This window comes from Agrobacterium sp. El2ro-1b (genome assembly GCF_048298475.1).
Taxonomy (GTDB): Bacteria; Pseudomonadota; Alphaproteobacteria; order Rhizobiales; family Rhizobiaceae; genus Agrobacterium; species Agrobacterium fabrum.
In genome coordinates, this window is record NZ_CP103458.1 from 1,924,013 (window position 1) to 1,980,232 (window position 56,220).

The 56,220-nt window shown below is 60.0% G+C and carries 57 protein-coding genes (2 of these 57 only partly in view); 25 read left to right on the plus strand and 32 right to left on the minus strand.

The window, feature by feature from the left end:
- The 4 genes from NYR50_RS09585 to NYR50_RS09600 form a co-directional block, all read left to right on the plus strand.
- Window positions 1-1,249 carry the 3' portion of an EAL domain-containing protein gene (locus NYR50_RS09585; protein ID WP_418135759.1) on the plus strand. Its footprint begins 1,139 nt before the window's first position, so 1,249 of the gene's 2,388 nt are visible here — the last part of the coding sequence; its start codon lies beyond the left edge, outside the window; the stop codon is at window positions 1,247-1,249.
- Window positions 1,250-1,268: 19 nt separating this feature from the next.
- Window positions 1,269-1,982 carry a substrate-binding periplasmic protein gene (locus NYR50_RS09590; protein ID WP_174008954.1) on the plus strand — a complete coding sequence of 238 codons (714 nt, stop codon included), beginning with the start codon at window positions 1,269-1,271 and terminating at the stop codon, window positions 1,980-1,982.
- A 100-nt stretch (window positions 1,983-2,082) separates the two neighbouring features.
- Window positions 2,083-2,799 (plus strand): aminoacyl-tRNA hydrolase, encoded by a 717-nt coding sequence (pth, locus tag NYR50_RS09595; RefSeq protein ID WP_418135760.1) that lies wholly within the window; start codon window positions 2,083-2,085, stop codon window positions 2,797-2,799.
- Window positions 2,800-2,804: 5 nt separating this feature from the next.
- A complete protein-coding gene (locus NYR50_RS09600) occupies window positions 2,805-3,257 on the plus strand; it encodes a GNAT family N-acetyltransferase (protein ID WP_418135761.1) in 453 nt (150 codons plus the stop codon).
- A 44-nt stretch (window positions 3,258-3,301) separates the two neighbouring features.
- On the opposite strand, the gene clpS is transcribed toward NYR50_RS09600, so the two are convergent.
- Complete coding sequence (gene clpS / locus NYR50_RS09605; protein WP_010972159.1) at window positions 3,302-3,613, minus strand: ATP-dependent Clp protease adapter ClpS; 312 nt, start codon at window positions 3,611-3,613, stop codon at window positions 3,302-3,304.
- Between the two features lie 242 nt (window positions 3,614-3,855).
- Between clpS and ychF the strand changes: the two genes are divergently transcribed.
- The 3 genes from ychF (at window position 3,856) to NYR50_RS09620 (ending at window position 6,211) form a co-directional block, all read left to right on the plus strand.
- Complete coding sequence (ychF, locus tag NYR50_RS09610; RefSeq protein WP_418135762.1) at window positions 3,856-4,959, plus strand: redox-regulated ATPase YchF; 1,104 nt, start codon at window positions 3,856-3,858, stop codon at window positions 4,957-4,959.
- A 314-nt stretch (window positions 4,960-5,273) separates the two neighbouring features.
- A complete protein-coding gene (locus NYR50_RS09615) occupies window positions 5,274-5,747 on the plus strand; it encodes a MaoC family dehydratase (protein ID WP_080807654.1) in 474 nt (157 codons plus the stop codon).
- Window positions 5,744-6,211, plus strand: coding sequence for a MaoC family dehydratase (locus NYR50_RS09620; RefSeq protein ID WP_418135763.1), 468 nt, complete (start codon window positions 5,744-5,746; stop codon window positions 6,209-6,211). Before NYR50_RS09615 ends, NYR50_RS09620 begins: the two co-directional genes overlap by 4 nt.
- A 45-nt stretch (window positions 6,212-6,256) precedes the next feature.
- On the opposite strand, the gene NYR50_RS09625 is transcribed toward NYR50_RS09620, so the two are convergent.
- From NYR50_RS09625 to petA, 5 genes are all read right to left on the minus strand, one after another.
- Window positions 6,257-6,799, minus strand: a complete 543-nt coding sequence (locus NYR50_RS09625) for an adenine phosphoribosyltransferase (protein WP_010972163.1) — start codon at window positions 6,797-6,799, stop codon at window positions 6,257-6,259.
- 91 nt (window positions 6,800-6,890) lie between these two features.
- Window positions 6,891-7,283, minus strand: coding sequence for a GFA family protein (locus NYR50_RS09630; protein ID WP_418135764.1), 393 nt, complete (start codon window positions 7,281-7,283; stop codon window positions 6,891-6,893).
- A 79-nt stretch (window positions 7,284-7,362) separates the two neighbouring features.
- On the minus strand, window positions 7,363-8,247 hold the full coding sequence (locus NYR50_RS09635; protein WP_418135765.1) for a cytochrome c1: 885 nt from the start codon (window positions 8,245-8,247) through the stop codon (window positions 7,363-7,365).
- A gap of 22 nt (window positions 8,248-8,269) precedes the next feature.
- Window positions 8,270-9,553, minus strand: a complete 1,284-nt coding sequence (locus NYR50_RS09640) for a cytochrome b (RefSeq protein ID WP_174008960.1) — start codon at window positions 9,551-9,553, stop codon at window positions 8,270-8,272.
- 14 nt (window positions 9,554-9,567) lie between these two features.
- A complete protein-coding gene (gene petA / locus NYR50_RS09645; protein ID WP_010972166.1) occupies window positions 9,568-10,146 on the minus strand; it encodes a ubiquinol-cytochrome c reductase iron-sulfur subunit in 579 nt (192 codons plus the stop codon).
- Between the two features lie 309 nt (window positions 10,147-10,455).
- Between petA and NYR50_RS09650 the strand changes: the two genes are divergently transcribed.
- Window positions 10,456-11,388 (plus strand): endonuclease/exonuclease/phosphatase family protein, encoded by a 933-nt coding sequence (locus tag NYR50_RS09650; RefSeq protein ID WP_418135766.1) that lies wholly within the window; start codon window positions 10,456-10,458, stop codon window positions 11,386-11,388.
- Between the two features lie 67 nt (window positions 11,389-11,455).
- On the opposite strand, the gene NYR50_RS09655 is transcribed toward NYR50_RS09650, so the two are convergent.
- The 4 genes from NYR50_RS09655 to NYR50_RS09670 all read right to left on the minus strand — a co-directional run bounded on the left by NYR50_RS09655 (window position 11,456) and on the right by NYR50_RS09670 (window position 18,641).
- A complete protein-coding gene (locus NYR50_RS09655; RefSeq protein ID WP_418135767.1) occupies window positions 11,456-13,369 on the minus strand; it encodes a HAMP domain-containing methyl-accepting chemotaxis protein in 1,914 nt (637 codons plus the stop codon).
- A gap of 162 nt (window positions 13,370-13,531) precedes the next feature.
- On the minus strand, window positions 13,532-15,409 hold the full coding sequence (locus NYR50_RS09660) for an ABC transporter ATP-binding protein (protein WP_418137283.1): 1,878 nt from the start codon (window positions 15,407-15,409) through the stop codon (window positions 13,532-13,534).
- A 124-nt stretch (window positions 15,410-15,533) separates the two neighbouring features.
- On the minus strand, window positions 15,534-17,384 hold the full coding sequence (locus NYR50_RS09665) for an ABC transporter ATP-binding protein (protein ID WP_418135768.1): 1,851 nt from the start codon (window positions 17,382-17,384) through the stop codon (window positions 15,534-15,536).
- A gap of 381 nt (window positions 17,385-17,765) precedes the next feature.
- Window positions 17,766-18,641: a phosphodiesterase gene (locus NYR50_RS09670; RefSeq protein ID WP_174008964.1), complete on the minus strand. Its 876-nt coding sequence runs from the start codon at window positions 18,639-18,641 to the stop codon at window positions 17,766-17,768.
- 234 nt (window positions 18,642-18,875) lie between these two features.
- Between NYR50_RS09670 and NYR50_RS09675 the strand changes: the two genes are divergently transcribed.
- Both NYR50_RS09675 and NYR50_RS09680 read left to right on the plus strand, forming a co-directional pair.
- Window positions 18,876-19,361, plus strand: a complete 486-nt coding sequence (locus NYR50_RS09675; RefSeq protein ID WP_418135769.1) for a tRNA (cytidine(34)-2'-O)-methyltransferase — start codon at window positions 18,876-18,878, stop codon at window positions 19,359-19,361.
- A 173-nt stretch (window positions 19,362-19,534) separates the two neighbouring features.
- Window positions 19,535-21,187: a Na/Pi cotransporter family protein gene (locus NYR50_RS09680; RefSeq protein ID WP_418135770.1), complete on the plus strand. Its 1,653-nt coding sequence runs from the start codon at window positions 19,535-19,537 to the stop codon at window positions 21,185-21,187.
- Between the two features lie 13 nt (window positions 21,188-21,200).
- Here the strand turns inward: NYR50_RS09680 and NYR50_RS09685 are convergent, their stop codons facing one another.
- Complete coding sequence (locus NYR50_RS09685) at window positions 21,201-21,476, minus strand: hypothetical protein (RefSeq protein WP_418135771.1); 276 nt, start codon at window positions 21,474-21,476, stop codon at window positions 21,201-21,203.
- Window positions 21,477-21,707: 231 nt separating this feature from the next.
- Here NYR50_RS09685 and hemF point away from each other — a divergent pair, with 231 nt between their 5' ends.
- From hemF to NYR50_RS09700, 3 genes are all read left to right on the plus strand, one after another.
- Entirely contained in the window at window positions 21,708-22,619 is a 912-nt protein-coding gene (hemF, locus tag NYR50_RS09690; protein WP_418135772.1) for an oxygen-dependent coproporphyrinogen oxidase, read from the plus strand.
- Window positions 22,620-22,741: 122 nt separating this feature from the next.
- Window positions 22,742-23,008 carry a hypothetical protein gene (locus NYR50_RS09695; protein ID WP_418135773.1) on the plus strand — a complete coding sequence of 89 codons (267 nt, stop codon included), beginning with the start codon at window positions 22,742-22,744 and terminating at the stop codon, window positions 23,006-23,008.
- A gap of 117 nt (window positions 23,009-23,125) precedes the next feature.
- The gene (locus NYR50_RS09700) at window positions 23,126-23,311 is read left to right on the plus strand and encodes a DUF1059 domain-containing protein (RefSeq protein ID WP_006311202.1); all 186 of its coding nucleotides are present in this window, start codon (window positions 23,126-23,128) and stop codon (window positions 23,309-23,311) included.
- A 26-nt stretch (window positions 23,312-23,337) separates the two neighbouring features.
- On the opposite strand, the gene NYR50_RS09705 is transcribed toward NYR50_RS09700, so the two are convergent.
- The 3 genes from NYR50_RS09705 to NYR50_RS09715 are packed head-to-tail and all read right to left on the minus strand — an operon-like array spanning window position 23,338 to window position 25,849.
- On the minus strand, window positions 23,338-24,594 hold the full coding sequence (locus NYR50_RS09705) for a CCA tRNA nucleotidyltransferase (RefSeq protein ID WP_418135774.1): 1,257 nt from the start codon (window positions 24,592-24,594) through the stop codon (window positions 23,338-23,340).
- Window positions 24,591-25,223, minus strand: coding sequence for an NUDIX hydrolase (locus tag NYR50_RS09710; RefSeq protein WP_418135775.1), 633 nt, complete (start codon window positions 25,221-25,223; stop codon window positions 24,591-24,593). Before NYR50_RS09710 ends, NYR50_RS09705 begins: the two co-directional genes overlap by 4 nt.
- Window positions 25,220-25,849: a DUF1285 domain-containing protein gene (locus tag NYR50_RS09715; protein ID WP_418135776.1), complete on the minus strand. Its 630-nt coding sequence runs from the start codon at window positions 25,847-25,849 to the stop codon at window positions 25,220-25,222. The genes NYR50_RS09710 and NYR50_RS09715 overlap by 4 nt, the downstream gene beginning before the upstream one ends.
- Before the next feature lie 175 nt (window positions 25,850-26,024).
- Here NYR50_RS09715 and NYR50_RS09720 point away from each other — a divergent pair, with 175 nt between their 5' ends.
- The 5 genes from NYR50_RS09720 to NYR50_RS09740 all read left to right on the plus strand — a co-directional run bounded on the left by NYR50_RS09720 (window position 26,025) and on the right by NYR50_RS09740 (window position 33,382).
- Window positions 26,025-27,035 carry an AAA family ATPase gene (locus NYR50_RS09720; protein WP_418135777.1) on the plus strand — a complete coding sequence of 337 codons (1,011 nt, stop codon included), beginning with the start codon at window positions 26,025-26,027 and terminating at the stop codon, window positions 27,033-27,035.
- A gap of 36 nt (window positions 27,036-27,071) precedes the next feature.
- The gene (locus NYR50_RS09725) at window positions 27,072-27,986 is read left to right on the plus strand and encodes a DUF58 domain-containing protein (RefSeq protein WP_418135778.1); all 915 of its coding nucleotides are present in this window, start codon (window positions 27,072-27,074) and stop codon (window positions 27,984-27,986) included.
- Window positions 27,983-30,793: a DUF4159 domain-containing protein gene (locus NYR50_RS09730; RefSeq protein WP_418135779.1), complete on the plus strand. Its 2,811-nt coding sequence runs from the start codon at window positions 27,983-27,985 to the stop codon at window positions 30,791-30,793. Before NYR50_RS09725 ends, NYR50_RS09730 begins: the two co-directional genes overlap by 4 nt.
- Window position 30,794: 1 nt before the next feature.
- On the plus strand, window positions 30,795-32,879 hold the full coding sequence (locus NYR50_RS09735) for a hypothetical protein (protein WP_418135781.1): 2,085 nt from the start codon (window positions 30,795-30,797) through the stop codon (window positions 32,877-32,879).
- A gap of 89 nt (window positions 32,880-32,968) precedes the next feature.
- On the plus strand, window positions 32,969-33,382 hold the full coding sequence (locus NYR50_RS09740) for a GNAT family N-acetyltransferase (protein WP_418135782.1): 414 nt from the start codon (window positions 32,969-32,971) through the stop codon (window positions 33,380-33,382).
- 9 nt (window positions 33,383-33,391) lie between these two features.
- Here NYR50_RS09740 and NYR50_RS09745 read toward each other — a convergent pair whose 3' ends face one another.
- Entirely contained in the window at window positions 33,392-34,705 is a 1,314-nt protein-coding gene (locus NYR50_RS09745) for an MFS transporter (RefSeq protein ID WP_418135783.1), read from the minus strand.
- Window positions 34,706-34,794: 89 nt separating this feature from the next.
- Window positions 34,795-35,361, minus strand: coding sequence for a GNAT family N-acetyltransferase (locus NYR50_RS09750; protein WP_418135784.1), 567 nt, complete (start codon window positions 35,359-35,361; stop codon window positions 34,795-34,797).
- Window positions 35,362-35,657: 296 nt separating this feature from the next.
- Here NYR50_RS09750 and NYR50_RS09755 point away from each other — a divergent pair, with 296 nt between their 5' ends.
- Window positions 35,658-36,650, plus strand: coding sequence for a glutathione S-transferase family protein (locus tag NYR50_RS09755; RefSeq protein WP_418135785.1), 993 nt, complete (start codon window positions 35,658-35,660; stop codon window positions 36,648-36,650).
- Between the two features lie 17 nt (window positions 36,651-36,667).
- Here the strand turns inward: NYR50_RS09755 and NYR50_RS09760 are convergent, their stop codons facing one another.
- Complete coding sequence (locus tag NYR50_RS09760) at window positions 36,668-37,159, minus strand: NUDIX domain-containing protein (protein WP_418135786.1); 492 nt, start codon at window positions 37,157-37,159, stop codon at window positions 36,668-36,670.
- Between the two features lie 66 nt (window positions 37,160-37,225).
- Between NYR50_RS09760 and NYR50_RS09765 the strand changes: the two genes are divergently transcribed.
- Complete coding sequence (locus tag NYR50_RS09765) at window positions 37,226-38,176, plus strand: metallophosphoesterase family protein (protein ID WP_418135787.1); 951 nt, start codon at window positions 37,226-37,228, stop codon at window positions 38,174-38,176.
- A gap of 196 nt (window positions 38,177-38,372) precedes the next feature.
- On the opposite strand, the gene leuA is transcribed toward NYR50_RS09765, so the two are convergent.
- The 4 genes from leuA to NYR50_RS09785 all read right to left on the minus strand — a co-directional run bounded on the left by leuA (window position 38,373) and on the right by NYR50_RS09785 (window position 42,105).
- Window positions 38,373-40,082 (minus strand): 2-isopropylmalate synthase, encoded by a 1,710-nt coding sequence (gene leuA, locus NYR50_RS09770; protein WP_418135788.1) that lies wholly within the window; start codon window positions 40,080-40,082, stop codon window positions 38,373-38,375.
- A gap of 317 nt (window positions 40,083-40,399) precedes the next feature.
- Entirely contained in the window at window positions 40,400-40,642 is a 243-nt protein-coding gene (brnA, locus tag NYR50_RS09775; RefSeq protein WP_418135789.1) for a type II toxin-antitoxin system BrnA family antitoxin, read from the minus strand.
- Window positions 40,623-40,892, minus strand: coding sequence for a BrnT family toxin (locus NYR50_RS09780; protein WP_080807612.1), 270 nt, complete (start codon window positions 40,890-40,892; stop codon window positions 40,623-40,625). The genes brnA and NYR50_RS09780 overlap by 20 nt, the downstream gene beginning before the upstream one ends.
- 34 nt (window positions 40,893-40,926) lie before the next feature.
- The gene (locus tag NYR50_RS09785) at window positions 40,927-42,105 is read right to left on the minus strand and encodes a benzoate/H(+) symporter BenE family transporter (RefSeq protein ID WP_418135790.1); all 1,179 of its coding nucleotides are present in this window, start codon (window positions 42,103-42,105) and stop codon (window positions 40,927-40,929) included.
- A 260-nt stretch (window positions 42,106-42,365) separates the two neighbouring features.
- Between NYR50_RS09785 and NYR50_RS09790 the strand changes: the two genes are divergently transcribed.
- Window positions 42,366-43,448, plus strand: a complete 1,083-nt coding sequence (locus tag NYR50_RS09790) for an esterase-like activity of phytase family protein (protein WP_418135791.1) — start codon at window positions 42,366-42,368, stop codon at window positions 43,446-43,448.
- 72 nt (window positions 43,449-43,520) lie between these two features.
- Here NYR50_RS09790 and NYR50_RS09795 read toward each other — a convergent pair whose 3' ends face one another.
- The gene (locus NYR50_RS09795; protein WP_418135792.1) at window positions 43,521-44,165 is read right to left on the minus strand and encodes an NrsF family protein; all 645 of its coding nucleotides are present in this window, start codon (window positions 44,163-44,165) and stop codon (window positions 43,521-43,523) included.
- The gene (locus NYR50_RS09800) at window positions 44,162-44,677 is read right to left on the minus strand and encodes a sigma-70 family RNA polymerase sigma factor (protein ID WP_236777064.1); all 516 of its coding nucleotides are present in this window, start codon (window positions 44,675-44,677) and stop codon (window positions 44,162-44,164) included. Before NYR50_RS09800 ends, NYR50_RS09795 begins: the two co-directional genes overlap by 4 nt.
- 219 nt (window positions 44,678-44,896) lie before the next feature.
- On the opposite strand from NYR50_RS09800, the gene NYR50_RS09805 reads away from it, so the two are divergent.
- On the plus strand, window positions 44,897-45,154 hold the full coding sequence (locus tag NYR50_RS09805; protein ID WP_418135793.1) for a pentapeptide MXKDX repeat protein: 258 nt from the start codon (window positions 44,897-44,899) through the stop codon (window positions 45,152-45,154).
- Between the two features lie 106 nt (window positions 45,155-45,260).
- On the opposite strand, the gene NYR50_RS09810 is transcribed toward NYR50_RS09805, so the two are convergent.
- On the minus strand, window positions 45,261-45,842 hold the full coding sequence (locus tag NYR50_RS09810; RefSeq protein ID WP_006314627.1) for an ATP-dependent Clp protease proteolytic subunit: 582 nt from the start codon (window positions 45,840-45,842) through the stop codon (window positions 45,261-45,263).
- Between the two features lie 236 nt (window positions 45,843-46,078).
- On the opposite strand from NYR50_RS09810, the gene NYR50_RS09815 reads away from it, so the two are divergent.
- Window positions 46,079-46,669: a HupE/UreJ family protein gene (locus NYR50_RS09815; protein WP_006314628.1), complete on the plus strand. Its 591-nt coding sequence runs from the start codon at window positions 46,079-46,081 to the stop codon at window positions 46,667-46,669.
- Window positions 46,670-46,769: 100 nt separating this feature from the next.
- Window positions 46,770-47,516 (plus strand): DUF2076 domain-containing protein, encoded by a 747-nt coding sequence (locus NYR50_RS09820; protein WP_230060667.1) that lies wholly within the window; start codon window positions 46,770-46,772, stop codon window positions 47,514-47,516.
- A 25-nt stretch (window positions 47,517-47,541) separates the two neighbouring features.
- Here NYR50_RS09820 and queF read toward each other — a convergent pair whose 3' ends face one another.
- The 4 genes from queF to NYR50_RS09840 form a co-directional block, all read right to left on the minus strand.
- On the minus strand, window positions 47,542-48,006 hold the full coding sequence (gene queF, locus NYR50_RS09825) for a preQ(1) synthase (RefSeq protein WP_006314630.1): 465 nt from the start codon (window positions 48,004-48,006) through the stop codon (window positions 47,542-47,544).
- 47 nt (window positions 48,007-48,053) lie between these two features.
- Complete coding sequence (locus NYR50_RS09830) at window positions 48,054-48,956, minus strand: cation diffusion facilitator family transporter (protein WP_418135794.1); 903 nt, start codon at window positions 48,954-48,956, stop codon at window positions 48,054-48,056.
- A 155-nt stretch (window positions 48,957-49,111) separates the two neighbouring features.
- Window positions 49,112-49,513 (minus strand): glyoxalase superfamily protein, encoded by a 402-nt coding sequence (locus NYR50_RS09835; RefSeq protein ID WP_418135795.1) that lies wholly within the window; start codon window positions 49,511-49,513, stop codon window positions 49,112-49,114.
- 67 nt (window positions 49,514-49,580) lie between these two features.
- On the minus strand, window positions 49,581-50,687 hold the full coding sequence (locus NYR50_RS09840) for a branched-chain amino acid ABC transporter substrate-binding protein (protein WP_418135796.1): 1,107 nt from the start codon (window positions 50,685-50,687) through the stop codon (window positions 49,581-49,583).
- A gap of 268 nt (window positions 50,688-50,955) precedes the next feature.
- Here NYR50_RS09840 and NYR50_RS09845 point away from each other — a divergent pair, with 268 nt between their 5' ends.
- Complete coding sequence (locus NYR50_RS09845; protein ID WP_418135797.1) at window positions 50,956-52,131, plus strand: DUF3095 domain-containing protein; 1,176 nt, start codon at window positions 50,956-50,958, stop codon at window positions 52,129-52,131.
- Window positions 52,132-52,250: 119 nt separating this feature from the next.
- Here NYR50_RS09845 and NYR50_RS09850 read toward each other — a convergent pair whose 3' ends face one another.
- The 4 genes from NYR50_RS09850 to NYR50_RS09865 all read right to left on the minus strand — a co-directional run.
- Window positions 52,251-52,571 carry an ArsR/SmtB family transcription factor gene (locus NYR50_RS09850; RefSeq protein ID WP_006314636.1) on the minus strand — a complete coding sequence of 107 codons (321 nt, stop codon included), beginning with the start codon at window positions 52,569-52,571 and terminating at the stop codon, window positions 52,251-52,253.
- Between the two features lie 538 nt (window positions 52,572-53,109).
- Window positions 53,110-54,156 (minus strand): choline ABC transporter ATP-binding protein, encoded by a 1,047-nt coding sequence (choV, locus tag NYR50_RS09855; protein WP_418135799.1) that lies wholly within the window; start codon window positions 54,154-54,156, stop codon window positions 53,110-53,112.
- Entirely contained in the window at window positions 54,153-55,004 is an 852-nt protein-coding gene (choW, locus tag NYR50_RS09860; protein ID WP_418135800.1) for a choline ABC transporter permease subunit, read from the minus strand. Before choW ends, choV begins: the two co-directional genes overlap by 4 nt.
- Window positions 55,005-55,284: 280 nt before the next feature.
- Window positions 55,285-56,220 carry the 3' portion of a choline ABC transporter substrate-binding protein gene (locus NYR50_RS09865; RefSeq protein ID WP_418135801.1) on the minus strand. It continues 18 nt past the right edge of the window, so 936 of the gene's 954 nt are visible here — the last part of the coding sequence; its start codon lies off the right edge, out of view; it ends in the stop codon at window positions 55,285-55,287.

The window sequence follows — 56,220 nt, forward strand, 5'->3', positions numbered from 1 at the left end:
CCGGAACGGCAGCGAACTGGCGTGCCTGTTCATCGACCTCGACCGTTTCAAGGCCATCAACGACAATCTCGGCCATGCGGCGGGTGACGCCGTTCTCAAGCAATTCACAATGAAACTCGAACCCTTGCTCACGCCGCTCGACAGCGCGTCGCGGCTCGGCGGCGACGAGTTCGCCATTCTGCTGGCCGGCGACAAGGTGGAAGAGCGCGCCCTGGAATTCTGCGAGCGTGTCTGCGCCATGCTGGACATGCCGTTCGAGATCGAAAACAACAGCATCCGCCTCAGCGCCAGCATCGGCATGGCGGTCTATCCTCTGCACGCCTCCAGCGCATCCGAACTTTTGCAGAATGCCGACATGGCAATGTACACCCGCAAGAGAACCGGTAAAAATGGTTCGCAGGTCTTCGACAGCTCGATCATGGATCGCGCGCGCGAACATGCGGAGCTGGAGCGGGATATTGCACAGGCGCTTTCCGAGGACTGGTTCGAAGCCTATTTCCAGCCCATTCAAGACCTCGCAACCGGCCAGACGGCGGGTTTCGAAGCGCTGCTGCGTCTCAACCATCCCGACAAGGGATTGCTTTCCCCGGCCGCGATCATCAGCCTTGCCGAAGAAAACGGCACCATTCAACGCATCGGCAATCTCATTCTCGATCAGTCGATCGCCAATCTCGCCAGGCTGTCGCGCCTGCCGGGCATGGAGCAGACCTATGTGGCAGTCAATTTTTCGCCGCTGCAATTCGAACCTGGACTACCGACACGCATCGCCGGTGTGCTGCATCGGCACGGTATTGTCCCCGCACGTCTGGTCATTGAGATCACCGAAGCCGTGATCATGAAGGACGATCCGCAAATCCGGGCGATCCTCAACGCCATTCACCAGCTGGGCTGCCGCATCGCGCTGGATGATTTCGGCACGGGTTATTCCTCGCTCAGCTATCTCAGCCGTTTTCCGGTCGATATCGTCAAGATCGACCAGTCCTTCACCCGCTCCATCTGCGACGACACCATGGACATCAGGCAGCGGAGCCGCATGCTTGTCGAAGGCATCGCCGCCATCTCGCATAAGATGAACTGCACCGTTATTGCCGAGGGTGTGGAGACGGAAGAGCAGAAGGAGCTTCTGACCGATATGGGCGCAGATTTCGGGCAGGGTTATTACTTTGCGCGCCCGCAGCCGGTCCAAAGGCTGATCGCTACATACGATGCGGCGTCCGGACAAAGCCGCGTTGCGGCACGGCAAGCGTGAAGGATCGGGGGAGAGCACTATGGGATTGATCCGCTTTTGTCTGCTCTTTCTTGCTCTCGCCACACCAGTCAACGCGGCCAAGCTCTTCCTGACGACCGAGGTCTATCCGCCCTATAATCTGCAGGCCAGCGACGGCAGCGTGCACGGCGTCTATTTCGACCAGCTCAAGATCGTGCTTCAGGACACCGATACGGATTACGACGTCGCCGTCATGCCCTGGGCGCGGGCCATTGCACTCGCCACAACGCAGGCCATGCACTGCGTCTTCGCCACGGCGAGAACGCCAGAGCGGGAGCCGCTCTTCAAATGGGTTGCCCCAATCCACACCGACCGCAACATTCTCGTGGCCCGCCGCGAGGCGAATATCGAGGCTTCCAGCCTCGAGGACGCCAGAAGATACCGCGTGGGAACCCAGCGGGGCGACTATACCGAAGCACTGTTGGAAAAACTCGGTTTCCCGCAGGTGGATGTCGGCGCGGATTTCGAGATCACGCTCAACAAGCTGAAGCTCGGCCGCATCGACCTCATGCCCATGTCGGAAAGCACCCTCAAGAGCCTGCCTGCGAACAGTTTCAAAGAGGTGATAACGCTGAGCCGGCAACAGCTCGGCCTCGCCTGCAACAAAACCGTTCCTGACGAGATCATCGCAAAATTGCAGGCCCGGCTGGATAGGCTGATCGCCGATGGAACGCAGCAGCAGATATTCGATCGTTACAGTCTGGTCAGCCCCTGACCAATCGGCCGATCGCCCCGCAAACCCATAAAAAGATTGACATCAGGCACTTTTCGGGGTGGTGACAACAGCATCATCAGGCAAAACGCGGACATGCCCCATGAAGATCATCGCAGGACTTGGTAATCCCGGCGCACAATATGCGGGAAACCGTCACAATATCGGCTTCATGGCCGTGGATGCGCTGCAGCGCCTGCCCTCCTTTGCGCCCTGGTCGAAGAAGTTCAAGGCGGAGATTTCCGAAGGTGAGATCGGCGGCGAGAAGATTCTGCTGATGAAACCGCTCACCTATATGAACCTGTCAGGCGAATCCGTCGGAGAGGCCATGCGTTTCTTCAAACTGACGCCGGCCGACATCATCGCCATCCATGACGAACTCGATTTGCTGGCCGGTCGCACGCGCATCAAGATCGGCGGCGGCCACGGCGGTCATAACGGCCTTAAATCGCTGGACGCCCATTGCGGCAAGGAATACCGCCGCCTGCGCCTCGGCATCGGCCATCCCGGCGACAAGGAGCGGGTGCACGGCCATGTGCTCGGCGATTTCGCCAAGTCGGACCGCGTCTGGCTTGATCCGCTTCTGGACGCCATTGCCGACAACGCCGCCATGCTGGTGAAGGGTGAGGATTCGCAGCTGATGAACAAGCTGGCGCTGGCGACGGGCAGCAAACCGGAAGCGGAAAAACCGGTAAAGGCGGCCAAGCCGGCCGCGCAGTCCCACATCCACCAGGCGCGCAACAGCGCCCAGCCGAAAAAGCTGCCGGAAACCGGGCCAATGGCCGAGATGCTGAAGCGAATGTTCGGCAAGAAGGACTAGCACGCATGTCTTCCGACACCATCGCCCTGCGTGCGGCCGGCCCCGGCGATCTGCCCGGTTTGCTCGAACTCTACCAGGCACTCAATCCATCAGACCCGGAATTGACGACGCAGGAAGCAGGTGCGGTTTTCGCAGCCATGCTCGCGCAACCCGGCCTGACAGTATTTGTGGCGACAGAGAACGGCAAACCCGTCGCGACTGCCACGCTTCTGATCGTTCCGAACCTGACCCGCGCCGCCCGCCCCTATGCCTTCATTGAAAACGTGGTGACACTGGAGGCGCGCCGCGGTCGGGGATATGGCCGCACGGTGGTGCGCCACGCCATTGAGACAGCCTTCGGCGCGAACTGCTACAAGGTGATGCTCCTGACAGGCCGCCACGACCCGGCGGTTCATGCCTTCTACGAAAGCTGCGGCTTCGTGCAGAACAAGACAGGTTTCCAGATCCGGCAGGATTAGGGGCAACGTGTCGGCTGCACGGCACCCCAACACGCCATACCCCCTCACTCCTCCGGCTCGGTCGTGAACATCAGCGGGAAGCCCGCCTCCTTGCCGAGATCGGTCGCCTCCTTGGCCTTGGTCTCGGCAATATCGCGCTCGCAGACAACCACCACCGCGCTGCCGAAGCGATGCGCCGTCATCATTACCCGGCGTCCGGTATCCTCGCTCATGCGAAAGACGGCCTTCAACACCACCGTGACAAATTCGCGCGGCGTATAGTCGTCATTCAGCAGCATGACCTTGTAGAGCTTCGGCCGCTCCAGCTTCGGTTTGACTTTCGGTTTCGGTTTGAGATCGACAGGACTGTCACTCATGATTGTCGCTCGTCATGGTGGTTCATCATCGTGGTTCGGGGGAAAATCCCGCTGGATGGCGAAAGATCGCGCCTTGAACCCGCTTATACTGCACCGCAACCGCGCTATCGGCAAGCCTGCCCGGAAATCCGCACCTTTCGCAGGGCTTTGCCGGCACAAATCGGCTCGCGGGCTTGACCTTGCCCTGCCCATTCCGCAAAAGGCTCCTCAACGAATTCTTTCAAACGGACAGGTTTCAAGCCATGGGCTTCAAATGCGGTATCGTTGGATTGCCAAATGTCGGCAAGTCCACCCTCTTTAACGCGCTCACGAAAACGGCCGCCGCACAGGCCGCCAACTATCCCTTCTGCACCATCGAGCCGAATACCGGCGAAGTTGCCGTGCCGGACCCGCGCATGCAGCAGCTTGCGGCCATCGCCGGTTCGAAGGAAATCATTCCGACCCGCATCTCCTTCGTGGACATTGCCGGCCTGGTGCGCGGCGCGTCGAAGGGTGAAGGCCTTGGCAACAAGTTCCTCGCCAATATCCGCGAGGTCGATGCCGTCGTACACGTTCTGCGCTGCTTCGAAGACGACGATATCACCCACGTCGAAGGCCGCATCAACCCGGTTGGCGATGCCGAAACGATCGAGACCGAGCTGATGCTCGCCGACCTCGAAAGCCTGGAACGCCGTGTCGAGCAGACGCGCAAGCGTGCCACCAGCAAGGACAAGGAATCCCTGGCTCAACTGCCGGTCATGGAAGCCGTCATCACGCTGCTCAACGACGGAAAGCCGGCACGCCTGCTGTTGAAGACGCTGCCGGTTGAGGAAATCGAAATCCTCAAGGGCCTCAATCTCCTGACGTCGCACCCGGTGCTGTATGTCTGCAACGTCTCGGAAGCCGACGCATCGTCCGGCAACGAGCACACCGCAGCCGTCGCGGCGATGGCAAAGGAACAGGGTGCTGAATGCGTGATCATCTCGGCGGCGATCGAGGCTGAAGTTGCACAGCTTCCGGCCGATGAGGCCGAGGAATTCCTCTCGGCCCTCGGCCTTAACGAAGCTGGTCTCGACCGGCTGATCCGTGCCGGTTATCACCTGCTCGACCTCATCACCTATTTCACCGTCGGCCCGAAAGAAACGCGCGCCTGGACGATCGTGCGCGGCACCAAGGCACCGGCCGCCGCCGGCGTCATCCACACCGATTTCGAACGCGGCTTCATCCGCGCCTTCACCATCGGCTTTGACGACTACATCGCCTATAAGGGCGAAGTCGGCGCCAAGGAAGCGGGCAAGGGACGCGACGAAGGCAAGGAATATGTCGTTCAGGACGGCGACGTCATCCACTTCCGCTTTAACACCTGATCCGGCCCGACGGGCGACGGATCGTCGTTGTGACGGGCCAAGGGCGCAGACGTTGCCGCTTGTTTCTTCTCCCCGCCGGGGAGAAGGTGGCCCGAAGGGTCGGATGAGGGGGCAACGTTGCCGTATCTCACTACCCTTGCCCCCTCATCCCGCTGCCGCGACCTTCTCCCCGGCGGGGATAAGAAGCAAGCGGCGCTCGCCCGCTCCAACAAGCTACCTCTTCATAGAACAATCACAGCTGCAATTTGACCTTTACGTAAAAGGAAAAATCCTCTTAGATGCACACAACACTGACTGTGCGAAGGGAGGGAACCATGGCGCCGGTCGCGACATACACCTATGAGGATTTTGCCGTCGGGCGGGAATTTCCCCTTGGACCACAATCAATTTCCGCAGCGCAGATCATCGAATTTGCCAGCGAGTTCGACCCCCAGCCCATGCATCTGTCGGAAGAGGCTGGCCGCCGGAGCATTCTTGGCGGGCTGGCGGCTTCCGGCTGGCACACCTGCAGCCTGCTGATGCGGATGATGGCAGACAGCTACATCTCCAACTCCACCTCGCAGGGCAGCCCCGGCATCGATTATGTCGACTGGAAAAAGCCGGTTCTGGCCGGAGACACGCTTTCGGGAAAATCCATCGTGCTGGAACAGCGCCCTTCCGCATCTCGGCCCGGCATCGGCCTCGTGAAATTGCGCCACGAGCTTTATAACCAGCGCGGCATTCTGGTCTCACAGGGAGAAAACACCGTCATGTTCCTGATGCGTGGCGACGGAGGCGTTGCGGCATGAAACTGGCAGAACTTTCCCCGATCGGCGAACGCGTCACCCTCGATACGCTGCATTTTTCCGCCGAAGACATTATTCGCTTCGCGCGCGATTTCGACCCGCAGCCCTTTCATCTTGATGCCGAGGCGGCCAGGAACAGCGTGTTCGGTGGCCTCTGCGCCTCCGGCTGGCACACTGGCGCAGGCTGGATGAAATCCTTCCTCTCCCATTGGGCAAAGGAAGTGAAGCGGTTGAAGCTACAGGGGCTCGAACCGCCGAAACTCGGCCCCTCCCCGGGCTTCCGTGAACTCAAATGGAAAAAGCCGGTTTTTGCCGGGGACGACGTGACCTATTTCGTCACCCTGCTTGATGCCCGCCCGCTGGAATCGAGACCCGGCATCTGGCTGAACACCACCTTCAACGAGGGCGTCAACCAGTCGGGAGAAACGGTACTGACCTTCCAGAGTGGAGTACTGGAATTCGACTAAAGCGAGCCCCGGGGCAAACCATCGCGACTTGCCCCGGCTACCGCCTCAATGGCCGGAAAACTCCACCAGCGTGCGTACGTCGACGCCGAGATCTTCCAACTTCTTACGGCCACCGAGATCAGGCAGGTCGATGACGAAGCAGGCGGAGACGATCTCCGCACCCATCTGTCGCAAGAGCTTCACCGCACCTTCGGCGGTGCCGCCGGTGGCGATCAGATCATCGACAAGAATGACCTTCTCGCCCGGTTGTACGGCATCCACATGCATCTCCATTTCGTCCACGCCATATTCCAGGCTGTAGGCGACCCGCACGGTGGTGTGCGGCAGCTTGCCCTTCTTGCGGATCGGCACAAAACCGGCCGACAGCTGATGCGCCACCGCCCCGCCCAGAATGAAGCCGCGGGCTTCCATGCCGGCGATCTTGTCGATCTTTGTTCCCGCATAGGGCTGCACGAGTTCATCGACGGCGCGGCGAAAAGCACGCGGGTTGCCGAGCAGCGTCGTGATGTCCCGGAAGATGATACCCGGCTTCGGATAGTCGGGAATGGAACGGATGGCAGCGGAAAGCTCCGAAGCGATAACGGTCATGGTATTTCCAGTTAAAATGGGAAATGGATCAGGAAGTTCGGGCCACCCTATCAATTTGACGGCCGCGGACCAACTAAAAAGGCAACGGTGCTCATTCCGCCGCCGACATTCCCTCGATCCGCGCCCAGACCGGGCAGACATCCTCGAACGAATGCGACAAGGGCCGCAGTGCCTCATCGCCCCTGTCGTCAAAACTTCCCGAGACCAGAGCAACGGTGGGTGCATCGTCAATGGCGCCGAGCGTGCTGCCACAGATCGCGCAGAAAGCCCGGCTGGAATAATCGGAGGACCGGAAAACCGAAGGCACACCGCCCTCTCCAGTCCAGCTTACTGCTTCGCTGGATAATTCTACCCAGGCGAGGCTGGAGGCGCCGGAATGCCGCTGGCAGATGTCGCAGGAGCAACTGTGCGGATTGCCGGGCTCGCACTTCGCTTCAAAACGGATGGAGCCACACAGGCAACCGCCGCTACGGATTTGCGTCATCCTCATCCTCCCCTTAGCCCATGAAAAAGCCCCCCCGGAAGGCCGCGGAGGCTGATGATTTCAGGCATCAAGATGATGCTCAATGTTCCTTGTTGGCGTAGACCGATTTCTTGGTGAGATAGATCAGTGCCGTGAAGATGAACAGGAAGACCATGACCATGAAGCCGGTGCGCTTGCGCGCTTCCAGATGCGGTTCAGCAGCCCACATCAGGAACGCGGAGACGTCCTTGGAATATTGGTCCAACGTCTGCGGCGTACCGTCATCGTAAGTCACCTGATCGGCGCTGATGGGCGGCGCCATCTTCAGTGCCGCAGCGCTGACGAAGTACGGATTGAAATGCGTACCTTCCGATATCTCAACACCGGCCGGTGGTTCCTGATAGCCGGTCAGCAGCGCATGGATATAATCCGGGCCGCCTTCCTGATAACCGCCCACGATCGGGATCATATCGATAATGAACTGCGGGAAACCACGCTCCACGCCGCGCGCCTTGGCAAGCAGCGACATGTCAGGCGGTGCAGCACCACCATTGGCGGCAGCCGCCGCTTCGTGGTTCGGGAATGGCGAGGGGAAATGGTCGGAAGGCACCGCCTTGCGATTATACATTTCACCGTCGGCATTCGGGCCGTCCTGCACTTCGTATTCGGCGGCAAAGGCCTTCACCTGCTCGTCCGAATAACCGAGATCCCCCAGCGTGCGGAAAGAAACGAGGCTCATCGAATGGCAGGCGGAGCAGACTTCCTTATAGACCTTCAGGCCGCGCTGCAGCTGGCCCTTATCATATTTACCGAAGGGACCGGCAAAGGACCAGCTCTGCTCCTCGGGCTTGATGATCGGGAAGTGACCGCCGGCAATCGCATGTTCCGCCTTGGTGGCGAGATCATGGCTTTCCTCCGCCGCGAAGGCGGCGGCGGAACAGCTAATGGCGGCGAAAAGCGCGATGCTCGTGAATAGCGTCTTCATTGTCGTCATCCTTCCTTCGCGCTCAGATCTGGGCGGCCGCTGGCGCGGCACCCGTCTTGGCAGCCTTCTTTTCAAGAACGGCCTCGGTAATCGAATTCGGAATACGCCGGGGCGTTTCGACCAGACCGAGGATCGGCATGATGACGAGGAAGAAACCGAAATAGTAGAGCGTGCCGATCTGCGACATGACGACATAAAGTCCTTCCGCAGGGCGCGAACCCAGCCAGCCGAGCAGGATGGCGTTGACCACGAACAGCCAGAAGAACATCTTGTACCAGGGACGATAGACGGCGGAGCGAACCTTCGACGTATCGAGCCAGGGCAGGAAGAACAGCACGATGATCGCGCCGAACATCACGAGAACGCCACCGAGCTTGGAATCGATCGGCCCGACATTGAAGGTAATGGCGCGCAGCATCGCGTAGAACGGCAGATAATACCACTCAGGCACGATATGGGCCGGTGTCTTCAGCGGATCCGCCATGATGTAGTTATCAGGGTGGCCGAGGAAGTTCGGCATGTAGAAGATGAACCAGGCATAGGCGATCAGGAACACCGAAACGCCAAGCGCATCCTTCAGCGTCGCATAGGGCGTGAAGGGCACCGTATCGGTCTTGCTCTTCACTTCCACACCGGTCGGGTTGGTCTGGCCGGTCACATGCAGCGCCCAGATGTGCAGGATGACGACACCGGCAATCATGAAGGGCAGCAGGTAGTGAAGGGCGAAGAAGCGGTTGAGCGTCGGATTGTCCACCGCAAAGCCGCCGAGCAGGAACTGCTGGATCCATTCACCAATGAGCGGGAAAGCCGTGAAGAAGCCGGTGATGACGGTCGCACCCCAGAAGGACATCTGGCCCCAGGGAAGCACGTAGCCCATGAAGCCCGTCGCCATCATCAGAAGATAGATCACGCAGCCGAGAATCCAGAGGATTTCGCGTGGCGCCTTGTAGGAGCCGTAATAGAGACCACGGGCAATGTGGAGGTAAACCGCGATAAAGAAGAACGACGCGCCGTTGGCATGCATGTAGCGCAGCAGCCAGCCATGGTTGACGTCACGCATGATCTTTTCGACGGAATTGAAGGCGACCGTCGTTTCGGCCGCATAGTGCATGGCCAGCACGACGCCGGTGAGGATCTGCACGATCAGCATGACGGCAAGCATCGCACCGAAAGTGTAGGCATAGTTCAGGTTACGCGGGACAGGATAGGCAACGAAGCTGTCATAGATCATGCGCGGCAAGGGAAGCCGCGAATCGATCCACCTTTCGATGCCGGTGGACGGCTGATAACTGGAATGGCCACTCATGAATATCTGTCCCCTTATCCGATCTTGATCACGGTATCGGATGTGAATGCAAATGTCGGGATGGCGAGGTTCTGCGGCGCCGGACCCTTACGTATGCGGCCCGCCGTATCGTAGTGCGAGCCATGGCAGGGACAGAACCAACCGCCGAAATCGCCGGCCTGGCCGAGCGGAACGCAACCGAGATGGGTGCAGGAACCGATCATGACGATCCAGTTCTCCTTGCCCTGACCGGCGGAGCGGTCAATGTCCGTCGCCTGCGCGTCGGGGGCAATGTTGGCATTGCGTGCCACCGGGTCTTTAAGATCGCCGAGAGCGACCGCATTGGCTTCGTCGATTTCCTTTGCCGTGCGGTTGCGGATGAAAATCGGCTTGCCGCGCCACTTTACGGTAAGCGACATGCCCGGCTCGACGGCCGTGACATCCACCTCGATGGAGGCGAGTGCCAGCGTCGATGCATCGGGACGCATCTGGTCAATAAAGGGCCATGCAACGGCGGCGGCACCGACGGCGCCCGCCATTCCCGTCACTAGATAAAGAAAATCGCGACGGGTCGGTTCACCCGAAGCGTCGTGATTGGTTACGTGCTCGCTCACCGCTACACCATCCTCTGCGCTGTTTTTGCCGTAAATCGCATGAGTCCTCCCGCTATGATTTGATCCAGGACAAACTCCGTCCCATCGTCCTGGACACAACTGCGGCATTAAGAAACCGCGTCACTCTGTGTGATCGCAAAATATTGACCGACTTGGCAAGAGCAAAGCACACAAAGCTGCCGTAATTCTGCCCGAAGCGCCCGATTTGGCTCTCATTTTTTCGCCGGCCTTGGCAGGCGGGCAACATTGTGTGCATTCATGCACCATGTTAGGAGACTTCAAGGGAGAGCTTGGAAAGCAGGGATTCGGATGACGGCGAAGCTCTCTTGCATGGTATCCACGGCAGTGGCTGCCGTTCTTTTCATCGCCAGCCTGCGTTATGTGACGGATTTCTGGCTTTTGGCCTTCGTCACCAGCTTCCAGCTTCACATCGCCATCGTCTGCATCCTGCTGTCAGGCCTCGTCTTCTGGCTGACACGCGATGTCGTCACGGCCGTGCTTCTGGTCTGGGCGCTTGCGCTCGCCATCCATGCCGTCGCGATGCTGATGGAATTTTCCACAGCCGCCACCGCCGCACCCGGCGCAAAACCTTTTCGCCTGCTGTCCTTCAACGTCTTGATGGACAACGCGACCAATGCGAATGCAATTGCCGACAAAATTCTCGAAGCAGGCGCAGATGCGGTGTACCTCTTCGAAGCGGCGGCATTGCAATCGGTTCTGCCGCGTTTGCAGCAAACCTATCCGCACAGGCTCGGTTGCTATGAGGGTACGCCCAGCTGCGATCTGGTCATTCTGTCAAAAAGACCATTGCTGGAAGGCCGGTTTCACAGCCTCAGCGATCTTCGACGCGACCGGTTTGCCATTGCGCATGTCGATCTCGACGGCACGGAGCTGACGCTTGCCGCCGGCCATATCACCAAGCCCTATTTCGACGATTACCACCGCGATGAGCTCGATGAAGTCAGCGAAATTCTCTTTCGCGTCACCGGCCCGCTCATTCTGGGCGGGGATTTCAATTCGGCGAGCATCGCCCCAGACATGCGCGCTTTCCTCGCCGCCAACGATCTTAAGAAAGCGACCTTCGAACCCGCCACATGGCCGACAGAGGCCGGCCGCTTCGGTATCGCCATCGACCACATTTTCGCCCGCGAACCGGCGACCCTGATGAAAACCACCCGCATGCCGGACAGCCTCGGTTCCAATCATTTCGGACTGATGGCGGATTTCATGATCGGCCGGTAGTTTTGACGGCACCGGCATAGTCGCCAGACGAAAACGGCGGCCCGAAGGCCGCCGTCGATGACGTTTCTCAGAACTCCGTCCAGTCCCCGGCTGCAGCCGCCTGCCGCCCGCTGCCAAAGGCAGCGGCAATTTTGCGGCCTATCGCCCGCGCCGGCGAAGGCTGCGGCACCGAGGTCGGGCCTGCTGCAACAGCGGCATCAGCCCTTTCCTGAAGGGTGAATTGCGTCAGCAGCCGGTTGAGAGCGGTCGCCTGCGAGGCAAGGCTGTCGCTGGCCGCCGTCGTCTGTTCCACCATGGCGGCATTTTTCTGGGTGCCCTGATCCATCAGATTGACCGCGGAGTTGATCTCGGAAAGGCCGGTCGACTGTTCCCGCGTGGAGACGACGATGGACGAGACATGGCGATTGATCTCCCGCACCTCGTCGACGATCCCCGCAAGCGCCTCGCCGGTCTTGCCAACCAGCGTCACGCCCTCGCGCACCTGTTCACCCGAACGGTTGATCAGGCCCTTGATCTCCTTGGCGGCACTGGCCGAGCGTTGTGCCAGTTCACGCACCTCCTGCGCCACCACGGCAAATCCCTTGCCGGCATCACCGGCACGCGCGGCCTCCACGCCGGCATTCAACGCCAGCAGATTGGTCTGGAACGCAATTTCATCGATGACGCTGATGATGTTGCTGATCTCGTTTGCGGATTTTTCAATATTCTGCACAGCGAGCACGGTGCGTGTGACGATCTGGCCGGACATTTCGGCACTTTCCCGCGCCCGCTCCACCAGACGTCCGGCTTCGGCGGCCCGATGGGCGGAATCCTTCACCGCCGTGGTCACCTCCTCCAGCGCTGCTGCGGTTTCTTCCACGGAAGAGGCCTGCTGTTCCGTGCGCCGGGAGAGATCGCCCGCCGCCGCGAGAATCTCGCTGGCGCCGGCATCGATGACCCGGGCGTTTTCCCCGACCGAACGCAGCGCCGCCTGCAGCGTGGCGACCGATTCGTTGAAATCGCCACGCAGGCCGTCCAGCCGCTCTGCAAAGGCGATGTTCAGACGGCAAGTCATGTTACCCTGGGAGAGCTGCTTTAGCCCCGCGCCCAGATTTTCCACGGCGAAACGGATTTCTTCTGCTTCCTTCGCCTTCTGTGCCTCGTTCTCGAGCCGCTCGCGCTCACTGAGGCTGCGATTGGCCTCGGTCTCCTGTTCCAGACGCTCCCGCTCTATGGCGTTGTCACAGAAAACGGCAACGGCGGCGGCCATTTCTCCGATTTCGTCCCTGCGACCTGAATGGGGAATGGCGCTGTCTTTGTCACCCGCGGCAAGGCCGTTCATGGCGAAGGTGATATCGGTGATCGGCCGCGAAATACGAATGAAACTGAAGAAGGCGGCGGCAATGGCGACAGCAGATGCGATCACCATCGCGGCAAGCGACAGGGTGAAGGCCAGCCGTCCCGTCGCTTCCGCTGCCTGTTTGTCATCGAGGCCAAGCTGACGATTGGCCTCGATCATTTCCTTCAAGAGGGCGCCGGCGCTGTTGCCGACTGGATTCATCCGACCGATCAGAGCAGCGGCAGCATCCGTATCACCGGCGACGAGCACTTTCTTGAGCTCCGCCCCCATGGATTCATAATTGGTCACGGCGGCACTCAGCCGCTCGAATTTTTCCCGGATATGCGGAATCTTCAACCCGGCGGCATAGGCCTCAAACGCCTTCGCCCGCTCTTCCTGTGATTGAAGCGTGCGCTGAAAAAGTGCGTTTCGTGCTTCCGGCGTCGCGGCCGTCATGACAGTCAGATAATTGCGACGGATATCGTTGAGCCTGTCCCCAAGGTCGGCGATTGCAAGCGACCTCTCCATGCGCAGCACGATATTGTCGGCCTGCTTGTCCATCTCTTCGACGGAAAGGATGCTGGTGACGCCCTGGATGAGCGAGAAAAACACCGTGACGCCGAACAGTGCCGGCAAAAGAATGCGGATTTTAAGAAAATTCATTGTTTCAACCCCAATACCCCACAGCGGTTGCTGCTGATATTTTTTTCTCTCATAGGGTGATAAACAAGAAATTACCCGTATATTATAAAATCTGTGATTGAATCAATTAATATATAAAGAGAAATGACAACTTTCAATTTTATTCCGAGGTGAACGGAACGCTCAGGCTTCCCGTTGCTTCACGTCCTCCGCGTCGAGAAAGCCGCCCGATTGCCGCGCCCAAAGCTCCGAATAAAGCCCCCCCTGTGCGACAAGCTCAGCGTGGCTCCCCTCTTCCACGATAAGCCCTCGATCCATCACGATCAGCCGGTCGAGAGCGGCAATCGTCGACAGGCGGTGGGCGATGGCCAGCACCGTCTTGCCCTGCATCAACTCGTCCAGATTGCTCTGGATCGCCGCCTCCACTTCCGAATCGAGCGCCGAGGTCGCCTCGTCGAGCACGAGGATCGGCGCGTCCTTCAGCATCACGCGAGCAATGGCGATACGCTGGCGCTGGCCGCCGGAGAGCTTCACCCCGCGTTCGCCCACATGCGCGTCGAAACCGGTGCGGCCGCGCTGGTCCTCCAGCCTGTCGATAAAATCATCCGCCTTGGCCCGGCGTGTCGCCTCAATCAATTGCGCTTCGGTGGCATCCGTGCGGCCGAACATGATGTTGTCTCTGGTAGAACGGTGCAGCAGCGAGGTATCCTGCGTGACCATGCCGATATGGGCGCGCAACGATTCCTGGCGGACACGGGCTATATCCTGCCCATCGATCAGGATACGGCCTTTCTCGACATCGTAAAACCGCAGGAGCAGGTTGACGAGCGTGGATTTGCCGGCACCGGAGCGCCCGACAATGCCGACCTTTTCACCGGCCCTGATCTCGAGGTTGAGATTGTCGATGACGCCGTCCGCCCGCCCGTAGTGGAAGCTGACATTCTCAAAACGGATGCTCGGCTTCTTGACCTCAAGCACCACCGCGTCGGGCGCATCAACGAGACCGATCGGCTGCGAGATCAATTCGGCAGCATTCTGCACCGTACCGAAATTGCGCATGATACCGTTGAACTGCGTCATCAACCGCCCGAGCAGGAAGTTGAGGCGCAGTACCAGCGCCAGCGTGAAAGCCACCGCACCGGAGCTGATTTTGCCTGATAGCCACAGATCGATACAGAGCGCCGCCATGGAGGTGATCATCACGCCTGACAGCAGCGCCATGGAGGCGCGCACGCCGGTGATGAACCGCGTAAACTTCATCGTCGAGGTCTGGAAAATATCGAAGCCCTGGCGCATGTAGCGATCATTGGCGTCGTCGCGCCCGAACAGCCGCAGCGTCTGGATATTGCTATAGGCATCCACCATGCGGCCCGACAGCATCGAGGCGGCTTCCGCTGTCTCCTTTGAATGGTAACGGATGCGCGGCACGAAATACCGCGCCAGCAGCGAGAAGAAGGCCACCCAGACGACGACGAGAACCGCAAGCCGCCAGTCCAGTCCGCCGATCAGGAACAGCATGGAAACCGAGTAGATACCGACGAACCACACACTTTCCATCAGCGAGGTCACGAGATCGCCCGCCGCCTGCCCGCCGGACCAGACCTTGGTGACGATGCGGCCGGAAAAATCATTCTGGAAAAAGGTCAGCGATTGTCGCGCCACATGCATATAGGATTGCCAGCGCACCAGATTGTAGAAACCGGGCGTAATGATCTGCTGGTCCACCAGTGCCGTGATCATGGTGACGATAAAACGCACGATGCCGATCAGCACCAGCATGCCGACGAGTTCCCCGCCATGGGCCGCAAGCAACCCCGCCCAGCCCTCTTCCGGTTTCACCGTAGAGAGAATGTCCACGAGCCGCCCGACGAACCAGAACAGCGCCGCCTCGATGGCCGCCGTCAGCCCGCCGAGCACCAGCATCGCGAAAAACGGCGCCTTGGCTTGCGAGATATAAAACCAGATGAAGGCGAATGTGCCTTCAGGCGGCCGCAAATCGTCCTTGCGGGCGAACGGCTTTATCCAGTTTTCGAAATACTCGAAGATGCGGGTAATGACCATGATCCGGATATAGGCGGATTCCCCACTCGGGAACAGCCGCAGCGGCTTCGGGGAAAGATTATATTTCGGTAACATCAGGAAAATGAAAGAGGGCGGAGAATGTTCCCCCGCCCTCTCGCTTTCCTTATTCCGCAGCCACTTCCGCCTCGTGGTCGGCGATGAAGCCGCCGGACTGGCGCCGCCACAGGTCGGCATAGATGCCGCCCATCGCCGCCAGTTCCGCATGGCTGCCCGCCTCCACGATCCGGCCCTTGTCGAGGATGATGAGCCGGTCCATTTCGGTCAGCGTCGAAAGGCGGTGGGCGATCGCGATCACAGTCTTGCCTTCCATCAGCGAGAACAGGTTCTCCTGGATCGCCGCCTCGACTTCGCTATCGAGCGCCGAGGTCGCCTCATCAAGCACCAGGATCGGCGCGTTCTTAAGGAAGACGCGGGCAATCGCGATGCGCTGGCGCTGGCCGCCGGACAGCTTGACACCACGTTCGCCCACCTGGGCATCGAGACCCTGACGACCATGCATGTCGACAAGCGTCTCGACGAAGTCCCAGGCGTTTGCCCGCTTCGCCGCCGCGATCACCTGCTCGTCGGTGGCCTCGGGATGGCCATAGGCGATGTTGTCGCGGATCGAACGGTGCAGAAGCGAGGTATCCTGCGTCACGACGCCGATCAATTCGCGCAGGCTGTCCTGCGACACCTTGGAAATGTCCTGCCCGTCAATCGTGATCCTGCCGCCTTCCAGATCATAGAAGCGCAAAAGCAGGTTCATCAGCGTCGTCTTGCCCGCACCCGAACGGCCGACAAGGCCGACCTTCTCGCCCGGCTTGATGTCGAGCGTCAGCCCGTCGATCACGCCTTTGCTCTTGCCATAGTGGAAGCGGACGTTGTCGTAATGGATTGCACCCTGCGGCGCTGCAAGCTCAGGCGCTTTCGGAACGTCGACAATATCATGAGGCTTCGTCATCATCGACATGCCGTCATAGACCGTGCCGATATTTTCGAACAGCGACGTGACTTCCCACATGATCCACTGCGACATGCCGTTGACGCGCATGGCAAGGCTGATGGCGATGGCGACCGAACCGGCCGTCACCGAACCCTGCATCCAGAAATACAGCCCAAGCGTTGCCGTGGAAAACAGCACCATGGCATTGTTGAGGTCGATCAGGATGTTGAAGCCGGAAATCTTGCGCATCTGGCGGTGAACCGTGCCGAGAAACACATTCATGCCCTCACGCGCATATCTTTCCTCACGCCCCGCATGGGAAAACAGCTTGATCGTCGAGATATTGGTATAGCTGTCGACGATCCGTCCCGTCATCATCGAGCGTGCATCGGCCTGTTCCTGCGCCAGCCGGCCGAGTTTCGGCACGAAATAGGCAAGGATCGCCATATAGATACCGAGCCAGACCAGCAGCGGAATGACCAGCCGCCAGTCCGCCGCAGCCACCATGAACAGCATCGAGACGACAAAGCTGATCGCATAAACGAAGACGTCGATCACCTTCAGCGCCACTTCGCGGATCGCCAGCGCCGTCTGCATCACCTTGGTCGAAACCCGGCCCGCAAACTCGTTGGCGAAAAAGTTCATGGAGTGGCGCAGCAGGAAACGGTGCATTTTCCAGCGCGCGATCATGCCGAAATTGCCGGCAAGCGTCTGGTGCATCGTCATGGTGTGAACCGCGCCCATGAGCGGCAGCACAATGAGCACCAATCCGGCCATGACGATCAGATGCCAGCCCTCATCGGCAAAAAACGTCTCGCGATTGGCCGTGGAAAGCCAGTCGACGATATTGCCGAGGAATTTGTAGAGCATGGCTTCCGCAATGGCGATGCCCATGGACATCAGGCCGAGCAGCAGCAGCCACGGCCATGCGGGCTTCACATAATGCCAGATGAACGACAAAAGCGTCTTCGGCGGCACATCCGGCGTCGCAGAGGGAAAAGGATCGAGGCGTTTTTCAAACCAGCCAAACATAGGCCAAGCTCCGGCAATCAATCGTTCCATCGTGACATGGTGAGCAGACACAAATATGGCTCACGACGGAACGGAAAAGTCTTTGGATATGGCCGCAACAGCCACATGACGAATCAAGAAACGGGAAACGCGGTTGAACCGCGGGGCAACACCTAGGCCAGCAGCAGCGCTACCGGGGCCGGGAGGCGAATTCGAACGAAATTATCCATAAGAACCTCCTTTGGCTGGTGTTGAAGATGTGGCCTTGTAGCGCAAAAAATAGTCATTGACCAGTCGGAAAGACACGGAATGCGCGAAAAGCGTTCGTTTCGGCAGACGGGGCCAAACGGGCGGATTTACCCGCGAAGGCCTCCACCCGTACCAAAATGCTGATGCGTCACCCTATTCAGCCGCGTCCTGCGACTGCGCGCCTTCATATTCGCTGATCAGCTCGGCCATGCCGGCCTGTGTATGGCGTTTCAATTCCCGGCGATCGCTGGGCTGCGGCGCGAAGGTGACGGTGAGGCCGGTGTCCCTGATCGTGCCGATGGCGAAAGATGCGCCAGACAACATGCGCACGCCCTCATGCAGCCACAGCGGATCGGTGGCGAAATGCTGGCCGATGCCGACCACCACGGGAATGCCCTGCCAGTGCGACATGCGGTCATAATGGATATGACCCGCCAGAATGCCGATGACATCATGTTCGAACAACAGCTCGTCCAGAGCCTCGGTATCGTCAAAGGACAGGGATTCCCATTCCGCCTCGGGACGGTCGAAATCGAGCGCCGGCGCATGGTGCATCACCAGCAGCTTCGGCAGTTCAGGATGATTTTCGAGTTCTTCCTCGAGCCATTCGATCTGGCCGGGTTCGAAAGCGCCACCGACCTTGCCCGGAACGCTGGTGTCCATGACGATGATGTGGATACCGGCAATCACCTCGGCATGGTCATAGGGCTCGTCCACGCCCTCATGGCGATCGAGCATGACCGGGTAAAACCCGTCGCGGCGGTCATGATTACCGAGCGCGAAAAGAACAGGCACATCCAGTTCCGCCTCAGCCATCAGCCGCTTCAACTCTTCATAGCTGCCGGCATCGCCCCGGTTGGTGAGGTCACCGCTGACGACGATGAATTCCGGCGGCGGCACCAGCGCCTTCACCTGCGCGAGCGTGGCGGACAGCGTGGCCGAAGTCTCGGAATAAAGATCATCATCCTGCACCTGCGGATTACCGATATGCAGATCGGTCAGATGGACGAAATTCACCCGTTCGGACATGGCTTTTTTCCCGTTTTGCTAGGCACAGAAACCAATCCGAAACCGCCCTTGGACGCTTCCAGACCTTTTGATTTCTCTGACGATAGGTTGGTTATTGGGTAGCCTGCCTATGTGTCATGCGAATGAACATCCGGCGACCAGCCCTCTTAAAAAGGCAATTTGCCCAACCGCATCTGTCACAGGTCATTCACCCGTGATATTCGGTCCGACAGTCCCGAATGCGAAGAGAAAACCATGCCCGACACTTTGCCTGAAACAGGGCCAGACATCAGGATCGCCCTCTACCAGCCCGATATTCCCGGCAATACCGGGACAATCCTGCGGCTGGCCGCCTGTCTCGGCCTCGGCGTCGACATCATCGAGCCGGCCGGTTTCGATATTTCCGACCGCAATCTCAAACGGGCGGGCATGGATTATATCGCAGCGGCGGCGTTGACGCGCCATGTCAGCTGGGATCGTTTCGAGGAGTGGCGGGCCAGCACCGGTCGCCGCCTCGTTCTCGCCTCCACCAAAGCCGCGCGGCCCTATACTGATATCACCTATCGCGCGGATGATATCCTGCTCTTCGGCCGGGAAAGTGCCGGCGTGCCTGATCATGTGCATGACAAGGCGGATGAGCGAATCATCATCCCGATGGTGGCCGGACAGCGCTCGATCAACGTCGCCATGTCAGCGGCGATGGTCACCGGCGAGGCCTTGCGCCAGACGGCATGGTCGTGACCTGCCATCTTTGCAGCCAATTTTTCAGGCAAATGTGAAAATTGACTGCTTTTACCGCGAAACTGTCGCAACCCGGCCTGTACGGTGAGCGTTCACGCTCCTATACTGATTAGCCGGACAATAAAAATCGCTCTCGCCGGGACCGTGCGCCGGCGGGTGTGAGGAGACGTCGCATGCAATCCACAATTGTCATCGTCAACCTTCTCGGCGCCGTCGCGCTGCTGCTCTTCGGCCTTGCCCAGGTGAAGGATGGCGTCACCCGCGCCTTCGGCATGAAACTCCGAAGCGTGCTCGCCACCGGTACCCAGAACGGCCCGCGCTCCTTCTTTTCCGGCTTCTTCGCAACCGTCGCCCTGCAAAGCTCGACAGCGACGGCGCTGACCGTCGCCTCCTTCGCCGAACGGGACCTCATCAAGCCGCGCATGGCGCAAGTCGTGCTGCTTGGCGCCAATGTCGGCACTGCGGTTACCGCCTGGATCGTCGCGGCCGGCGTCGAATGGCTGTCGCCGCTGCTGATCCTTGCCGGCATTATCCTCAAAAAAGGCAGTTCCAATGCCAGACAGGGTGGGGGAACCGCCGTCATCGGCATCGGCCTGATGCTTCTGTCGCTGCATCTTCTGAGCGGCGCGACCGAACCGATGCGCGCTTCGCCCGCGCTTGGCGTCTTCATCGGCCTCCTGGATGGTGCCTGGCCCGTCGCGCTGATCTTTTCCGCCGTGCTCGCCTTCGTCTCCTCCTCCAGCCTCGCCGTCGTGGTGCTCATCCTGTCGCTGGCAGCCACTGGCACCTTGTCCACCGGCCTCATCATCGTTCTCATTCTCGGCGCCAATCTTGGCGGCGCCATTCCGCCCGTAATCGCCACGCTCTCCGGCCCGGCATCGGCGCGGCGCATCACCATCGGCAATCTCGTCGTGCGCACCATCGGCTGCCTCATTGCCATGCCGCTCGCCTCCTATGGCGCAACGTATTTGCAGCAATTGCCGCTTTCGCCCGCCAAATTGCCTGTTGATGCACATCTCATCTTCAACGTCATTCTGGCGACACTCGCCTGGCCTTTTTCCGGCCTGATCTCCGATTTGATGGCGAAGCTGGTACCCGGCGATCCGAAAGCAGAAGACGGCCCGAATTTCCTCGACCAGCAGGCGCTGGACGTGCCCGTCGTCGCGCTTGCCAATGCCACCCGCGAAGTCCTCAGCGTCGGCGACAGCATCGAGCGGATGCTGATCCGTGCGGAAAACGCCTTCAAGCACAATGATCTCGCCCCGCTTCAGGAAGTGGCCCTGCTCGAAAAGAAGGTCGACCGCCGCCAGCAGGAGGTGAAGGTCTATCTTTCCCAGCTAGGCCGCAAGGGACTGACCGATGAAGAAGCACGCCGTTCGATCGCCATCATCGATTATGCGATCAATCTCGAACATATCGGCGATATCATCGAAAAGGGTATTTGCGAGCAGATCCGCAAAAAGGTGCTGAACAGTTTCAAATTTTCCGACGACGGTTATGAGGAGCTGAAAACCCTGTTCGACATGACCATCGAGAACCTGCGTGCCGCCCAAAGCATTCTGGTAACCGGCGATTTCGAGCTTGCCCGCCGGCTGATGGAAAGCAAGGTGGATATACGCCGCCTCGAAAAACAGTCCTCCAATCGCCATCTGGAGCGGCTGCGTGACGGGCTGGCGGAGAGCATGCAGACCAGTTCGCTGCATCTAGACATGCTGCGCGACCTGAAGCGCATCAACGCCCATATCGTGACGGTGGCGCATCCCATTCTGGATGAAAGCGGCGTGCTGATCGAAAGCCGCCTGCGTTACGCCGAGCCGCGCGCCTGAGCATTTCTAAAGTTCAATCGGCCGAGGGCAGCCGCCGCATGGTGAATTCTATGCGGTCGCCTTCCAGCTGCCGCCAGCTTTCCACTTCCGTCCAGTAAGCGGCCTTCGGAAAGCTGTCGAACCATTCGCGCGCCTTGGCACGGGCTTCCTCACGCTCGAGACAGAAGGTCTGGCGCACGAACATGCCGTCGCGTTTTTGTTCGCCGCTGGCGCTTTCGCGTTCCCTGCGATGATTGGCGATCCTGCGCTTCAGCCCGTCGAGGGGCGGCAGTCCGGCAAATTTCGTCATGATATTCACCTCTGGCACCTACATCGATAAAGATAGTGTCCGCATGTGAACTTGGCGAGTCGAATTTGTGCATGAAGCCGGCACCTGCTAGACGCGACAGGGAATCGACTTCACCTAGTGCGTTTCCGCTTTTCTTCGAATCGCGAAAACGCTCTAGCTGTTTATTGTTACGCATTGTCCTGACGGAAAAGCGCTGCCGCTTTTCCTGGAAATGCTCTAAGGAGACTGTGCATGGAACGGCCAATCTTGCCGAAGGGCTTGCCCGAGGACATTGAAGACAAGAAAGCCGTTGCCCAGGCGTGGTTCCAGCACCTGCGCGACACCATCGTCGCCTCCTTCGAAACCCTGGAAAACGAACTCACCGGCCCGCTTTCCGATCAGGAGCCCGGCCGCTTCGTGCAGAAGGACTGGCTGCGCGACAATGGCGAGGGCGGCGGCGGCAAGATGTCGATGATGGAAGGCCGCGTCTTCGAAAAGGTCGGCGTGCACACCTCCACCGTCTATGGCGAATTCTCGCCCGAGTTCCGCAAGCAGATACCCGGTGCGGAAGAAGACCCGCGCTTCTGGGCCTCCGGCCTTTCGCTTATCGCCCATCCGGTCAATCCCAATGTGCCGGCCGTGCACATGAACACCCGCATGGTCGTCACCACCAGCCATTGGTTCGGCGGCGGTGCGGATCTGACGCCGGTGCTGGGGCGCAGGCGGACACAGCAGGACCCGGATACCCAGCTGTTCCACCGCGCCTTCGAGATCACCTGCAACCGTCATCCGGTCGCCGATTATCCGCGATACAAGAGCTGGTGCGACGAATATTTCTTCCTGAAGCACCGCGACGAGCCGCGTGGCACCGGCGGCATCTTTTTCGACTGGCTGCACCCTGACGAGGAGAAAGGCGGCTGGGACGCCAATTTCACCTTCGTGCAGGATGTCGGCCGCGCCTTCAACCTCGTCTATCCCAAAATCGTGCGGTCAAATTTCAACCAGCCCTGGACGGAAGACGACCGCGACGAGCAGCTTATCCGCCGTGGCCGATATGTGGAATTCAACCTGCTTTACGATCGCGGCACGATCTTCGGCCTGAAGACCGGGGGTAACGTCGAATCAATCCTGTCATCGCTGCCGCCGGTGGTGCGCTGGCCTTAAAAAACCTCACGAAAATTTGACGCTCATCAGCCATTTAGTCGCAAATAGCGCAAATTAGGACTTAAGGAAAAATCAAGGCAGTGGTAGTCTCCTCCCGCAGACGTACTGGAGGAGCTATCGTCATGATTACTTCAAACAGCATGCCTATTTCTGCTTCCCCCGAGGGAGCATCGCAATCCATCGATACCCCCGAATTGATCGACCGCCTGGCCGCGGAAATGCGTGCCACGGGTGATCGCGAACTGCCGCATTCCTTTTATGTCGAACAGGTAAAACGCACGCTGGCCGGAAAGACGGCAAAGCGTGCCGATAATGACGAAATGCCTCGTACAAAAATTCCGGCAGCGGGCACATCCTCTGTTTTCCAATGCTGGGCAATGCCAGAATAGGGGCCTGAACAGGCTCGGCGGACGCCGCTCTGGAACATAAGCGGCGAACGTTCGTTTCTTGTCGGAGGGACAGCATCACATCAATGCTGTCCCCCACTTGAACAGGGAGGCAAGACCATGAGACTTTTTGAATGTGGAACGCTTGTTCCCGGCTGTGCCTGGCACACCCGCGCAGACGATGACGCGGAAGTGGTGCGCCGGACCGTGGACCATATGCGCTCAGCCCACGGCGAAACCATCATCCGCGAAAACATGATCGAAAACATCAAGTCGCGCATCCGCGACGAGGCAAATGCGGCCTGAGCCGCAAAGCAGCCCTCGCCGCGACTTCAATTCTCGAGCATATCCTTCAGCCGGGCGGTCAGCGCTGCCCGGTCAAGTGAGAAATTGACGTCGATCCATTTTTCTTCGAGGCTTTTCAGCACCTCGCCTACCTTCGGACCGGCCTCGACGCCGGCGGCCATCACATCGGCACCGCTCAGCGGAAAACCCGGCTTGCGGAACTTCTCTGCCCTCGTCAGCAACGTAGAAAGGCGCGCGACTTTGTGCATGGCCGTATCGCCGGCTGAAAGATCGGCGCGAGCCGAAGCAAGCGCGAGTTTCAATCGCGTCTTCACACCCTCGACACCCTGCCGGTAAAGCAGACGGTCCAACGCCGTTTCTTTCATCTCGGGATCAACGGCAGGGGCAGAAGCCCAATGCGTAAGATAAGCCGCCTCGGCCTTCGAAAGCCTGAGGCGGGCTGCAAGCGCAGCGAGCCTCTCCCTGTCGGGCGGAACGATGGCGGCAAGCCGCAGCATCGGGTCCGCGGCCCAACCAAGCGCCTGTTCCGTCGCCACCAGCCCGTGAATGGCGTCAATGCCCCATTTTTCCGTCTCGGGAAGAATTTCCGAGAGAACACCCGATTGCCGCATCCACAGGAGTGCGCGGGATGGGTCGCGGGCAGACAGCAGTTTTTTCGTCTCACTCCACACCCGCTCAGCCGAAAGCGTTCCAAGCTTGTCCTTGGCCCGCGCACTCGCCCGCAGACCATCGGCGTCAGGGCGGCCGGAACCATAATGGGCAAAGAAGCGGAAAAACCTGAGAATCCGCAGATAATCTTCCGCAATCCGCATCGCCGCATCGCCGATGAAACGCACCGTGCGGCTCTCCACATCGGGCAGACCGTCGATGAGATCGATGATCTCACCCTTCTCGTTGGCGTAAAGCGCGTTGATGGTCAGATCACGCCGCTCGGCATCGGTCTGCCAGTCGGTGCCGAAGGCTACCTGGGCATGGCGGCCATTGGTCTCGACATCGCGGCGCAACGTCGTCACCTCGAAACCCTCGCCATCGATCACCAGCGTCACCGTGCCGTGTTCGATGCCGGTCGGCACAACCTTGATACCCGCAGCCTTCGCCCGCTCAACAACCACATCAGGAGTGAGCGTCGTCGCCATGTCGACATCGACGACCGGCAGGTCCATCAGCGCATTGCGCACCGCGCCGCCGACGATTCGCACCTCGCCGCCATCGGCATTCAGAAGCGCGAAGATGCGCTTGAGCGCCGGTTTTTCGAACCAGTCCTGCCCGGCAAGGCTATTCATGTATAAAACCTCTCGTAAATCGTCCTGACGATGCCCGCCGTAATGCCCCAAATGTAGCGATCGCCATAGGGCATTTCATAGAAAAACCGCTCCTTCCCCTGAAAGATGCGGCTGCCGCGCCCGTGATTGGCCGGGTCCATCAGGAAGGACAGCGGCACCTCGAAAACCTCGTCCACTTCAGTGGGATTAAGCGTCAAATCAAAGCCCGGGCGGACGACCGATAGCACCGGCTTGATGCGAAAACCCGTCCCGGAAATGTAATCCGGTAACCGCCCGACCGTTTCCACGAAAGACCGGGAAAGGCCGATTTCCTCTTCGGTCTCGCGCAACGCCGCCTCTTCCGGCGTGCGATCCTCGGCATCGATGCCGCCGCCGGGAAAGGAAATCTGGCCGGAATGCTGACGCAGCGTTGCCGTGCGTTGGGTGAAAATCACCCGCGCATCGTCGCCATCGTCAATGACAGGTATCAGCACGGCGGCATCCTTCAGCCGGATGCCGTTGCCAGAAAGCACCACGCCCGGATTAAGCACATGGTCGCCATTCTCCCGTTCGGCCACGCCTTCACCGTCCTGCAGCACGCGGCGGCGGAAATCGCTGGCGGTAAAACCTTTGAGTGTCGTCATTGTCATTGCGAAAGCCGTTCCAGTTCCTTGGCCGGCATCACGGGAAAGATCACCCCGCCCGAGCGCACCGCGAACATCTCAACCCCATCCACGGCGACCACCTCGCCAAGGGCGACGAGATCATACATCACAGCCCGCGAGACCAGCGCTTCCAGCCGGCCGCGCACCAGAATATAGGGCTTCAATTCGCGGTTCTCACCGAAAATTTCAAAACGCAGCGGATGCTCAGATCCCGCCTCCACCACGTCGCCGACATTGGTGCGGAAGGTCAGCAGCGGCTCGCCGTCCTCCTCTCCCGCAGTCGCCTTCATCTCCACGGCCACGAAAGGCGCGTCCACCACCCGGATGCCGACTTTTTCCACAGGAGTTACGAGATAGGTTTTGCCGTCCTCATCCTTGCGCAGAACCGTGGAAAACAGCCGCACCAGAGGTGCCCTGCCGATGGGGGTGCCGAGATAGAACCATGTGCCATCGGCCCGGATTTCCATGTCGAGATCGCCGCAAAAAGGCGGATTCCAGCGCTCCACCGGGGCCGGTCCGCGCTTGGCGTCACGGGTCTGTTCGGCGGCGCGCGAAATCATCGCCGCAAGCCCTGCCGCATCACCAGCCGAATTTATCGTCTCCGCTGCCATATTCGAGTCTCGCTTTGCCGATAAGGAAATACTAAGTCACGACATAGTCATTCGAATGGCGCTTGTCAGCGGCCAAGAGAGCAATAAGCTATATGCAGCGCAAAATCCGTCCCGACCTGCTACCAGCAAAACCGGGATGCGACTGTGAGAGCGGCGAAGGTATGAGGAGAGCGACATGGGCGTGATGAATACCGGCGAAACCCTCGATGAAAAGGCCATCGTCGCCTCGGCCGAAAAGGCGCTTTCCGACATAGCGGCCATCCGCACGGAAGTCTCCAAGGTGATCTTTGGTCAGGAAAAAGTGGTGCAGAACACGCTTCTCGCCATCCTTTCCGGCGGCCATGCGCTGCTCGTCGGCGTTCCCGGCCTCGCCAAGACCAAGCTCGTCACCACGCTCGGCACCGTCCTCGGCCTCGATGCCAACCGCATCCAGTTCACGCCGGACCTGATGCCCTCGGATATTCTCGGCTCCGAAGTGATGGATCAGGATGAAAACGGCCGCCGCTCCTTCCGCTTCATCAAGGGCCCGATTTTCGGCCAGCTGCTGATGGCCGACGAAATCAACCGCGCCAGCCCGCGCACGCAATCCGCACTGCTGCAGGCCATGCAGGAATACCACATCACCATGGCCGGCCAGACCTATGAGCTGCCGAAGCCGTTCCACGTTCTTGCCACCCAGAACCCGCTGGAACAGGAAGGCACCTATCCGCTGCCCGAAGCCCAGCTCGACCGTTTTCTGCTGCAGGTGGACGTCGATTATCCCGAACTGGCCGCCGAACGCCAGATTCTGCTCGACACGACAGGCACCGCCTCGGGCGAAGCGCGCCCGGTGATCGGCGCAGAACGCCTGATGGAAATTCAGGCCCTCATCCGCCAGATGCCGGTCAGCGACAAGGTTGTGGATGCGATGCTGTCGCTCGTCCGCTCCGCCCGCCCCGGCCATGGCAATAAACTCACCGACAAAAATGTTGTCTGGGGCCCGGGTCCGCGCGCCGGCCAGTCGCTGATGCTGACGGCCCGCGCCCGTGCGCTCTACGAAGGCCGGCTCGCCCCGTCGCTGGACGATGTCCATGCCTTGGCCGAACCGGTGCTGGAGCACCGCATGGCGCTGACTTTCGCGGCTCGTGCCGAAGGCATGTCGGTGCGTGATGTCATCGCAGCCCTCGTGGAACAGGCGAAGAATTAAAAGACGCGAACCTAACCTTTCGCGAAAGGAGTGCCTGTGGCATCCATCGGCCAGATCGTAGACAAGACGCCGGGCAGCGAAGTTCTGGCGCGCGCGCGCCAGCGTGCCGCTCTGGTGCCGGACTGCATGGTCGAGGCAAAACGCATCGCCAACACCGTCACCGCCGGCTGGCACGGCCGCCGCAAGCGCGGCATCGGCGAGAATTTCTGGCAGTTCCGCCCCTATGCCGAAGGCGAAAGCCTCTCACGCATCGACTGGCGACGTTCTGCCCGCGACGACCATACCTATGTGCGCGACCGGGAGTGGGAGGCAGCCCACACCATCTGGCTCTGGGCCGACATGTCGCCGTCGATGATGTTCAAATCCACCCTCGGCGCCGTCTCCAAGGAAAGCCGCGCGCTGGTACTGATGCTGGCGCTGGCCGAAATCCTCGCGCGCTCCGGCGAGCGCATCGGCTGCCCCGGCATCATGGAGCCTGTCTCGGCCAGAAATGCCGCCGAACGGCTGGCCGCCGCCATCATGCATGCACCGCTGACCTCAGGCATGCCGGACACCTCCATGATCCGCGGCGCAAGCGATATCGTCCTGATCGGCGATTTTCTCGATGATGCGAAAAACGTGATGGAGCGGATTTCGCCGCTCGCGCGGCGTGGCCTGCGCGGCCATGTGGTGGAAATCGCCGATCCGGCCGAAGAAACCTTCCCTTATTCCGGCCGCACGGAATTCAGCGATCCCGAAACGGGCGAAAAACTCGTGTCCGGTCGTGCCGAAACCATTCGCGAGGATTACACCCGCGCCTATCTCTCAAGGCGCGAGGCGTTGTCCTCATCGCTGCGCCGTCTCGGCTGGAACTTCGTCTTCCATCGCACCGATCATCTCGCTTCCGAGGCGCTTGTCGCCGTTCACATGTATCTTTCCGGCGCGCCGGCACAGGGCGGTGGGCATCGATGAGCGCATTGCCTTTCGTCTTCACCAGCCCCTACATCCTCTTCGGTCTTCTGGCACTGCCCGCCATCTGGTGGCTGCTGCGGCTCACCCCGCCGCGCCCCAAGGCGGAGGTTTTTCCGCCGCTGAAGATATTGGCCACGGTGCTGAAGCGCGAAGAAACGCCATCGAAAAGCCCCTGGTGGCTGACCCTTTTGCGCATCGCGCTCGCCGCCGCCGTGATTTTTGCGCTGGCGGACCCTGTGGTGAACCCGCGCAACAACAGCATTGCCGGCTCCGGCCCGCTGGTGTTGGTGGTCGATAACAGCTGGGCCTCCGCACCCGACTGGGAGAGACGCGTGGCAACCGCCCAGGCCCTGATCGGCGATGCGGAACGGGCCGACCGCCCCGTCTCCATCAGCTTCACCGCCGATGCCGAACACGATGCCGTATCGGGGACGACAGCCGTGGCGCTGGACAAGCTCGCCGCTGCCAAGCCGAAACCGCTGGTTCCCGACCGTGCGCGCACAGCCGAAGCCATTACCGAAGCGCTGAACGGCACGCCCCCCGGCACGCTTGCCTATATTGCCGACGGCGTTCAGACGGCGCAGGATGAAAGCGCAATGAGAACGCTCGCCAGCCTCTCGCCGGCCGAATTCCGCATCGTCAGAGGTGACGGCAAAGCCATTGCCGCCATTACCGGCGCCACCAACAATGCCGATGCCATGAGCGTTACGCTGTCACGGCTCGATACGGCCGAAGCGGCAAGCCTCACCGTCAATGCACAGGATAGCCAGGGCCGCATTCTCGCCAACGGCACCGCCAGCTTTGCGCCCGGCGCGGCCGAAACGACGGCCACGGTGGAAGCGCCCTTCGAACTGCGCAACGATTTCGCCCGCCTCTCAATCGAAGGCATGTCGACGGCGGGTGCGGTGCATCTTCTCGATGACGGTTTCCGCCGCCGCCGCGTGGCACTGCTGGCCGGTGAAACCGGCAATGATTTCCAGCCGCTGCTGCAGCCGCTTTATTATATCAGCCGCGCGCTCCAGCCTTTCGCCGATCTCATTCCGCAGCGGCAGGCCGATCTTGCGCAGGCGATCCCGGAAATCCTGCAATCCAACCCGTCCGTCATCGTCATGGCCGATATTGGCCGCCTGCCGCAGGAAACCTATGAGCCGCTACAGCGCTGGCTGGCCGGCGGCGGCACGCTGATCCGCTTTGCCGGGCCGCGCCTTGCCGCAGCCCCCGCCGACGATCCGCTGGTGCCGGTGACATTGCGGCAGGGCGAACGCGCACTCGGCGGCGCACTCTCCTGGGCCGAACCGCAGCCGCTTGCCGATTTCCCCGCTTTCGGCGCTTTCGCCGGCATGCCGAAGGCCGATGGCATTCTCGTCAAACGCCAGGTTCTGGCCGAGCCGACGCCGGATCTCGCCGAACGCACCTGGGCAAGCCTTGCCGACGGCACGCCGCTCGTCACCACCCGAAATGTCGAGGCCGGCCGCATCGTGCTCTTCCATGTCAGCGCCGAGGCCAGCTGGTCCGACCTGCCGATCTCAGGCCATTTCGTTGATATGCTGCGCCGTATCGTGCAACTGTCGAAGGCCGGCGGTGCTTCCGCCTCCGCCAATGCCCCCGCTGCGGCCCTGCCCCCCTTCCGGCTACTGACGGCCGAAGGCGCAATGTCTGCGGAAATCGGCACCGCCCGCCCGCTTGAAATGCGCGCCGGCCAGCCGCCCCGCACCGGTTTCGACAATCCCCCCGGCCTTTATGGCACAGAGGATGGCTTCGTGGCTCTCAATCTCCTGCCCGCAGGTGCGACGCTGCGCCCGCTCGACACATCCGCTGCCGGTGTCAGCACGACAAACGAAGCGCTGATCGGCGAAACCGCGAAATCGCTGCGCCCTGCTTTGTTCATCGCCGCCTTCCTGATGCTGATTGCCGACAGCCTGATCGTGCTCTTCATGAACGGTGCCTTCGCGCGCCAGCCGAAAGCCCGCAGCGCGACGGTCGCCACCCTGCTTCTGGCGCTCGGCGCCTTCGCCGCGATGTCCCCAACAGACGCGCGCGCCGATGACCCCAAACCGGGCGACGAACAAATCTTCGAGCGGCTGGACACCACCCATCTTGCCTATGTCCGCACTGGCGAGGACGATGTCGACCGCATTTCCGAACAGGGTTTGCAGGGGCTGAGCGAATTCCTCACCTGGCGCACGACGCTGGAACCCGGCCAGCCGGTCGGGCTCGATATCTCCAAGGATGAATTGTCGTTTTATCCGATCATCTACTGGCCGGTTTCCGCCTCCGCACCCATGCCGTCGAGCGCCGCCATCTCGCGCATCGATGCCTATATGCGCGCTGGCGGCACCGTACTGTTCGATACACGCGACCAGTTCTCCTCGCTCGACACCGGCGCGACCAGCGCCAATGGCGAACGTTTGCAGGCGATCCTCGCCAATATCGATATTCCGCCGCTGGAGCCCGTGCCGGAAGACCACGTTCTGACGCGATCCTTCTACCTGCTCACCAATTTCCCCGGCCGTTACAATGGTTCGCCGCTCTGGGTGGAATCCCGCCAGGGCGCGGCCAAGACCACCTCCGGCCTCTCCTCCTCCGGCGATGGCGTGACGCCGATCATGATAACGGGCAATGATTTTGCCGGAGCCTGGGCCGTGGACGCGCAGGGCGCGCCGGTCCTGCCTACAGTGCCGCCGGATGAGCTGCAGCGCGAACACGCCTTCCGCTCCGGCGTCAATATCATGATGTATATGCTGACCGGTAACTACAAGGCCGATCAGGTCCACGTTCCCGCACTTCTCGAACGGTTGGGGCAGTGACATGACGTTGACCTTCGCCCCCTTCCTGCCGTGGATCGTCATCGCCATTCTGGCCGTCGCGGCCCTTGCCCTATCCTTCATCGGCCTGTGGCGCGGCGTGCGCGGTGCATGGCTGCGCGGGCTGGCGCTTGTCGCATTGCTCGCGGCCATCGCCAACCCGCTTCTGACGCAGGAGGAACGCGAGCCGCTTTCCACTATCGTGCCTGTGATCGTCGACCGTTCGCAGAGCCAGGACGTACAGGACCGGCCGCAGATGACGGACACGGCGCTGGAGACCCTGAAAGACCGGCTCTCCCGCTTCCCGCGCATCGAACCGCGCATCGTCGAAGTTCGCGACAATGGCGAGAGCGATTCGCCCTCGACGCAGCTTTTCTCGGCACTCTCCTCCGCCGTTTCGGACGTCTCGCCGTCCCGCGTCGGCGGCGCGATCTTCCTCAGTGACGGCCAGATTCACGATATCCCCAATGCACTGCCCAATGTCGAACAGGCGCTCGGCTTCCGCGCCCCCGTGCATGGGCTGATCACCGGCAAGGCCGATGAATTCGACCGCCGTATCGAGATCGTCCGCGCCCCGCGCTTCGGCATCGTCAACGAAGAACAGCAGTTGACGTTACGCGTCTTCGACGACGGCCGCCCCGCCGGCGGTGGTTCGGCGGAAGTGACAGTGAAGATGAATGGCGAAGAAATCGCCACCTTGCAGGCCACACCCGGCCAGCCGACGCCGTTCAGCTTCAAGGTTCCGCGCGGCGGCAACAATGTCATGGAATTTTCCGTCGCCGAACTTCCGGGCGAAGTGACGGCAGCCAACAACCGCGCCGTCCATCTGATTGAAGGCATCCGCCAGAATCTCCGCGTGCTGCTGGTCTCCGGCGAACCGCATGCCGGCGAGCGCGCCTGGCGCAACCTCCTGAAATCCGACGCATCGGTCGATCTGGTGCATTTCACCATTCTGCGTCCGCCGGAAAAACAGGATGGCACGCCGATCAACGAATTGTCGCTGATCGCCTTCCCGACCCGCGAATTGTTCGTCGAGAAGATCAATGATTTCGATCTCATCATCTTCGACCGCTACCAGCATCGCGGCGTGCTGCCGATCCTTTATTATGATTACATCGCGCAATATGTCGAAAAGGGCGGCGCGCTCTTGATCGCAGCCGGGCCGGAACATGCCGGTCAGGATTCGATCGCCATGACCCCGCTCGCCTCCGTGCTGCCGGCCCAGCCGACCGGTCAGGTGCATCAGGCCGCCTTTTATCCCCGCCTTTCGGAAGCGGGCAAGAAGCACCCTGTCACCCGCGGGCTGGAAGGCTCGGGCAATGAACCGCCGCAATGGGGCCGCTGGTTCCGCACCATCAGCGTCGACCCGCCGCAGGGCCAGACGGTGATGCTGGGCGACGGACAGGACCCGCTGCTTGTGCTGAACCGTCAGGGCGAAGGCCGTGTCGCCATGCTGCTGTCGGATCAGGGCTGGCTGTGGGCGCGTGGTTTCGAAGGCGGTGGCCCGCATGTGGCGCTTTACCGCCGCATCGCCCACTGGCTGATGAAGGAGCCCGAGCTTGAAGAAGAGGCGCTGACGGCGCGCGCCAACGGCCGCACATTGGAAATCAACCGCCAGACCATCGGCGATGATCCCGGTCAGGCCAGCGTGCGTTTCCCTTCCGGCAAGACCGAAAACATGGCCTTCACCAGCACCGAGCCCGGTCTTTACAAGATCGAGCGCCGCATGGACGAAACCGGCCTGTTCGAAATCAAGAACGGCGATTTCACCACCCTCGTCCATGTCGGCGCGGTGGATGCGCCGGAATTCAAGGCGATGATTTCAACGACCGAAACGTTGAAACCGCTGGCCGACGCCACCAAGGGCAGCGTGCACCGTGTCGCCGACAATTCCGGCCGCATCGCGCTGCCGGATATATTGCCGGTGCGGGGTGACATCAGGGTTGCCGACGAGGATCGCATGCTGATACGTCTGACCGACGAGACGGTGCTGAAAGGCGTCAACACCCTGCCGCTATTTGCAGGTTTTGCCGGGCTTGGTGCCCTGCTGCTCGCCTTCTCTGCGCTCTGGTGGCGTGAGGGCCGGTAAAGGTGTTTTAACCCGGCGGCAGCGCCGGGTTTCTCCGTCTCCGATTGAAACCCAAATCGGTCGCCGTCCGGCGTCTGGAGAAAAACATCATGAATTTCGTTTTGAGCGACGTCGCGGATCCAGAGGCCGAAAAGGCCATCCGCGATCCGCTGGTGGCCTATAATCTCGCCCGCTTCGGCGAAAGCGACAAACGCGAACTCAACATCACCATCCGCAACGACGACAATAGCGTCACAGGCGGTCTGGTTGGTCACACTGCACGCGGCTGGCTTTACGTGCAGCTTCTTTTCGTGCCCGAAGCCATGCGCGGTCAGGGGATTGCCCCCAAGCTTCTTGCAATGGCTGAGGAAGAAGCACGAATGCGCAGCTGCATGGGCGCCTATATCGACACGATGAACCCGGATGCCCTGAGAACTTACGAAAGATACGGCTTCACGAAGATCGGTTCGCTCGGGCCGCTCTCCAGCGGCCAGTCGATCACATGGCTGGAGAAACGCTTCTGATAGCGTATCTCAGGTCAGCGCCACCTGCCGCGTTTCCGCATTGATCATGGTCGCCGCAATGGCGGCCAGCACCAGCAGCCCGGCAAAGATGCCAATCGCGACCCCAAAACCCTGCGCGATGGCATAACCGAGCAGAGACGGCGCCAGCAGGCCGCCGAGCCTTGCCATGGCGCCTGCGGCACCCATGCCGGTCGCCCGCGATTCCGTCGGGTAAAGTTCCGGCGTAAAGGCATAAAGCGCACCCCAGGTGCCGAGCAGCGCAAAACTCATGATGAGAAGCGAGGCGGCAATCATCGCGCCGCCGGAAGCGAGCGTGAAAAGCAGGCATCCAAGCGCCGAGAGCAGGCAAAAACCGATCAGCGTCGGCTTGCGGCCCCATTTTTCAACGCCATAGGCGGCAAGCGCATAACCGGGGATCTGCGCCAGCGCCACCAGCACCAGAAACCCGTAACCACGCACGAAACCGAAACCGTCACCCGCCAGTTTCGCCGGCATCCAGGTGAAGACGCCGTAATAGGAAACGGAAACGAGGAACCAGATGGCGAGGATCATGATGCTGCGCTGCCGGAGCGCCGGCGAAAATATCCCCTGCCCCTTGGTCACGTCAGGCTGGAAGAGCCCGGTTCCGGCATCGAGAGGTGCACCGCCGTTCACCACCAGCATGCGGTTGACGACGGCCTTGGCTTCTTCGGATCGCCCCGTGCGCAGCAGGTAGAGCGGCGATTCCGGTACCAGAAAGCGAAGCCCGAGACCAAGAACGGCCGGGAAAGCCGTCACCGCAAAAATATAACGCCAGGCATCGGCCACGCCCGCAAGGCTGGCACCCCACGCCGCCAGCGCCACGATCAGCGTGCCGACCGCCCAGAAACCTTCCAGAAAAACCAGCCAGCGCCCACGATTTTTGGCAGGCAGGAATTCGGCCATCATCGCATAATCCACCGGCAAAGTGCCGCCCACCGCGGCTCCGGTGAGAAAACGCAGGACGAGCAGAATGGTGAAATCGGGTGAGAATATCGAAAGCACGCCGAACAGGGCATCACAGGCCACGGTGACGATCAGCACCCGGCGACGCCCGTAACGATCCGCCAACCGCCCGAAACCGGCAGCACCCAGCAACATACCGAAAAAGAACGCCGTTCCGGTCTGCAGCGCCTGCGGCACCGTCAGGCCGAAGGTTGCGGCAATCGAGGCAGCGGTGAAGCCGACGGCCAGAACCTGCATGGCATCCGCCGCCCAGACGAGGCCGAATATACCCATCAGCCGCCGTTGATAGGCGCCCGCGCCCGCGCGCTCCAGCGCATCGTTCATGGTGATTGCCGTCATATGCTCGCCCCCGTGCCGAAATCGACTTTCACTTGCTATCGTATAGGGGAAGGAAAAGAGAGAAGAAAAAGCCCTTTTAAAGAATTTCTTCAGCCATAAACCCGAAGAGGCTCCTCAAAACCCTCATCCGCCGCCGTAGCAGGCATGGCAGCCTCGCATTTGCGCCAGCCGATCCTGCCCTTCAGCCGCTGGTGCACATCGTCGCCAAGCGGCACCACCAGCACCCGGTTCGGATCGACAGGCCCGGGAAAATCGAGCGCCGGATAAGCGACCTTCTCGAAACCGAGCGGCATGTAATAGGGCGGATCGCCAATCAGGATAACGGCCTCGGAGCCCTGGCGCCTTGCAGCCGCAATGGCGATCCGGACGAGTTCGCGGCCAATGCCCATATTCTTGTGCGAGGGCCGCACCGCAAGCGGACCGAGCATATGGCCCTTCACCCCACCGGCCAGAACCGGCGTCATGCGCACCGAAGCGATGGTTTCGCCATCATCCGCGCAAACGAAGGACAGCGACCGGTCATGCGGCCCCTGCTCGCGGATGCGCGCCGCCGCACGGGTATGCCGGCCGGGACCAAATGCTTCTTCGTTGATGAGGTCGATGATGGCGTCGTGCGACGCGTCCTCGGTGAGGTAGACAAGATCGTGCTTGGACATGAAGAGACCGAAACTTCCAGAATGCGGATGCGATAATAGATGACGGCTGCGCCGGTAAGGGCGTTCAGGAGCGTCAGCGTCGTCGGAGCATCCGTGGTTCGATCATAATCAACAATTTCCTCAGATTTGTGAAAATCGCAATTATCAGGAAAATTCCCACCCGTCCAGAACAAATCTCGAGGCTATCCCATTCAGCCTGTGCAGGACCGGAAACGCATTGTTCAATGCCTTGCGGGTTCGCGGCGTCGCACAAAGCAGCTAGGATTGCGGTCAAGGAAACACACAAGGAGATTGTCATGGGCATGCTGGTGGAAGGCGTATGGAAAGACGTCTGGTACGACACCAAGGAAACCAAGGGGCATTTCAAGCGCAGTGCCTCGCAATTCCGCAACTGGGTCACGGTGGACGGCGCAGCCGGCCCTTCCGGCGAAGGCGGCTTTGAGGCGGAGAAGGATCGTTACCACCTCTATGTCTCCTTCGCCTGCCCGTGGGCGCACCGCACGCTGATCTTCCGCAAGCTGAAAAAGCTGGAAGACCTGATCTCCGTCTCCGTGGTTGATCCGCTGATGCTGGAAAACGGCTGGGAATTCAAGCCTGAGGGCGAGCGCACGCCGGGCGCAACGCAGGATCATCTGTTCGGTTCCTCAACCCTCTGGCAGGTCTACACCAAGGCGGACCCCACCTATTCCGGACGCGTCACCGTGCCGGTCCTCTGGGACAAAAAGCGCGGCACCATCGTCTCCAATGAATCGGCGGAAATCATCCGCATGTTCAACGTCGCCTTCAACGATCTGACCGGATCGGACGCGGATTATTATCCCGAGGCGCTGCGCGCCGAAATCGATGCGCTGAACGACGTCATCTATGACACCGTCAATAACGGCGTCTACAAGGCCGGTTTCGCCACCACACAGGATGCCTACCAGCAAAATGCGGTGAAGGTGTTCGAAACGCTGGATATGCTGGAAGACCGCCTGAAGGACCGGCGCTTCCTGTTCGGCTCAGAGCAGACGGAAGCGGACTGGCGCCTGTTCACGACGCTGGTACGGTTCGACCCTGTCTATGTCGGCCATTTCAAATGCAATATCCGCCGTATCCATGACTATCCGCACCTGACCGGTTACCTGCGCGATCTCTACCAGACGCCGGGCGTGCCCGACACGGTCGACATGCGCCACATCAAGGAACATTATTACCGCAGCCACCGCACCATCAATCCGACCGGCATCGTGCCCATCGGCCCGGAACTGGATTTGACCATGGCCCATGGCCGCGAGGCGCTCTCCTGACGGAAAGCCGCCCGCCGCTACCAATAGTCGGCGACCGCCGCTTCGCCGGCAAGCTCGGCAAGGCGGCGGCGGGTCGCGGGCGTCAATCCCTCGGGCAGGGTTGAGAGTTCGAAAAAGCCGCTTTCGGTGATCTCATGATCCGGCTTTTTCGGCTTCGTCTGGGTGACCTGAAGCCGATAGAGCGCCACATGATCGCGGTTGCTACCTTCCAGATTGAGGTAGACATGGACAAGCTCAGGGATCGAGGCAGCATCGAGATTGCCTTCCTCACGAATCTCCTTGTGCAGTGCCATCAGCAGGGTCTCGCCCCGCTCCACCCCGCCGCCCGGCAGATACCAGCCGGGCAGATAGGTGTGCCGCACCAGAAAAATCCTGCCCTTTTCATCGAAACAGGCCGCACGCACGCCAAGCGTGGCCCCGCGCGTGAGCAGGAAAACGAAATGCATAAAGCGGATGAAAACACGCCTGTGGAACGGACGGGCCTCCTGCCCTGTTGTCTCGTCATTCACCCTGGTTTCTCCGCGCTGGCAGGCTTTTATTGGACGTGCCACATATCATAGGTTATCTCTGCCGCCATGTTCAAACTTGCGCATATTTCAGACGTCCATTTAGGGCCACTGCCAAAGCTCACTTTCCGGGAACTTGCATCCAAGCGTATCACCGGTTTCGTCAACTGGCACCGCAACCGCCGCAAGCATCTCTTCACCGATACGCTGGAAAAGCTGCTCGACGATCTCGAGACCAAATCACCGGATCATCTGGCTATTACCGGCGATCTCGTCAATCTTGCGACCGGCATCGAAATCCGCGCCGCCGCCGATTGGCTGGAGGAAGTGGGCGACCCTGAAAAGACTTCGGTGGTTCCCGGCAACCACGACGCCTATGTCTCGGGCGCGCACGACAAGGCCATGCAGGCCTGGTATCCCTATGTGCGTGGCGATGGCGACCCGCCGGAATGGGACGATGACCGCAAGATTTTCCCCTATATGCGCGTGCGCGGCCCGGTGGCGCTGATCGGCTGCTCCACCTCGATTGCCACCCCACCCTTTTCCGCAACAGGATATTTCGGCAACCGGCAGGCGCGCGCCACGGCGGAACTGCTGAAAAAAGCTGGCGAGCAGGGGCTTTTCCGCGTGGTGATGATCCATCATCCCCCGATCCGGGGTGCGGCTGCGGCCCATAAACGCATGTTCGGCATGCGCCGTTTTGCAGCCGCGCTCGGCGTCGGCGGTGCGGAACTCGTGCTGCATGGTCATACACATTTGAACACGGTTTACTGGCTGAATACGCATCATGGGGAGGACCACATCCCGGTCGTCGGCATCGCCTCGGCCAGCCAGGGGCCGGGCGGCGAAAAACCGCGGGCGGCCTATAATCTCTTCCACATTTCCGGTGGGCCGGGCACGTGGAATGTTGCCTGCGAACGGCATAGCCTCAATGAGACGGGGACGAGTGTGGCGCTTGAGGATATCAGGGTGTTTTATGAGAATGGGCGACCGCTGGGGTTTTCGCGGTTGGGGGAGTAGAGATTAGAGCGTGTGGTTTACCCCCCTGTGCCCTGCCGGGCATCTCCCCCTCAAGGGGGGAGATCGACTCGTGGTTAGGTTTCGCCCATCTCAGCCTTTGTGAATGAAGTGACGGTAGCGCCTCTTGCCGATCTCCCCCCTTGAGGGGGAGATGCCCGGCAGGGCACAGGGGGGTAAACCCCACCCTCGAGGCTTCTTACTTCGCCCGCTCTTCCAACACCCGGTTGGCCGCCGAAACAATCGCCTCCAGCGAAGCCGCCACAATATTCGTGTTGATCCCAGCCCCGAACAGCTTCCCGCCCGGATGCTCCATCTCGACATAAGCGATGGCCGACGCATTCGAGCCATGCTGCAGCGAATGTTCCGAATAATCATTCACCGACAGATCAACCCCAAGATAGACCGACAGCGCATTGATAAACCCGTCGATCGGACCGGTTCCCTTGCCCTCGATGCGCTTCACCTCGCCATTATCGGTAATCTCGGCGGCGACGATGCGCACGCCCTTGAAATCGCCGGCCGGATAGGTGTGGTGATCCACGAACTTGATACGCGCATTCGGCTGCGTCACGTAACGCTCGATAAAGCGCTCATAGATGCGCTTGGCCGGCAGTTCCACACCTTCTTCATCGGTAATGCGCTGGATCTCCTCGCGGAATTCCACCTGCAGGTTACGCGGCAGGTTGATGCCGTAATCCTGCTGCAGAATATAGGCGATGCCGCCCTTGCCGGACTGCGAATTGATGCGGATGATCGCCTCGTAGGAGCGGCCGACATCCTTCGGGTCTATCGGCAGATAGGGAACTTCCCAGACCGGGTGATTGGCGACCTTGATCGCCTTCATGCCCTTGTTGATCGCATCCTGATGCGATCCGGAGAACGCCGTATAGACCAGTTCGCCGACATAGGGGTGGCGCTCGGGGATCGTCATCTCGTTGGAATATTCATAGACCGCCTTGATACGCTCGATATCGCGGCAATCCAGCTCGGGGTCGACGCCCTGCGTATACATGTTCAGCGCCAGCGTCACGACATCGACATTGCCCGTACGCTCGCCATTGCCGAACAGCGTGCCTTCGACGCGGTCCGCGCCGGCCATCAGAGCCAGTTCGGTCGCAGCGATGCCCGTGCCACGGTCATTATGCGGATGCAGCGAGATGATGACGTTTTCGCGGTTGTCGATATTGCGGCACATCCATTCGATCTGGTCGGCATAGATGTTCGGCGTCGCCATTTCCACCGTGGACGGCAGGTTCAGGATCAGCTTGTTATCCGCCGTCGGCTTCACCACCTCGACCACGGCATTGCAGATTTCCAGCGCCACTTCCAGCTCGGTGCCGGTAAAGCTCTCAGGCGAATATTCGAAGCGGAAACCGCCGCCGGCCTTGGCCGCCATGTCGGTGATCATCTTGGCGGCATCGACGGCAATCTGCTTGATGCCGTGCACATCCTTGCCGAACACCACACGACGCTGCAGTTCCGAGGTGGAATTGTAGAAATGGATGATCGGTTTGTTGGCGCCTTCCAGCGCTTCAAACGTGCGGGTGATCAGTTCCGGGCGGCACTGCACCAGCACCTGCAGGGATACATCGTCAGGCACATTGCCTTCTTCCACACACCAGCGGGCGAAATCGAAATCCGTCTGCGAAGCGGAAGGGAAACCGATCTCGATTTCCTTGAAGCCCATTTCGAGCAGCAGCTTGAACATGCGGGCCTTGCGGTCGTGGCCCATGGGGTTGACCAGCGACTGGTTGCCGTCGCGCAGGTCGACAGAACACCAGATCGGCGCCTTGTCGATGGTCTTGCCCGGCCATGTTCGATCAGGGATATTGATGGTCGGGTAAGGGCGATACTTGACGCTCGCGTCGGTCATGCCCTTGGAAATAGTGGTGATCTTGCCGTCCATGTCGCTTCCTCCATGCGCAGTCCGCGGGCGTCTGAAGCCATCGGCGGATGCGCGGCCCTTTAGAGCCTAAATCCAGTATAAAATGAGATTTCGAGATGAGGAGCGTTTGCGCCAGCGGGCTTTCGGCCGCCGGGCGCTCCTCACTGGACCCGGCAACCGTGTGTAAGGTCGAGGCTAAGAAGCGAGAGTGCACCGCACGGCGAGGCCTTCGCAGAAATCTGCGCGCTCATGCCGGAAATGGTTGCGATGCGGTTGCTCATGGCGACGTGTATAAACAGCGGCCGGCGGTCTGACAAGTGATCTTGTGAGGTGCGGCCTTATTTTCCGACCCTGCCAGCCTCAAGGCTTTCGGCAATCCATTTAGCCATAAGGGACTGCCGCGTCATGCCCAGGCGTGCTGCCTCCGCATCAACTCTGCGCAAAACCTTTTCAGGAAGATCGACATCGACATGCACCATTTCCATCCCGGGACGGCTAGCCTTCGACCAGTTGAGATAATCGTCGATATCTTCGCCTTCATCGAATTTCCTGTCGAACTCTTCAGCGCTGATCGTCTTCATAACGCTGCTTCTCCTTGTCCCTGGAACGCCTGACAGAGATGATCCGCACGCGGTCATGTCTATAGGTGTAAACGGCGCTCCAGCACTTCCCACGCAACTGAGCAATCATAATATACCGCTCTTCCAGCGTGGTTTCGAGAGGGACGACAAGTCTTTTCTCGTCCAGCCAAAGCCCTCTTGCCTCGACGAAATCTATTCCGTGCTTGTCTTTGTTACTTTCACTTTTGGCAGGATCAAATTCGAAATCCATAAATAGTATTTCTTTAAAACAATAAGCTCCCTATTTAAACACGCTTCACGACCCGCTGCAACGCCATCATCAGCCCGCCACCGATCAGCCCCCAGAAGGCCCCGGAAACGCCGCCGAAGGAGAGGCCGGATGCCGTGATGAGGAAGGTGATTGCCGCCGCCTCGCGGGTTTCCGGGTCTTTGAAGGCTGCGACGGCGGAGCCGGAAAAGGCACCAACCAGTGCCAGCCCCGCCACCGCCTGAATGAGGATGGGCGGCGCCAGCGCAACGAAGGCCGTGACAGCACCCGCGAGCAGGCCGAAGATGATGTAGCCGACGCCCCCGATGATCGCCGCCCAATAACGTCGTTTCGGGTCGGGATGCGCGTCTTCGCCGGCGCACATGGCTGCCGTAATCGCAGCCAGATTGACCGCATGGCCACCAAACGGAGCTGACAGCAGGGAAAAGAAACCGGTTGCGGCAAAAAGCGGTCCGGGCTGCGGATCGTAATGATTGACCTTCAGCACTGCGATGCCGGGAATGTTCTGCGAAGCCATGGTGACGATGAAAAGCGGCAGCGCGATGGAGATGATGGCATGCAGGCTGAAGACCGGCGTCACCCATTCCATCGGCGGCATCAGCGATTGCGCCACGCTATCGAATGCGCCCGCCGGAATATCGACGCCGAAGATCATGACCAGCACGAAGGCGGCAAGGGCTGCGGGAACCGCAAACAACCGTTTGAAAGCGCCGACAATGATCCAGGCGAGAATGATCGGCAAACCGAGCGCCGGATTAAATCCGATCGCCTTTATCGGCGCGAAACACAGTCCGATGATGACGCCCGACAGCATCGCGTTGGCAAGCGGCGCGGGAATGGAGGCGACCGCCTTCCCGAGCGGCCGGAACAGGCCGGCAACGATAATCAGGATGGCGCAGACGATGAAACCGCCAACGGCTGCGGGAAAACCACCATCGATGACGCCCGTGGTCGCCAGCAGGGCAGCGCCCGGTGTTGACCATGCGATGCTGATCGGAAGCCGGGTTGTGACGGAAAGAACGATGGCGCAAAGCCCCATCGCCACGGAAAGCGACATCAGTCCGGAGGCCGCCTCGAAGTCCGTCGCACCCACCGCTTTCAGTCCCTGCAGCACGACGGCGAAGGAACTGGCAAAACCGACAAAGGCGGTCAGGCACCCCATGAACAGGCTCTGGACGGAAAAATCTTTCAGCATGATGCACTCTGCGGCCTGCTGCCTATCTAAGAACCGCAGCTGTCTGCAGGGCGACGGGCAGGAACGAAACTTGAAGCGTGGGTGCTAATCCGAAGATGGCGACACGCTTTGGATGAAGCATGACTATATTCAGGATCAAAAAAGACAAGGCTTGGCAAGATGAGCCGTCGGACTTCAGGTACGGCTGCGTGCAAAACGTCATCAAAGTTTAGCGGCGGCGCGCTAATCCTCCCGGCAACAGCCACAGAGGAACCCTCGCCATGCTCCGCATCGTCACCATTGCCGCCTGCTCCTTCGTGGCCATTCCGGCCGCCGCCCAGACCCTGCCGCCACCGGCCCTTCTCGGCCAGATCGTCGTGCCTTCGGGCCTCTCCATCAATGGCGTCGCCTTCGGCGGCATTTCGGATCTGGCTTTTGACAGCGAGACCGGTCGTTATTTCGCCATTTCCGATGATCGCGTGGAAAAAGGCCCGGCCCGTTATTACGAGCTGGAACTGGGCCTGACGGAAGGGGTCGCGACGCTCAACATCGCCGCCATGCACGAATTGAAGGACGAAACGGGTACAGCCTTTGCGCCCAAGGGCATCGACGCGGAAGGCATCGCGCTCGACCGCAAGGATGGCAAGCTCTACTGGTCTTCCGAACGCGACCTGAAGAACCAGCCAGCACTTTATGTCTCCAATCTCGATGGCAGCAATGTCAAACGGCTGGAGCTGCCCGACGCCTATCTCGTCGATGACGCAAAGACCAAGGGCGTGCAGAACAATCTCGGCTTCGAAGGCCTGACGGTAACGCCCGGCCGACTGATCGCCGCCACGGAAAACGCCCTGACCCAGGATGGCCAGAAGGCGACGCCGCAGGCCGGCAGCCCGGCCCGCATCCTTGTCATCGACACGGCAACACAGAAGCCTGTCGCGGAACATATCTACGTCACCGAGGCGATCTCCAAAACGCCTACCGCCGCCGAGCCGAAATATAATGATAACGGCCTCTCCGCCCTCACCGCACTGCCGGATGGCCGCTTGGTGGCGGTTGAGCGCAATTTCGCGTCCGGCGTCGGCAATCATATCCGCTTTTTCATCGTCGACCTCGGCGGTGCGGAAAACATCCTCGGCAAGGACAAGATCGACGTGGCAAATGTGCGCGCCGTATCGAAGACGCCGTGGTTCGAAATCAACGAAGGCGATTTCGGTCTCGACATCGACAATATTGAAAGCCTGGCCTTCGGCCCGGTGGTGGATGGCAAGCAGATTTTCGTCATCGCCTCGGACGATAACTTCAACCCGGGCAAACAGTTCACCCAGTTTGTGGCCTTTGCCATTCCCGCCAATCTGGGCCAGTAAAGTCGCTCAAGGCTGACTGCCGGCGCGGAACTATCACCGGGCCGGCATCGCAAACCGAGGTGAGACGCGGGCTCACCAGCGCAGCAGCCGTGAACCGGCAAAAGCGCCTATCACGCCGGTCAGGAGAATGCCGAGCGAGTACCAGATCAGCACAAAAGCCATGCCGTTTTCGATGCAGAACCACGAATAGACCCAAGCCCCCCCCGCACCGGCCGCAAGGCCGGCGGCAAATCCCGCAAGCGTGGGATCGGCGGGAGCCGAATGCCTCAGAACCGCGAAATTCGCCAGAAACAGAGGCAGCGCGAAAGCAACGATCAGGAACGGGCAATGCAGCGCCGATGATCCGAGAATGAGAGTGCGATAAGTGCCCGGCAGGGCAAATCCAAGCTGGACCAGCGCGATCACCGCCATGGCGATAAAGATCACGGCAAGCCAGGCGAACAGGCCGCCTCTGTCGCCATCCGGCCGCGCCAGACGCATGACGGCCAGAAATGCCGTTAGGGCCAGCAGGGCATTATAGACGGATTTGACCCAGAAACCGGGTTCGGTCATCGCCACGCTCATATCCCTGCGCAGCCCGAGAATCAGGAACATCAACAGGAGCGAGAGGCCGAGCGCCGGCAAGGCTGCGCGCGCCAGCCTGCGCTCCAGCGCAGAAGCGGGGACGGGTTTCAGATCACCCGCCAGTTTTTCGATGATGTCTTCCGTCTTCCTCATATGTCCCCCCGCAACTTTGCCGCCAGGACTTTCAGCGTTCTGTGAATGCCGACCCTCGCCGCCAGCTCGGTCTGGCCGGATTTTTCCGCCGCTTCGGCGATCGACTGGCCTTCGAGTTTTACCCGTCTGATGAGGTCCCGCTGCCGCTCGGGCAATTCATCGAGCAGGCGCTCCACATCCATGCGGGCCGTGACCGCGTCGACGGACGACTCCGCTTCCAGTGTTTCGTCGAGTTCGACTTCCGAAAACATGCGCCTCCCCCTGCCCCTGTAGTGATCGATGAGCTTGTAGCGCGCTATCGAGAAGAACCACGCCGTAAACGGTCGCGCACGGTCATAGGTCTCCCGCTTGGCGTGAAGCGACAACAGGGTTTCCTGCACAAGATCTTCCACATCGGCGCGCGCCGCATCGGCCATGCGCCGACCGTAATAGGCGACCAGCAGTCGCCTCAAGGCGTGGAGCAAATGCCTGTAAGAGGCTTCGTCCCCATCAAGGGAACGCAGCATCAGCATTTTCAGTGTTTCTTCCGAGGGGCTGCCAGTCATCGTCACTATCGGGTTATTCGCAAATCGGCAGGGTATTGTTACACAGTGGCTTTAAAAAAATCTCGCCCGAACTTGTCGTCACAAACGCGTGAAGATGTAACGACCGGCTGGTCGCATCCGAATGGACAATCGTGAACCCCCGGCACAATGCCGGCGGACACGAAACGACATCCAGAGGAGACCTTCATGACCCGCATCTTTACCGCAGTTGCCACCGCCTCCCTCTTTTCCGTTCTGTCCTTTGCAGGCATCGCCCATGCCGACAGCATGAAAACCGATACGATGAAGAAGGATACCATGCATAGTGACATGATGAAGGCGGAGACGATGAAGAAAGACGGCATGTCCATGGCCAGCAAAAAAGACTGCATGCACAAGGCCGGCATGCAAAAGGACAAGATGAAAAAGGCCGACATGATGAAGGCCTGTGACACGATGAAATAAGCGAGCAGCCCGGCTGACCGGCGGCTAAACAAACCCGCCGGCCTGAACGCAAAAAGCCCGCGCCGGTTCTCACCGATGCGGGCTTTCTCAACTGAAAATCGGAAACTCAGAGTTCCGACTGGCTTTCGACGATCTTGCCGACGAGGCCGTAATCCTTGGCGTCATCAGCGCTCAGCCAGTAATCGCGATCGATATCCTTGGCGATCTTTTCTTCGGTCTGGCCGGTGGCCTTGGAGAAAATCTTGATCAGGCGCTGGTTCATCTTGATGATTTCGCGGGCCTGGATTTCGATGTCAGACGCCATGCCGCGTGTACCGCCGGAGGGTTGGTGCAGCAGGAAGCGGGTGTTCGGCAGGCAAAGGCGACGTTCCTTCGGCACCGAAACATAGATCAGCGCGCCGGCGGAAGCGACCCAGCCCGTGCCGATGATATAGACCTTCGGCTTGATGAACTTGATCATGTCATGGATGGAATCACCCGATTCCACGTGACCGCCCGGCGAATTGACGTAAACGCGAATGTCGTCGTCGCTGGCGGCGGCAAGAGCCACGAGCTGCGTGCAGACCTTCTGCGCCAGTTCCTGCGTGATGCCACCATAGATGAAGATCGAACGCGACTTGAAAAGATTCGCTTCCGTTTCCTTGCCGATCGGCAGTTCCTTGCTCTTGTCGTCTTCGTCTTCGTTCATCAACGGCTCTCTCCAGCGTAATTCTTGCATGCCCTTCGGACATAGTGCGACTTGTTACGTAAGGCAATGAGAGAAAAAGGCAAGGTTTGCCCGCCAACAATAAACACCACCACCGGCAGATGACGCATGGACAGCCTCTTGGCCTTCGAGATATCGTCCCGTGTCTCATTGCCGCGCCGCCCGTGGCGGGAAGCCCAAGATCCCGCTGTGAACGGTAACAATTTCAAGAGGGAATCATGCTGAAAAGACTAAGCCTCGCCGCCGCCGCACTCGGCCTCACCACCCTGCCCGCGTTTGCCCATCTGAACCCGGAAGAACACGGCTCCTTCATGGCTGGTGTTTCCCACCCCTTCTTCGGTGCGGACCATATTCTGGCGATGGTGGCCGTCGGTATCTGGGCCTCGCAGATCGCCTCTGCCCGCAACGACCGCAAGGCGCTGTGGATCGTGCCCGCCGCCTTCGTCGGCACCATGGCCGTCGGCTTCCTGATGGCGGTTTACGGCGTCGAACTTCCCTTCGTCGAACCCGCCATTCTCGCCTCGGTCATCGGCCTTGGCCTGCTGGTGGCCATGGCGGCAAGGCTCCCCACGGCAGCAGCGGCGGCCGTCGTTGGTGCTTTCGCCCTTTTTCACGGCCATGCCCATGGCGGTGAACTCGGTAGCGCGGGTGCCCTGCAATTCGGTATCGGCTTCATGATTGCCACCGCCATCCTGCATCTTGCCGGCATCGCGCTCGGTCTCGGCATCGCCCGTTTCGGCTCGGCCGCAAGCCGCACCGTCGGCGCGCTGACGGCGATTGCGGGCCTCTCGCTTGCCTTTGGCGGTTGAGGATCATTACCGAAATTTAAAATTTGGACCGCTTTGAAAAGCCTGAATTGTGGCCTACCTCCTTATCGTGGATTTACGCTTCACGGTAAGGAGGCAGCATATGTCACCGGAAGAAAGCCAGCTTCTCAAGGGGCTGTTCGACAGGACCAAAACCGCATCCGCCACCCCGCGTGATCGCGAGGCGGAAACATTGATCGCAGACGCCGTGCGCGATCAGCCCGCAGCTCCCTATTATCTCGCCCAGGCGGTGATCGTTCAGGAAAAGGGTCTGGAAGCGGCAGCAGCTCATATCAAACAGCTCGAAGACCGCATCCATGCGCTGGAAAGCGGTGGCAGCGCTCCGCAGGCGGCGGCGCAGGGCGGTTTCCTCAGCTCCATCTTCGGCACCGGCCAGCCGCAGCCACCCGCACCGGCACCAACCCCGGCGGCCGCACCAGGTTCCTGGCGCAACGATACCGCCGGCCAGACTGCCGGCCCTTGGGGCGCACCTGCCGCTCAGCAGTCAGCCGGTCCCTGGAGCCAGCAGCCCGCCGCCGTCGGACGTTCGGGTGGCGGCTTTTTGCAGGGCGCGCTCGGCACCGCCGCAGGTGTCGCCGGCGGCATGCTGCTTGCCAATTCGCTGAGCGGCATTTTCGGCAGCCACATGTCGTCGCTTGGCCTTGGCTCGCCCTTCGGCGGCGGCAATGTTGCTGGTAACGCGCCCGTCGAGGAAACCGTCATCAACAACTATTACGGTGACAGCGCCAACCCGCAGGATAACAACGATGACGATATCCAGCAGGCCGATTACGACGATAGCGCCGACGACATGGATACCGATTCAGGCGACGACGGTTCGTTCGCCTGAGCCTGCAATCGCCTGAAAAACCGGATCAGCCGCGACCCCGATAAGGTGCAACGCCCTGATCCGGCAGCCATACGCCTTCGGGGGCGGCTCCCGTCTGCCAGAACACGTCGATCGGAATGCCGCCGCGCGGATACCAGTAGGCGCCGATGCGCAGCCATTTCGGCTGCAGAAGCTCCACCAGCCGCTTGGCGATATAGACCGAGCAATCCTCATGGAATGCACCGTGATTACGGAAGGATTGCAGGAAGAGCTTCAGCGACTTCGATTCCACCAGAAACTCGCCCGGAATATAGTCGATGACGATATGGGCGAAATCCGGCTGGCCGGTCATCGGGCACAGCGAGGTGAATTCGGGCGCGGTGAAACGCACGACATAATCGGTGCCGGCATTGCCGTTCGGCACTTTTTCGAGAACGGCCTTTTCCGGGCTCTCTGGCGTATCAACCTTCGTGCCTAGCTGCGACAGGCCGGAAACATCCGTCACGGACATGGAAAACTCCTGATTATTCAAAACCGGATCATTGTGACCCGGACTGTTCAAACGATGACTTTGACGCCATGCGCCTTTTCGCCCTCAGGCTCGACGTGAATGGCAAGGCTGGCGCCCGGTATGACGTCCCTTATGGCATCTTCAAGGCGGTCGCAAATATCATGCGCCTCCCGCACCGTCATGCTGGCGGGAACGACCACATGAAAATCGATGAAGGCGGCCGAACCGGCGCGGCGGGTTCTCAGATCATGCACGCCGATGACGCCACCTGAATTTTCGGCGATCGCCTTCTTGATCGCCTCGTCCTCTTCCGGCTCCACCGCCCGGTCCATCAATCCGCCAAGCGAATGGATGATGACCTTGGAGCCCTGGAACAGGATGTTGATGGCGACCAATATCGCGAGCACCGGATCGAGAATGGCATAACCCGTCACAAGCGCCAGAACGAGACCGACAAGCACGCCTGCCGAGGTTACGACGTCAGACATGATATGGTGGCCATCGGCGGCAAGGGCCGGCGAGGCGTGTTTTTTCCCGACACGGATCAGGATCGTTGCCCAGACGGCATTGATCGCGCCCGCCGCCGCATTGATGACCAGACCGAGAACCGGTGCTTCCGGCAGCCTCGGATTGGCAAGCGCGCCCCAGGCCTCCTGCACGATCAGAAGTGCGGCGACGACGATGAGCACGCCTTCTACGACAGCGGAAATATATTCCGCCTTGTGGTGGCCAAACTGGTGGTCGTCATCGGCCGGCTTCTGCGCGTAACGAATGACGAAATAGGCGATGAAGGCCGCGACCACATTGACGGTCGATTCCAGACCGTCCGACAGCAGTGCGACCGAGCCCGTGACCCACCAGGCCACCAGCTTCAGGCCAAGCACACCGAAAGAAAGCGGAATGCCCCAGAATGCGAGCTTCCTGACCAGCGCATTGCCTTCATTGTTCATTTTCTGCCCCCGTGCGGATGCGAACGAATTGCATGATCGATTGCCAAAACGCACGAACCGCGCGCACGGGGTGTCCGTGCGCGCGGTTCGCTATTGGCGTTTCTATCGTTCAAACCGCAGGCGAGGTCAAGAGCCAGACCGTCACGGCCCGGACCTTAATTCCCGTCTTTTTGCTCGCAGAAACGGATGCGGTTGCCGAACGGATCGATGACTTCCATGACAGCGCCCCAGGGCAGTTCTTCAACACCCGGATTGAGGAAGCGATATTTTTTGCCGACCAGTTCCTTCTGAAAGGTGTGAACGCCCCGCATGGTGACAAAGATGTTGGAACCCGGTGTCGCATCACCGTGATGGCCGCTGAGGTGAAGCCCCATTCCGGCCCGCGAAACCTGCATGTAGAGCGGGAAGTTTTCACCAAAACGATGTTCCCAGTCGACCTCGAAACCGAGAAAATCGACATAAAACTCCCGCGCCTTGGCCTCGTCAAAAATTCTGACGATCGGGAATATCCGCTCGAAGCCGATTTCCCCAACGGTTTGCGTTTCGGCATCGACCACGCTGCCCTACCTCTTTTCAGACCGTAAAATGAAACCGGCCGCAACAGGTGCGGCCGGTTCGATCAGCTTATTCGGCGGCGACGATCTTGCCGTCCTGCCACTTGAAGAGCGAGAAGGCCTGCGAGGTCAGGTCGCCGTTGTCGCCATAGGTGACCTTGCCGATTGCGGTCGGGAAAGCCTCGCCGCTTTTCAGAACCTTGGCGACCGCTTCGGAATCCTTGGCGCTGCCGGCCTTTTCGATACCGGCCTTCAAGACTTCGACGGCGGCATAGGCGTTGAGCGTGAAGGCTTCAGCCGGAATGTTGGCAGCCTTCAGGGCTTCGGCAGCGGCCTTGGAATCATCGTTCTTCAGGGCGTCGGAAGCATTGGTGAAGATCGTGCCTTCGCCGGCCTTTGCGCCGATGTTCCAGAATTCGCTGTTCGACAGGCCATCACCGCCGATGACGGCAGCCTTGGAGCCGATATCCTTCAGCTGGCGAACCAGAAGACCGGCTTCCGGATGGTAACCGCCGAAATAGACGATATCAGCATTGTCGGACTTCAGGCGGGCCGTCAGCGCGCCGAGATCCTTTTCGCCAGGTGTCAGCGCATCGTAGAGAACTTCGGTAACGCCGCCGGCATTCAGCGTCGCCTTGAAGGAATCGGCAAGACCCTTACCGTAAGCGCCCTTGTCGTGAATGATGGCGATCTTCTTGTCCTTGAGGTTGGCAAGAACGTATTTCGCCGCAACCTCGGCCTGCTGGTCGTCACGACCGCAGGTGCGGAAAACGTTGGAAAGGCCGCGATTGGTCAGGCCCGGCGCGGTCGCCGTCGGTGTGACCATCAGGACACCGTTTTCGGCAAAGACATCCGATGCCGGAATGGCAACGCCCGATGTCACCGGACCGACGACGAAGTGAATGCCTTCGGCAACCAGCTGGTTGGCCGCGGAAACGCCCTGCTTGGGCTCGCCGCCATCGTCAGCGAGCTTCAGCACGACCTGTTCGCCGAGGATACCGCCCTTTTTATTGATTTCACTGACTGCCGTCTGGGCGCCATTCTTGACCTGGTCGCCATAGGCAGCAACGGGGCCGGTGAGCGGCGCAATCAGGCCGATGACGATTTCGGCATGGGCAAGGGGTGCGAATGCGAAGGACGCTGCGAGCGTCACGCTGGTCAATGTCTTCAGTTTCATCCTGGTGTCTCCTTAAAAAGGGGTCGCGGACCCGGTGAGCGCCATGGGCGCCGACCGAATGAAACTATCGGACGCCTCCCGGCGAAAACTCGTTCCATGTTTGAATTCCGAGCCTTCCTTTCAACTCATACGGAAGGTTTGATGATTTATGCAAGTCACCTTTGCTGGATAAGCTCTATTAGCGTTAAATCCTTCGCCAGGCCGGCAACGGGCAAATCGGCCTCGCCTAAATGCTTGGCGTTTGGCCGCCGCTGGAGGATAATACGCCATGATCGCAGCAGATGAAGAGTTTCTGACGGGCCTGCCCGTCTTCCGGCATTTTGAAGACGTGGCCGACCCGGCGCTTTACCGCGCCTTGCCGCCGGGTTGGGGGCTGGCCATTGCCGATATCGTTGATTCGACCGCGGCGATCGGCACCGGCCGGTACAAGTCCGTAAACATGGCAGGTGCCGCGGTAATATCAGGCGTATCGAACAGCTTGGGCCGTCATGACCTTCCCTTCGTCTTCGGTGGTGATGGCGCCGCCGTTGCCGTGCCGCCCCATGGCCTGCCGGTTGCGCGCACCGCGCTTTCGAATGTGCAGCGCTGGGTGAAGGACGATCTCGACCTTGCGATGCGCGTGGCGCTGGTTCCCGTCGAGGATATTCGCAAGAACGGTTTCGATATTCGCGTCGCCCGTTTTCAGGCAAGCGAGGATGTTTCCTACGCCATGTTTTCGGGCGGCGGCAACAGCTGGGCGGAAGCGCGGATGAAGGAAGGGCAATATGCCCTTCCCGCCGCCGAAGCAGGCGAGCGCCCGGACCTGACGGGACTTTCCTGTCGCTGGAACCCCATTCCCGCAAACCACGGCAAGGTGGTGTCGATCATCGCCGTGCCAGGGCCGTCGCGGGACATGCCGGCATTCCGCCAGCTGGTCATCGATCTCGTCGATCTTGCCGAGCAGGATGCAAGACACGGCCACCCCGTGCCGGAGGATGGACCGAAACTCGGCTTCGTGCGTGAGGGTCTCGGCCTCGAGGCCCGGGCCGGCGCCGCCTATCACAACGTCTGGGGCAAGGCGCGTCGTTCGCTGCGCATTCTTGGCGAAAACCTGCTCGTCAATCTTCTTGGCGTAACAGGACTATCGCTCGGGCAGTTCAGCGCCGTGCGTTACCAGCGTTCGGTCGCCAGCAACACCGATTTCAGGAAATTCGACGACGGCCTGAAAATGACTGTCGATATCGATATTGCACGGCTCGAAAAAATCCGCTCAAGGCTGGAAGCGGGTCGCCTCTCGGGGAGCTGTTATTACGGCCTCCACGAGCAGGATGCCGCATTGATGACCTGTATCGTTCCCTCTCCGCTTTCGAAGGATCACATGCATTTCGTCGATGGTGCCGATGGCGGCTATGCCGCTGCGGCAAGCCGTCTCAAGGCGCAGATGCAGGCCGCGGCGGAGAACTGAAAAAACCTCAACGCCCCATCCGGAAGCCGACACGAGAAAAGGGCTGCTTCAACAAAAAAACCGGCGTCACGCGCCGGTTTTTAATTTAGTCAGATTGACCGGGCTGAGATGGGCCCGCATTAAGCCGCTGTCTTGCTGCTCTTCTGCGCCTGGCAGTAGATGTCCTCGAGTGAAGCGAGAATCTTCTTCACGGATTCGGAGTTGCTGGAATAATAGATGGTCTGCGCATCCCGTCGTGTCTTGACCAGTCGCTGGGCACGCAATTTCGACAAATGCTGCGAAAGAGCGGACTGACTAAGACCAACCTGTGAAGCGAGAACACCAACAGGCACTTCCGTATCCACCAGCGTGCACAAGATCATCAGGCGCTTAGGGTTCGCCATAGCTGAGAGCAAGTCTGCAGCCGCGATGCTATGTTCCGACAGAGATTGATTATCCATACGCTCAAGTCTCCTGATGACAGTCGGAAAGACGGTCATGGTGGCTATAATGGTGGTCTAAAAGGTGTTTTTATAATTCGGTCGATACGTTGTATATACCTAAATCTTGCTTATATCGCGTCCTTCCAAAGACTATTCTTCCTCGATTATTTGCCCAATAAATTTTGATCAATTTTTCGGCTTTTTGCCTGTTTTTCCAAAAATTATAATAAAAATATGTATTAGAAATAGTATTTATAAGAAAAGTGTGATTAAAAATTGAGCGCCTCGATCTTAACGCTTGATGCCGGATTTCGGCGCCACAATCTATTACCACCTTAAATTTAATAGCGAACCAAAGAATCTAGATTAACATTGCGCAATTTTTGCCAAATTTGCAATATGATTTTTATACGTAATTATTTTAATGCATAACTTGTGATATTAAAAAATATTCTTTGCCATTGTGGGAAGCTTAGCTTCTGCTGGAAGGATTTTGCCACAAAAAAAGGGCCTCCAAGATGGAAGCCCTTTGCTTTCGTCCAAAATGGGCGAATCACTATTTGTTGCGGTGACGCGTCAGCCCCGCGATAACTTCATCCGCCGAAATCGTACCTATGATCGCGCCATTGTCGACAACGCCGATCGCCCCGGCGTGTTTTGACAGCGCATCGAGAATATCGATCAATGGCGACGACGGGCGGGCGGTGGCGGCAACGGTCAGCCGACCGCTCTGTTCGTCCACGCCCCGCTTCATCACGTCCGCGGCAGTCAACATGGAAATCGGGTTCATGTTCTGCACGAAATCCGCGACATAGGGCGTTGCCGGCTGCCTGACGATCTGCTGCGGCGTTCCGCACTGGATGATGTGCCCGCCTTCCATCATGGCGATGCGGTTGCCGATGCGGAAGGCCTCGTCGAGATCATGGCTGACGAAGAGAATGGTTTTCTTCAACCGGCTCTGGAATTCGAGGAGTTCGTCCTGAAGGCGGCTTCTGATGAGGGGATCGAGCGCCGAGAACGGCTCGTCCATCAAAAGAATGGGTGCGCCGGTAGCGAAGGCCCGGGCCAGCCCCACACGCTGCTGCATGCCGCCGGAAAGCTCTCCCACCTTGCGGTCGGCCCAGGCGGAAAGGTTTACCAGTTCAAGCTGTTCGGCCACCATGCGTTTGCGCTCGGCTTCCGGCACGCCGGACAGTTCGAGCCCGAAGCCGACATTGTCGGCGACATTGCGCCAGGGCAGTAGGCCAAATTGCTGGAAGACCATGGACACCGTGTGCATGCGCAGGTCGCGCAGCGCTTTCGCCGGACAACGATAGGGATCGACATAGCCGGACTTGGTCTTCACGCTGACACTGCCGCGCACGACGGGCGCAAGCCCGTTGACGGCCCTGACCAGGGTCGACTTGCCCGAACCGGAAAGCCCCATCAGCACGAGAATCTCTCCTTCGCTGACCGAGAGCGAGGCATTGGCGACACCCAGCACCAGCCCTGTCTGCGCATTGATCTCGTCGCGGGTGCTGCCCCGGTCTATCAGCGCCAGCGCCGCGTCCGGCCGGTCGCCGAAGACGATATCGACATTTCCGAAGATAATCGCGTCACTCATAGATCATCCTCCGTACCGGGAAGGCGGAAAAGCCTGTCGAGAACGATCGCCAATATGACGATGCAAAGCCCCGCTTCGAAACCCATGGCGATGTTGACCGTGTTCAAGGCGCGCACAACAGGCACGCCTAGACCATTCGCACCCACCAGGGCGGAAATGACCACCATCGACAGCGACAGCATGATCGTCTGGGTGAGACCGGCCATGATCTGCGGCGCGGCGAAGGGAAGTTCAACCTTGCGCAGCACCTGCGATGGCGTCGCGCCGAAGGCGACGGCCGCCTCCACCAGCGCCGGCGGCGTCGAGACGATGCCGAGGCGCGTCAGTCGCACCGGGGCGGGAATGGCGAAGATGACGGTGGCGATCAGCCCCGGAACCATGCCGAGGCCGAACAGCACCAGCGCCGGAATGAGATAAACGAAGGTGGGAATGGTCTGCATCAGATCGAGCGCCGGGCGCATGCCGGCATAGATCCACTTGCGCCGCGCCGCCAATATGCCGAGCGGTATGCCGATGATCATGCACACGGCGCTGGCGGCGATAACCAGGGCCAACGTCTCCGTCGTCGCTTTCCAGTAGCCGAGATTGATGATGAGCAACAAACCGAGTGCGGTGAAGATCGGCATGCCGGCCGAGCGGCGCGTCCAGGCCGAAAGCGCCGTCAGGATCGCCACGATGATCAGCGGATGCGGCGCCTGTAAAACATAAAGCAGGGCGTTGATGACGCTTTGGAAAATGAAAGAGAGCCAATCGAAGAAAAAAGCGAGATTGCCGGTCAGCCAGTCAATGGCCTCCTTGGCATATCGGCCGATAGGCAGGCGGTTTTCAGGAGCGCTGAGCCATTCCACGGTAAGAAAAGACCTTTCGTGAATGAGAGCAATTCCGGCAAAAATGCAGAGCGGTTTTGCGTCCGGAATTGCGCAGACAACAAACAAGCGGAGGATTCCGTATCACCGGAATTGCTCCAATACAGAAACGACGGCCGGCAACGTGTCTGCCGGGCGCGGTGCAGATCCATGGCCTTCGATGCGAGGAAAATTCGCCGGCAAGGTCACGCATGGGCATCGTATTTCCCACTGCACCCGACCTGTCAGGCAGGCCGGGTGCAGCCATGCACTGTTTTGCGGCTTAAAGGCCGAGAGCCTTCTTGACGGTAGGCAGGGCGTCGGCGCTGCCATCCTTGGTCTTGACGTTGGCAAGCCAGGGCTCGATCGCCGCCGGATTGGCCTTCAGCCAGGCGGTTGCCGCCGCTTCGCCCTCAAGGCCGTCATTCAGGATCTTGCCCATGATCTCGTTTTCCATAGGCAGGGAAAACTGCAGGTTCTTAAGAAACGCGCCGACATTCGGGCATTCTTCGACATATCCCTTACGGACATTGGTGTAGATCGTCGCACCGCCGAAATTGGGGCCGAAGACCTCGTCGCCGCCGGTCAGGTAGGTCAGCTTGAAATTCGCATTCATCGGATGCGGCTCCCAGCCGAGGAAGACGATCGGCTCGCCGGATTTTTCAGCGCGGGCCACCTGGGAAAGCATGCCCTGCTCGGAGGATTCCACCACCTCGAAGGACTTCAGTCCGAAACTGTCCTTGGCCACCATGTCGAGGATCAGGCGATTGCCGTCATTGCCGGGCTCGATGCCATAGATCTTGCCGCCGAGTTCCGCGCTATGGGCGGCAATGTCCTTGAAATCCTTGATGCCGAGTTCGGCACCCTTGGCATTGGTCGCCAGCGTATATTTCGCGCCGGTCAGGTTTTCCCTGAGCGTTTCCACCGATTTGTCGTCGCGGTAGGGCGCAATATCACCTTCCATGGTCGGCATCCAGTTGCCGAGGAAGACGTCGATGTCCTTGTTTTTCAGGGACGTATAGGTGACGGGTACGGAGAGAAGCTTGACGTCGGTTTCATAGCCAAGACTTTTCAGAAGCACGGTGGCGGTCGCCGTCGTGGCGGTGATGTCGGTCCAGCCGACATCAGAAAAACGCACCGTGCCGCAACTTGCCGGTTCGGCGGCAACGGCCGCGCTGAACGTCATGGAGGAGATTGCTGCGGCCAGGGCCAGACAGCG

Coding starts and splice junctions, on each gene's coding strand:
- NYR50_RS09590 (WP_174008954.1), top strand. CDS start 1,269: ATGGGATTGATCCGCTTTTGTCTGCTCTTTCTTGCTCTCGCCACACCA.
- pth (WP_418135760.1), top strand. CDS start 2,083: ATGAAGATCATCGCAGGACTTGGTAATCCCGGCGCACAATATGCGGGA.
- NYR50_RS09600 (WP_418135761.1), top strand. CDS start 2,805: ATGTCTTCCGACACCATCGCCCTGCGTGCGGCCGGCCCCGGCGATCTG.
- clpS (WP_010972159.1), bottom strand. CDS start 3,613: ATGAGTGACAGTCCTGTCGATCTCAAACCGAAACCGAAAGTCAAACCG.
- ychF (WP_418135762.1), top strand. CDS start 3,856: ATGGGCTTCAAATGCGGTATCGTTGGATTGCCAAATGTCGGCAAGTCC.
- NYR50_RS09615 (WP_080807654.1), top strand. CDS start 5,274: ATGGCGCCGGTCGCGACATACACCTATGAGGATTTTGCCGTCGGGCGG.
- NYR50_RS09620 (WP_418135763.1), top strand. CDS start 5,744: ATGAAACTGGCAGAACTTTCCCCGATCGGCGAACGCGTCACCCTCGAT.
- NYR50_RS09625 (WP_010972163.1), bottom strand. CDS start 6,799: ATGACCGTTATCGCTTCGGAGCTTTCCGCTGCCATCCGTTCCATTCCC.
- NYR50_RS09630 (WP_418135764.1), bottom strand. CDS start 7,283: ATGACGCAAATCCGTAGCGGCGGTTGCCTGTGTGGCTCCATCCGTTTT.
- NYR50_RS09635 (WP_418135765.1), bottom strand. CDS start 8,247: ATGAAGACGCTATTCACGAGCATCGCGCTTTTCGCCGCCATTAGCTGT.
- NYR50_RS09640 (WP_174008960.1), bottom strand. CDS start 9,553: ATGAGTGGCCATTCCAGTTATCAGCCGTCCACCGGCATCGAAAGGTGG.
- NYR50_RS09650 (WP_418135766.1), top strand. CDS start 10,456: ATGACGGCGAAGCTCTCTTGCATGGTATCCACGGCAGTGGCTGCCGTT.
- NYR50_RS09655 (WP_418135767.1), bottom strand. CDS start 13,369: ATGAATTTTCTTAAAATCCGCATTCTTTTGCCGGCACTGTTCGGCGTC.
- NYR50_RS09660 (WP_418137283.1), bottom strand. CDS start 15,409: ATGGTCATTACCCGCATCTTCGAGTATTTCGAAAACTGGATAAAGCCG.
- NYR50_RS09665 (WP_418135768.1), bottom strand. CDS start 17,384: ATGTTTGGCTGGTTTGAAAAACGCCTCGATCCTTTTCCCTCTGCGACG.
- NYR50_RS09670 (WP_174008964.1), bottom strand. CDS start 18,641: ATGTCCGAACGGGTGAATTTCGTCCATCTGACCGATCTGCATATCGGT.
- NYR50_RS09675 (WP_418135769.1), top strand. CDS start 18,876: ATGCCCGACACTTTGCCTGAAACAGGGCCAGACATCAGGATCGCCCTC.
- NYR50_RS09680 (WP_418135770.1), top strand. CDS start 19,535: ATGCAATCCACAATTGTCATCGTCAACCTTCTCGGCGCCGTCGCGCTG.
- NYR50_RS09685 (WP_418135771.1), bottom strand. CDS start 21,476: ATGACGAAATTTGCCGGACTGCCGCCCCTCGACGGGCTGAAGCGCAGG.
- hemF (WP_418135772.1), top strand. CDS start 21,708: ATGGAACGGCCAATCTTGCCGAAGGGCTTGCCCGAGGACATTGAAGAC.
- NYR50_RS09695 (WP_418135773.1), top strand. CDS start 22,742: ATGATTACTTCAAACAGCATGCCTATTTCTGCTTCCCCCGAGGGAGCA.
- NYR50_RS09700 (WP_006311202.1), top strand. CDS start 23,126: ATGAGACTTTTTGAATGTGGAACGCTTGTTCCCGGCTGTGCCTGGCAC.
- NYR50_RS09705 (WP_418135774.1), bottom strand. CDS start 24,594: ATGAATAGCCTTGCCGGGCAGGACTGGTTCGAAAAACCGGCGCTCAAG.
- NYR50_RS09710 (WP_418135775.1), bottom strand. CDS start 25,223: ATGACAATGACGACACTCAAAGGTTTTACCGCCAGCGATTTCCGCCGC.
- NYR50_RS09715 (WP_418135776.1), bottom strand. CDS start 25,849: ATGGCAGCGGAGACGATAAATTCGGCTGGTGATGCGGCAGGGCTTGCG.
- NYR50_RS09720 (WP_418135777.1), top strand. CDS start 26,025: ATGGGCGTGATGAATACCGGCGAAACCCTCGATGAAAAGGCCATCGTC.
- NYR50_RS09730 (WP_418135779.1), top strand. CDS start 27,983: ATGAGCGCATTGCCTTTCGTCTTCACCAGCCCCTACATCCTCTTCGGT.
- NYR50_RS09735 (WP_418135781.1), top strand. CDS start 30,795: ATGACGTTGACCTTCGCCCCCTTCCTGCCGTGGATCGTCATCGCCATT.
- NYR50_RS09740 (WP_418135782.1), top strand. CDS start 32,969: ATGAATTTCGTTTTGAGCGACGTCGCGGATCCAGAGGCCGAAAAGGCC.
- NYR50_RS09745 (WP_418135783.1), bottom strand. CDS start 34,705: ATGACGGCAATCACCATGAACGATGCGCTGGAGCGCGCGGGCGCGGGC.
- NYR50_RS09750 (WP_418135784.1), bottom strand. CDS start 35,361: ATGTCCAAGCACGATCTTGTCTACCTCACCGAGGACGCGTCGCACGAC.
- NYR50_RS09755 (WP_418135785.1), top strand. CDS start 35,658: ATGGGCATGCTGGTGGAAGGCGTATGGAAAGACGTCTGGTACGACACC.
- NYR50_RS09765 (WP_418135787.1), top strand. CDS start 37,226: ATGTTCAAACTTGCGCATATTTCAGACGTCCATTTAGGGCCACTGCCA.
- leuA (WP_418135788.1), bottom strand. CDS start 40,082: ATGGACGGCAAGATCACCACTATTTCCAAGGGCATGACCGACGCGAGC.
- brnA (WP_418135789.1), bottom strand. CDS start 40,642: ATGAAGACGATCAGCGCTGAAGAGTTCGACAGGAAATTCGATGAAGGC.
- NYR50_RS09780 (WP_080807612.1), bottom strand. CDS start 40,892: ATGGATTTCGAATTTGATCCTGCCAAAAGTGAAAGTAACAAAGACAAG.
- NYR50_RS09785 (WP_418135790.1), bottom strand. CDS start 42,105: ATGCTGAAAGATTTTTCCGTCCAGAGCCTGTTCATGGGGTGCCTGACC.
- NYR50_RS09790 (WP_418135791.1), top strand. CDS start 42,366: ATGCTCCGCATCGTCACCATTGCCGCCTGCTCCTTCGTGGCCATTCCG.
- NYR50_RS09795 (WP_418135792.1), bottom strand. CDS start 44,165: ATGAGGAAGACGGAAGACATCATCGAAAAACTGGCGGGTGATCTGAAA.
- NYR50_RS09800 (WP_236777064.1), bottom strand. CDS start 44,677: ATGCTGATGCTGCGTTCCCTTGATGGGGACGAAGCCTCTTACAGGCAT.
- NYR50_RS09805 (WP_418135793.1), top strand. CDS start 44,897: ATGACCCGCATCTTTACCGCAGTTGCCACCGCCTCCCTCTTTTCCGTT.
- NYR50_RS09810 (WP_006314627.1), bottom strand. CDS start 45,842: ATGAACGAAGACGAAGACGACAAGAGCAAGGAACTGCCGATCGGCAAG.
- NYR50_RS09815 (WP_006314628.1), top strand. CDS start 46,079: ATGCTGAAAAGACTAAGCCTCGCCGCCGCCGCACTCGGCCTCACCACC.
- NYR50_RS09820 (WP_230060667.1), top strand. CDS start 46,770: ATGTCACCGGAAGAAAGCCAGCTTCTCAAGGGGCTGTTCGACAGGACC.
- queF (WP_006314630.1), bottom strand. CDS start 48,006: ATGTCCGTGACGGATGTTTCCGGCCTGTCGCAGCTAGGCACGAAGGTT.
- NYR50_RS09830 (WP_418135794.1), bottom strand. CDS start 48,956: ATGAACAATGAAGGCAATGCGCTGGTCAGGAAGCTCGCATTCTGGGGC.
- NYR50_RS09840 (WP_418135796.1), bottom strand. CDS start 50,687: ATGAAACTGAAGACATTGACCAGCGTGACGCTCGCAGCGTCCTTCGCA.
- NYR50_RS09845 (WP_418135797.1), top strand. CDS start 50,956: ATGATCGCAGCAGATGAAGAGTTTCTGACGGGCCTGCCCGTCTTCCGG.
- NYR50_RS09850 (WP_006314636.1), bottom strand. CDS start 52,571: ATGGATAATCAATCTCTGTCGGAACATAGCATCGCGGCTGCAGACTTG.
- choV (WP_418135799.1), bottom strand. CDS start 54,156: ATGAGTGACGCGATTATCTTCGGAAATGTCGATATCGTCTTCGGCGAC.